Source organism: Mesorhizobium sp. SEMIA396 (assembly GCF_024518615.1).
Classification (GTDB): domain Bacteria; phylum Pseudomonadota; class Alphaproteobacteria; order Rhizobiales; family Rhizobiaceae; genus Mesorhizobium.
In genome coordinates this window covers 54,880-111,758 of the sequence record NZ_JANIFC010000001.1, presented here as the reverse complement: position 1 = coordinate 111,758, position 56,879 = coordinate 54,880, and the positions used below count along the sequence as shown (strand labels likewise).

Annotated in this window: 57 protein-coding genes and 2 pseudogenes (2 of these 59 only partly in view); 34 read left to right on the top strand and 25 right to left on the bottom strand. The window is 58.2% G+C overall.

All coding sequences use genetic code 11. The annotated features are described in order from the left end of the window. The 3 genes from NP503_RS00575 to NP503_RS00565 all read right to left on the bottom strand — a co-directional run. Nucleotides 1-25, bottom strand: the beginning of a protein-coding gene (locus tag NP503_RS00575) for an ROK family transcriptional regulator (protein ID WP_127272223.1). 1,166 nt of this gene lie to the left of the window's left edge; 25 of the gene's 1,191 nt are visible here — the first part of the coding sequence; its start codon is at nt 23-25; its stop codon lies beyond the left edge, outside the window. Between the two features lie 179 nt (nt 26-204). After that, nucleotides 205-1,227, bottom strand: coding sequence for an SIS domain-containing protein (locus NP503_RS00570; protein WP_127269593.1), 1,023 nt, complete (start codon nt 1,225-1,227; stop codon nt 205-207). Beyond that, on the bottom strand, nt 1,228-2,151 hold the full coding sequence (locus NP503_RS00565) for a BadF/BadG/BcrA/BcrD ATPase family protein (RefSeq protein ID WP_236382668.1): 924 nt from the start codon (nt 2,149-2,151) through the stop codon (nt 1,228-1,230). A gap of 216 nt (nt 2,152-2,367) precedes the next feature. Here NP503_RS00565 and NP503_RS00560 point away from each other — a divergent pair, with 216 nt between their 5' ends. From NP503_RS00560 to NP503_RS00520, 9 genes and pseudogenes are all read left to right on the top strand, one after another. Then, nucleotides 2,368-3,552 carry an extracellular solute-binding protein gene (locus NP503_RS00560; RefSeq protein WP_245465224.1) on the top strand — a complete coding sequence of 395 codons (1,185 nt, stop codon included), beginning with the start codon at nt 2,368-2,370 and terminating at the stop codon, nt 3,550-3,552. A 1-nt stretch (nt 3,553) separates the two neighbouring features. After that, nucleotides 3,554-4,489 carry a carbohydrate ABC transporter permease gene (locus NP503_RS00555; RefSeq protein ID WP_127272222.1) on the top strand — a complete coding sequence of 312 codons (936 nt, stop codon included), beginning with the start codon at nt 3,554-3,556 and terminating at the stop codon, nt 4,487-4,489. Beyond that, a complete protein-coding gene (locus NP503_RS00550) occupies nt 4,486-5,334 on the top strand; it encodes a carbohydrate ABC transporter permease (RefSeq protein WP_127272221.1) in 849 nt (282 codons plus the stop codon). The genes NP503_RS00555 and NP503_RS00550 overlap by 4 nt, the downstream gene beginning before the upstream one ends. Before the next feature lie 29 nt (nt 5,335-5,363). Then, nucleotides 5,364-6,296, top strand: a complete 933-nt coding sequence (locus NP503_RS00545; RefSeq protein ID WP_127270835.1) for a 3-keto-5-aminohexanoate cleavage protein — start codon at nt 5,364-5,366, stop codon at nt 6,294-6,296. An 11-nt stretch (nt 6,297-6,307) separates the two neighbouring features. Further along, nucleotides 6,308-6,439 (top strand): annotated as a pseudogene (locus NP503_RS00540) (ATP-binding cassette domain-containing protein); the annotation flags it as partial. A gap of 50 nt (nt 6,440-6,489) precedes the next feature. Beyond that, a complete protein-coding gene (locus NP503_RS00535) occupies nt 6,490-7,182 on the top strand; it encodes a hypothetical protein (protein ID WP_236382666.1) in 693 nt (230 codons plus the stop codon). A 130-nt stretch (nt 7,183-7,312) separates the two neighbouring features. Further along, nucleotides 7,313-8,284 carry a hypothetical protein gene (locus NP503_RS00530; RefSeq protein ID WP_236382664.1) on the top strand — a complete coding sequence of 324 codons (972 nt, stop codon included), beginning with the start codon at nt 7,313-7,315 and terminating at the stop codon, nt 8,282-8,284. Then, nucleotides 8,248-8,472 (top strand): hypothetical protein, encoded by a 225-nt coding sequence (locus tag NP503_RS00525; RefSeq protein ID WP_236382662.1) that lies wholly within the window; start codon nt 8,248-8,250, stop codon nt 8,470-8,472. Before NP503_RS00530 ends, NP503_RS00525 begins: the two co-directional genes overlap by 37 nt. Next, a complete protein-coding gene (locus tag NP503_RS00520; RefSeq protein WP_236382661.1) occupies nt 8,465-9,178 on the top strand; it encodes an ATP-binding cassette domain-containing protein in 714 nt (237 codons plus the stop codon). Before NP503_RS00525 ends, NP503_RS00520 begins: the two co-directional genes overlap by 8 nt. Before the next feature lie 410 nt (nt 9,179-9,588). On the opposite strand, the gene NP503_RS00515 is transcribed toward NP503_RS00520, so the two are convergent. From NP503_RS00515 to NP503_RS00505, 3 genes are read right to left on the bottom strand one after another with little or no spacing between them, the layout of a single operon-like run. Next, nucleotides 9,589-10,575: an ABC transporter permease gene (locus tag NP503_RS00515; protein ID WP_164748686.1), complete on the bottom strand. Its 987-nt coding sequence runs from the start codon at nt 10,573-10,575 to the stop codon at nt 9,589-9,591. A 14-nt stretch (nt 10,576-10,589) separates the two neighbouring features. Beyond that, nucleotides 10,590-12,236 carry a sugar ABC transporter ATP-binding protein gene (locus tag NP503_RS00510; protein WP_127268460.1) on the bottom strand — a complete coding sequence of 549 codons (1,647 nt, stop codon included), beginning with the start codon at nt 12,234-12,236 and terminating at the stop codon, nt 10,590-10,592. Further along, a complete protein-coding gene (locus tag NP503_RS00505; RefSeq protein ID WP_127372127.1) occupies nt 12,160-13,227 on the bottom strand; it encodes an ABC transporter substrate-binding protein in 1,068 nt (355 codons plus the stop codon). Before NP503_RS00505 ends, NP503_RS00510 begins: the two co-directional genes overlap by 77 nt. Before the next feature lie 330 nt (nt 13,228-13,557). Here NP503_RS00505 and NP503_RS00500 point away from each other — a divergent pair, with 330 nt between their 5' ends. From NP503_RS00500 to NP503_RS33365, 8 genes are all read left to right on the top strand, one after another. After that, nucleotides 13,558-14,421: a DeoR/GlpR family DNA-binding transcription regulator gene (locus NP503_RS00500; RefSeq protein ID WP_164748685.1), complete on the top strand. Its 864-nt coding sequence runs from the start codon at nt 13,558-13,560 to the stop codon at nt 14,419-14,421. Continuing rightward, on the top strand, nt 14,408-15,502 hold the full coding sequence (locus NP503_RS00495) for a four-carbon acid sugar kinase family protein (RefSeq protein ID WP_127268458.1): 1,095 nt from the start codon (nt 14,408-14,410) through the stop codon (nt 15,500-15,502). The genes NP503_RS00500 and NP503_RS00495 overlap by 14 nt, the downstream gene beginning before the upstream one ends. Nucleotides 15,503-15,730: 228 nt before the next feature. After that, on the top strand, nt 15,731-16,762 hold the full coding sequence (gene pdxA / locus NP503_RS00490) for a 4-hydroxythreonine-4-phosphate dehydrogenase PdxA (protein ID WP_206517092.1): 1,032 nt from the start codon (nt 15,731-15,733) through the stop codon (nt 16,760-16,762). 41 nt (nt 16,763-16,803) lie between these two features. Continuing rightward, the gene (aldA, locus tag NP503_RS00485) at nt 16,804-18,294 is read left to right on the top strand and encodes an aldehyde dehydrogenase (RefSeq protein WP_127271243.1); all 1,491 of its coding nucleotides are present in this window, start codon (nt 16,804-16,806) and stop codon (nt 18,292-18,294) included. Between the two features lie 76 nt (nt 18,295-18,370). Further along, nucleotides 18,371-19,513, top strand: a complete 1,143-nt coding sequence (locus NP503_RS00480; protein WP_164748684.1) for a substrate-binding domain-containing protein — start codon at nt 18,371-18,373, stop codon at nt 19,511-19,513. 65 nt (nt 19,514-19,578) lie between these two features. Next, nucleotides 19,579-21,162, top strand: coding sequence for a sugar ABC transporter ATP-binding protein (locus tag NP503_RS00475; protein WP_127270101.1), 1,584 nt, complete (start codon nt 19,579-19,581; stop codon nt 21,160-21,162). Continuing rightward, nucleotides 21,159-22,106, top strand: coding sequence for an ABC transporter permease (locus NP503_RS00470; protein WP_127270099.1), 948 nt, complete (start codon nt 21,159-21,161; stop codon nt 22,104-22,106). Before NP503_RS00475 ends, NP503_RS00470 begins: the two co-directional genes overlap by 4 nt. A gap of 153 nt (nt 22,107-22,259) precedes the next feature. Continuing rightward, nucleotides 22,260-22,442: an ATP-binding cassette domain-containing protein gene (locus tag NP503_RS33365; RefSeq protein WP_372958873.1), complete on the top strand. Its 183-nt coding sequence runs from the start codon at nt 22,260-22,262 to the stop codon at nt 22,440-22,442. 450 nt (nt 22,443-22,892) lie between these two features. Here the strand turns inward: NP503_RS33365 and NP503_RS00460 are convergent, their stop codons facing one another. The 5 genes from NP503_RS00460 to NP503_RS00445 form a co-directional block, all read right to left on the bottom strand. Further along, nucleotides 22,893-23,165, bottom strand: a complete 273-nt coding sequence (locus tag NP503_RS00460; RefSeq protein WP_127270097.1) for a hypothetical protein — start codon at nt 23,163-23,165, stop codon at nt 22,893-22,895. A 275-nt stretch (nt 23,166-23,440) separates the two neighbouring features. After that, entirely contained in the window at nt 23,441-23,542 is a 102-nt protein-coding gene (locus tag NP503_RS33360; protein WP_127271265.1) for an excalibur calcium-binding domain-containing protein, read from the bottom strand. Then, nucleotides 23,505-24,266, bottom strand: a complete 762-nt coding sequence (locus NP503_RS00455; protein WP_127271248.1) for a thermonuclease family protein — start codon at nt 24,264-24,266, stop codon at nt 23,505-23,507. Before NP503_RS00455 ends, NP503_RS33360 begins: the two co-directional genes overlap by 38 nt. Beyond that, on the bottom strand, nt 24,267-24,626 hold the full coding sequence (locus tag NP503_RS00450) for a calcium-binding protein (protein ID WP_127271250.1): 360 nt from the start codon (nt 24,624-24,626) through the stop codon (nt 24,267-24,269). It lies immediately after the preceding gene. Nucleotides 24,627-25,122: 496 nt separating this feature from the next. Beyond that, complete coding sequence (locus NP503_RS00445; RefSeq protein ID WP_164748683.1) at nt 25,123-26,139, bottom strand: acyltransferase; 1,017 nt, start codon at nt 26,137-26,139, stop codon at nt 25,123-25,125. Between the two features lie 141 nt (nt 26,140-26,280). On the opposite strand from NP503_RS00445, the gene NP503_RS00440 reads away from it, so the two are divergent. The 5 genes from NP503_RS00440 (at nt 26,281) to NP503_RS00425 (ending at nt 28,414) form a co-directional block, all read left to right on the top strand. Further along, a complete protein-coding gene (locus NP503_RS00440) occupies nt 26,281-26,685 on the top strand; it encodes a hypothetical protein (protein ID WP_127271253.1) in 405 nt (134 codons plus the stop codon). An 83-nt stretch (nt 26,686-26,768) separates the two neighbouring features. Next, nucleotides 26,769-27,131 carry a glycosyl hydrolase 108 family protein gene (locus tag NP503_RS33250; RefSeq protein ID WP_306663780.1) on the top strand — a complete coding sequence of 121 codons (363 nt, stop codon included), beginning with the start codon at nt 26,769-26,771 and terminating at the stop codon, nt 27,129-27,131. Beyond that, nucleotides 27,080-27,565 (top strand): hypothetical protein, encoded by a 486-nt coding sequence (locus NP503_RS33245; RefSeq protein WP_329608522.1) that lies wholly within the window; start codon nt 27,080-27,082, stop codon nt 27,563-27,565. The genes NP503_RS33250 and NP503_RS33245 overlap by 52 nt, the downstream gene beginning before the upstream one ends. A 255-nt stretch (nt 27,566-27,820) precedes the next feature. Further along, complete coding sequence (locus NP503_RS00430) at nt 27,821-28,009, top strand: hypothetical protein (protein ID WP_127271255.1); 189 nt, start codon at nt 27,821-27,823, stop codon at nt 28,007-28,009. A gap of 33 nt (nt 28,010-28,042) precedes the next feature. After that, nucleotides 28,043-28,414 carry a DUF1515 family protein gene (locus tag NP503_RS00425; protein WP_127271257.1) on the top strand — a complete coding sequence of 124 codons (372 nt, stop codon included), beginning with the start codon at nt 28,043-28,045 and terminating at the stop codon, nt 28,412-28,414. A 72-nt stretch (nt 28,415-28,486) separates the two neighbouring features. On the opposite strand, the gene NP503_RS00420 is transcribed toward NP503_RS00425, so the two are convergent. Then, nucleotides 28,487-29,053, bottom strand: coding sequence for a hypothetical protein (locus NP503_RS00420; RefSeq protein WP_127271259.1), 567 nt, complete (start codon nt 29,051-29,053; stop codon nt 28,487-28,489). 407 nt (nt 29,054-29,460) lie between these two features. Here NP503_RS00420 and NP503_RS00415 point away from each other — a divergent pair, with 407 nt between their 5' ends. Next, nucleotides 29,461-29,652, top strand: coding sequence for a hypothetical protein (locus NP503_RS00415; protein ID WP_127267016.1), 192 nt, complete (start codon nt 29,461-29,463; stop codon nt 29,650-29,652). A gap of 93 nt (nt 29,653-29,745) precedes the next feature. Here NP503_RS00415 and NP503_RS00410 read toward each other — a convergent pair whose 3' ends face one another. After that, on the bottom strand, nt 29,746-29,955 hold the full coding sequence (locus NP503_RS00410) for a hypothetical protein (protein WP_164748682.1): 210 nt from the start codon (nt 29,953-29,955) through the stop codon (nt 29,746-29,748). Between the two features lie 649 nt (nt 29,956-30,604). Between NP503_RS00410 and NP503_RS00405 the strand changes: the two genes are divergently transcribed. Continuing rightward, on the top strand, nt 30,605-30,826 hold the full coding sequence (locus NP503_RS00405; protein WP_127267017.1) for a DUF768 domain-containing protein: 222 nt from the start codon (nt 30,605-30,607) through the stop codon (nt 30,824-30,826). A 14-nt stretch (nt 30,827-30,840) separates the two neighbouring features. Beyond that, nucleotides 30,841-31,050 carry a hypothetical protein gene (locus tag NP503_RS00400; protein ID WP_236382658.1) on the top strand — a complete coding sequence of 70 codons (210 nt, stop codon included), beginning with the start codon at nt 30,841-30,843 and terminating at the stop codon, nt 31,048-31,050. A gap of 12 nt (nt 31,051-31,062) precedes the next feature. On the opposite strand, the gene NP503_RS00395 is transcribed toward NP503_RS00400, so the two are convergent. Beyond that, nucleotides 31,063-31,770, bottom strand: a complete 708-nt coding sequence (locus NP503_RS00395; protein ID WP_127267019.1) for a Crp/Fnr family transcriptional regulator — start codon at nt 31,768-31,770, stop codon at nt 31,063-31,065. Nucleotides 31,771-32,445: 675 nt separating this feature from the next. On the opposite strand from NP503_RS00395, the gene NP503_RS00390 reads away from it, so the two are divergent. Together NP503_RS00390 and NP503_RS00385 are read left to right on the top strand one after the other, a co-directional pair. Next, nucleotides 32,446-33,003, top strand: a complete 558-nt coding sequence (locus NP503_RS00390; protein WP_127267020.1) for a hypothetical protein — start codon at nt 32,446-32,448, stop codon at nt 33,001-33,003. 691 nt (nt 33,004-33,694) lie between these two features. After that, nucleotides 33,695-34,192, top strand: coding sequence for a MucR family transcriptional regulator (locus tag NP503_RS00385; protein ID WP_127267021.1), 498 nt, complete (start codon nt 33,695-33,697; stop codon nt 34,190-34,192). A gap of 315 nt (nt 34,193-34,507) precedes the next feature. On the opposite strand, the gene NP503_RS00380 is transcribed toward NP503_RS00385, so the two are convergent. Both NP503_RS00380 and NP503_RS00375 read right to left on the bottom strand, forming a co-directional pair. Further along, the gene (locus tag NP503_RS00380) at nt 34,508-35,833 is read right to left on the bottom strand and encodes a lipopolysaccharide biosynthesis protein (RefSeq protein ID WP_127267022.1); all 1,326 of its coding nucleotides are present in this window, start codon (nt 35,831-35,833) and stop codon (nt 34,508-34,510) included. Nucleotides 35,834-35,935: 102 nt separating this feature from the next. Then, a complete protein-coding gene (locus tag NP503_RS00375; RefSeq protein ID WP_127267023.1) occupies nt 35,936-36,646 on the bottom strand; it encodes a hypothetical protein in 711 nt (236 codons plus the stop codon). A 268-nt stretch (nt 36,647-36,914) separates the two neighbouring features. Here NP503_RS00375 and NP503_RS00370 point away from each other — a divergent pair, with 268 nt between their 5' ends. Beyond that, nucleotides 36,915-37,463: a heme-degrading domain-containing protein gene (locus NP503_RS00370; RefSeq protein ID WP_236382656.1), complete on the top strand. Its 549-nt coding sequence runs from the start codon at nt 36,915-36,917 to the stop codon at nt 37,461-37,463. On the opposite strand, the gene NP503_RS33355 is transcribed toward NP503_RS00370, so the two are convergent. The 3 genes from NP503_RS33355 to NP503_RS00360 are packed head-to-tail and all read right to left on the bottom strand — an operon-like array spanning nt 37,460 to nt 40,556. Continuing rightward, entirely contained in the window at nt 37,460-38,380 is a 921-nt protein-coding gene (locus NP503_RS33355; RefSeq protein WP_164748681.1) for a glycosyltransferase family 2 protein, read from the bottom strand. The genes NP503_RS00370 and NP503_RS33355 overlap by 4 nt on opposite strands. A 14-nt stretch (nt 38,381-38,394) precedes the next feature. Beyond that, a complete protein-coding gene (locus tag NP503_RS00365; protein WP_127267025.1) occupies nt 38,395-39,606 on the bottom strand; it encodes a glycosyltransferase family 4 protein in 1,212 nt (403 codons plus the stop codon). Further along, nucleotides 39,603-40,556 carry an NAD(P)-dependent oxidoreductase gene (locus tag NP503_RS00360; RefSeq protein WP_127267026.1) on the bottom strand — a complete coding sequence of 318 codons (954 nt, stop codon included), beginning with the start codon at nt 40,554-40,556 and terminating at the stop codon, nt 39,603-39,605. The genes NP503_RS00365 and NP503_RS00360 overlap by 4 nt, the downstream gene beginning before the upstream one ends. Before the next feature lie 230 nt (nt 40,557-40,786). Here NP503_RS00360 and NP503_RS00355 point away from each other — a divergent pair, with 230 nt between their 5' ends. Beyond that, a complete protein-coding gene (locus tag NP503_RS00355; RefSeq protein ID WP_127267027.1) occupies nt 40,787-42,343 on the top strand; it encodes a hypothetical protein in 1,557 nt (518 codons plus the stop codon). Between the two features lie 120 nt (nt 42,344-42,463). Here the strand turns inward: NP503_RS00355 and wecB are convergent, their stop codons facing one another. The 6 genes from wecB to NP503_RS00325 form a co-directional block, all read right to left on the bottom strand. Next, complete coding sequence (gene wecB / locus NP503_RS00350) at nt 42,464-43,603, bottom strand: non-hydrolyzing UDP-N-acetylglucosamine 2-epimerase (RefSeq protein WP_272483079.1); 1,140 nt, start codon at nt 43,601-43,603, stop codon at nt 42,464-42,466. Then, nucleotides 43,596-44,606: a polysaccharide biosynthesis protein gene (locus NP503_RS00345; protein WP_127271261.1), complete on the bottom strand. Its 1,011-nt coding sequence runs from the start codon at nt 44,604-44,606 to the stop codon at nt 43,596-43,598. Before NP503_RS00345 ends, wecB begins: the two co-directional genes overlap by 8 nt. Nucleotides 44,607-44,628: 22 nt before the next feature. Next, entirely contained in the window at nt 44,629-45,498 is an 870-nt protein-coding gene (locus NP503_RS00340) for an SDR family oxidoreductase (RefSeq protein WP_127273148.1), read from the bottom strand. 11 nt (nt 45,499-45,509) lie between these two features. Continuing rightward, a complete protein-coding gene (locus tag NP503_RS00335) occupies nt 45,510-46,805 on the bottom strand; it encodes a glycosyltransferase family 4 protein (RefSeq protein ID WP_127268928.1) in 1,296 nt (431 codons plus the stop codon). Further along, nucleotides 46,802-48,685 carry a nucleoside-diphosphate sugar epimerase/dehydratase gene (locus NP503_RS00330; protein WP_164748680.1) on the bottom strand — a complete coding sequence of 628 codons (1,884 nt, stop codon included), beginning with the start codon at nt 48,683-48,685 and terminating at the stop codon, nt 46,802-46,804. Before NP503_RS00330 ends, NP503_RS00335 begins: the two co-directional genes overlap by 4 nt. Before the next feature lie 1,024 nt (nt 48,686-49,709). Then, on the bottom strand, nt 49,710-50,231 hold the full coding sequence (locus tag NP503_RS00325) for a helix-turn-helix domain-containing protein (protein WP_127268924.1): 522 nt from the start codon (nt 50,229-50,231) through the stop codon (nt 49,710-49,712). 412 nt (nt 50,232-50,643) lie between these two features. Between NP503_RS00325 and NP503_RS00320 the strand changes: the two genes are divergently transcribed. The 5 genes and pseudogenes from NP503_RS00320 to NP503_RS00300 all read left to right on the top strand — a co-directional run. Beyond that, entirely contained in the window at nt 50,644-50,892 is a 249-nt protein-coding gene (locus tag NP503_RS00320) for a helix-turn-helix domain-containing protein (protein WP_127268922.1), read from the top strand. 83 nt (nt 50,893-50,975) lie between these two features. Beyond that, nucleotides 50,976-51,075: pseudogene (locus NP503_RS33350) on the top strand (transcriptional regulator); the annotation flags it as partial. Nucleotides 51,076-52,556: 1,481 nt separating this feature from the next. Continuing rightward, on the top strand, nt 52,557-53,612 hold the full coding sequence (locus NP503_RS00310; RefSeq protein WP_127271157.1) for a hypothetical protein: 1,056 nt from the start codon (nt 52,557-52,559) through the stop codon (nt 53,610-53,612). 339 nt (nt 53,613-53,951) lie between these two features. Next, nucleotides 53,952-56,153, top strand: coding sequence for a P-loop NTPase fold protein (locus NP503_RS00305; protein WP_127268970.1), 2,202 nt, complete (start codon nt 53,952-53,954; stop codon nt 56,151-56,153). A 411-nt stretch (nt 56,154-56,564) separates the two neighbouring features. Continuing rightward, on the top strand, nt 56,565-56,879 hold the beginning of the coding sequence (locus NP503_RS00300; RefSeq protein ID WP_127268971.1) for a hypothetical protein. The gene runs 1,005 nt beyond the window's last position; only the first 315 of its 1,320 coding nucleotides appear in the window; its start codon is at nt 56,565-56,567; its stop codon lies off the right edge, out of view.

The following is a 56,879-nucleotide window of genomic DNA, read 5'->3' as shown; positions in this document are numbered from 1 at the left end:
GATTGGGGATTTCCGCAGCCGCCATCTCAGCCGTTCGACCTTTTGCCCTGAAAATCCTATTGGCCGCGCGCAAAATCACCAGCACGACTCAAAGGCGCATGCATGTTCCCCTGAATGCCTCATTGCCGGGCAGTTTGGCAATTTCCGCAAGCAGGATCTCAAACCGAAGGTCGAACGCAGCGGAAAATGCGCGAACAGGACAGGCTACACCTCGGTCGGCGACCACGGCTTCAGCTTGGTGTCGGTCTGGCGGTAGCGGAACGTAATGTCGGCGAGGCCGGCGGCGTCCTGCATGTCGCCGACAATGAGCTGGATGGCGATGATCTCCAGTATGGCATCGGCCATGTCGTTGCCGAGTGCCGGGATGGAAATCACCACTAGCCTGTCGGCGGCAGCGACATCGACGCGCCGTGTCACCAGCACCGAGTGACAACCGAAGGCCGCAACATCCTGCGCGATCTTCACCTCGCGGCCATCACCGATGCAAATGAGTCCGGTCGCCGCATCTTGCGATTCCATCGGTCCGTGCAGGTAGTTCAGCGTATCCCATCCGGATGCCGGCACCCTCACCGCCTCGCGGATCAGCATCGCCGCCTCGCCGGCATTGGCGAAGCCGACGCCGGCGCCAACGATGTCGATGGATGTTCTGCCCTGCAGCAGCCGTGCCGCCTGCCCAGCAGCTTGCGTCGCGCCGGAAAGAACGGCGGCTGCGGCGGCAGGCAAACGCGCCCAATCGAAGCTGTTGCCGGCAAGCCTGCCGATCAGCATGCCAAGCGCCAGCAAGGTCCCGGTATAGCCGGTGGAGCTTGCGCCATTGTCGGCGCCAGAATCCGTGGCAAGCACAGCACCAGTCAGATCAGCCAGCGGATTGCCGCTGCCACGGCAGACCGCCAGGCGCGGCGCGCCCGACGCCTCGCGCATGACGTCGTAGATTTCGCGGCTCTGCCCGGAGGCCGACAGCGCGATGAACGCATCGGCGGCTGCATCCGTCCGGCCATAGAGATCGGTCGGCGTATAGGCAAAAGCCTTGATACCGGAGGCGCGCAGATAAAGCGCACCGGCCAGCGCTGCCTGATAGCTGGCGCCGATGCCGGCAAGCCCGATCGTCTTGCCGGCAAAAGCGCGGAGATCGAGGTCGTCAAGCGACGAGGCCACCGAACGCCGGCCGATTTCGAGACTTTCCGTCTGGCGCGCCACCGCCGGGCGATAGCCGATACGCTTCATCATTCAAACCGCTCCAATTCCCAAAGATTGGCCCTGACCGACCAGCAGTCGTCTCGCCAAGGCGACCGCACCCAGCACCGGCGGCTCGCGCAGCAGCAGCACCTGGCTCGACGGCGAGACCTTTGCCATGGCCTCGACGAATGCCGTCATCAACATCGGCTGCTCCGAGATGACCCCGCCGCCAGCCACGACAAGGGCGGGATTGGCGCCGCGTTCGATCAAGAGTGCGACCAATGCGGCCAACCCTGCCCCGCCTTCGCTGATAACACGGATAGCCAGAGCCGAGCGGGCGATCGCCGCGTCGAATACGGCATTGGCATAGCGGCCCCAGACCGCAGCACCACGCGTTTCGTTGAGCAGGATGCCAAGCTTGGTCTGGTCGTCTGTACCCAGTTCGCGCATCAGCCCGGCAATCAGCGGGTCACCATCCTGGCCCCGGTCGAGGCTGTGCCGGACTGCTTTCGCCGCCTCGCGCACCAATGCCGGCGCGCTGCCCTCGTCGCCAAGGATCCAGCCCCAGCCACCGGCTGCCAGCATCTTGCCATCGGCCGTGCGTGCCACCGCGATCGAGCCTGTGCCGGAGACGACGCCGATGCCGTCGATATAGCCAGCGGCAGGAACCATCAGCTCGGCATCGTTGACCACCTGCACCGCACCACCGGTCCTGCTTGCCAGCAGCGCCTGGAAGCGAAGGCATTGTTCACCCGTGTCGCAACCATGCGCGCCAACGGCCAGCACAGCGGGCGCGACCCCGCCGCACAATCCCGCGACGATCCCAGCCAGCGTCGTGGCATCGGTTTCCATCTGGCGGATGCGCCAGGTCTCCGTCACCAGCACCTCGTCGGCGATCGTACGCTCGCCCTGGCACGCCATGATCCGCGTCTTGGTGCCGCCGATATCCACGCCTGCAATGATTTTCTGGGTCACCGTTATCCACCGCACACGCCGGACGAAGCGGGTTGCCGCGTCCAGATCCTTATTAGTTAGGAAACTTTACAAACTATCTTTCCAGACGGCAAGAACTATGATTTGATAATGGTCGTAAAAAGCGCATCAAGCGCATTGGGAGATTGCAACATGAGCAGGAGAAAGATTGGTCTGGCCCTCGCGGCCGCGTCTTTCGCATGGGGACTCGCAGCCAGCGTGGCACATGCAACCGACATCTCGTTCTGGACCTGGCGCCAGGAAGACAAGGCTGCCTACAATGAACTTTTCGCGGATTTCGCCAAGGCCAACCCGGACATTCATGTGAAGTTCGAGTCGTTCCCGGATGAGAACTATCCGACGATTGTCTCGACGGCGCTGGCCGCCGGCAAGGGCGGCGACGTCATCCACACCCACGCCTATGGCTGGCTGGAGCAGTTCGTCAAGGCTGGCTATTTCGAGCCGCAGGATCTGACCACGGTGCCTTCACTCGCCAACCAGCCCGCCGATGCGCTGGTGGCCGGCACCTACCGCGCCGACAAGAAGGTCTATTCCCTGCCCTTCGCCTCGCAGACGCTCGGCCTGTTCATCAACAAGGACGTCTTCACCAAGGCCGGGCTGACGCCGCCGACCACATGGGATGAGTTCATAACCGTCAGCAAGGCGCTGAAGGACAAGGGTATTTACCCCCTGGCCAACGGCATGGGCACCAGCTGGTTCAACGAGATGTTCGTGGCCATCTTCACCAACCCGTTCCTCGGCCAGGACTTTGTCAGGGACCTGACGTCGGGCAAGACCACCTTCAAGGACCCGCGCTATGTTGCGGCGCTCGGCATGCTGCTCGAACTGCGCGACTACATGCCGCCCGGCTTCGAAGGCATCGACTACGACACCGCCGGCCAGCTGTTCATCAGCGGCAAGGCGGCGATGCTGGCCGGCGGCAGCTTCGATATCGCCAGCTACCGCACCCAGAACCCGGCCATCAACATGGACTTTGTCGCCCCGCCAATGGCCAAGGCCGGCGACACACCGCAGGTGACCAAGTTCTTCGATGGCGGCTATGCCGTCAACGCCAAGTCGGCCAACAAGGAGGCCGCGCTGAAGCTGGTCAACTGGATGGGCACCAAGGAGTTCGGCGACAAGTTCTCCGCTCTGCTCGGCAACATCTCGCCGATCAAGGGCGTCGTCATCAAGGACGAGCTTCTCGCCCATGTCGCCAAGTTGAACGAAACTGCCATGCCGCATATCAATGTCGTCTACTTCCGTTTCGAGAAGCCGACGGGATCGGAGCTGCTGCAGGGCGACATCACCAAGATGATGTCGGGTTCGATCACCCCGGACCAGCTCGCCGCCGACCTGACCAGCGGCCTCGCCAAATGGTACAAGCCTTTCCAGGGCAAGTGACATGAACATCGGCCGGCGCCACACCACAAAAGCCTTTCCGTGGCGCCGGTCACTCTGGATCGCGTCCCTGCTGACACCGGCCCTGGTGGTCATGGTGTTGTTCGTGCTCTGGCCGCTGCTGTCGGCCTTCCGCCTTGCCTTCTATGAGTTCAACGGCTTGCAGCCGACCGGATTCATCGGCTTTGAAAACTTCCGCAAGGTGCTGTTTGAACAGCCTTACAGCGACTGGACCTACAATGCGCTGAAGCACAACATCATCGCCTTCGTGGCGCTGATGGTGTTCGAGAACGGCACCGCCTTCCTGCTCGCCTACGCCTTGCTGAAGGCACTGCCCGGCCACCGCATCCACCAGGTCATCGTCTTTCTTCCCGTCGTGCTGTCGGCGGTCATCGTCGGCTTCCTGTGGAAACTGTTTCTGCACCCGCTGTTCGGTCTGGTGAACCAGACGCTGGCGCTGGTCGGCATCAGCGCCATCCCGTGGCTCGGCAACGAACACACCGCACTCGGCAGCGTCCTGTTCGCCAATGTCTGGCACTGGCTGGGCTTCCCGACCCTGGTGCTTTTGGCCGGCATGCAGCGCGTCAGCAAGGACGTGATCGAGGCCGCCCGTCTCGACGGCGCCGGCGACTATGTGCTGATGACCAAGATCGTGTGGCCGCTGATAGCGCCCAGCGTCACCATCGTCACCATCCTGACCTTCATCGGCAGCTTCAACTGGTTCGAAATTCCGTATGTGATGGCCGGCCTTACCGGTTCGCCCGGCGGCGCCACCGACGTGCTCGGCCTCTATTTCTACCGCACCGCCTTCGGCTCGACGACGACCGGCATCCAGGATTTCGGCCAGGGTAGCGCACTGGCCGTGATGATGTTCATCATCGTTGCCGGCGTCACCGCTATCGCGCTTCGCTATCTGCGCCGTCGTGAGATCGAACTGTGAGCGAAACAAACGGCACCAGGGAACCCGGCGAGCTGTTGAAGAACGGCGCCATCCAGCTGATGCTGGCGGTCAATGCCGTCATCATGATCTATCCGCTGTTCGTCATGGTGATGTCGTCCTTCAAGACCAATGCCGAGATCTTCAGCTCGCCCTTCGCCCTGCCGGCGCACTTCTCGCTGGCCAATGCCGAGCGGGTGTGGAGCGAAACCAATTTCGTGCGCTACCTCGCCAATTCCGTCGGCATCACCATGGCCGCGGTGGCGCTGATCCTTCTGTTCAGCACCATGGCCGCCTATGCGATTGCCCGCTACCAGTTCAGGCTGAGCGCGCTGGTGCTGATGTTTTTCCTCAGCGGCATGACCGTGCCGCTGAAACTGGCGATCATTCCGCTGTTCATCCAGCTGGATTCGCTGAGGCTGGTCGACAGCTATGCCGGCCTGGTGCTGGTCTATGTCGCCATGGGCATTCCCTCGGCGGTGTTCATCATGACCGGCTTCCTCCGGACTTTGCCGCGCGAACTGGAAGAGTCGGCGCGCATGGACGGCGCCAGCGAATTTCGCATCATGCGATCGATCATGCTGCCGCTGGCGCGCCCGGCGCTCGTCATCGTCGCAATCCAGAACGCCGTGCCCATCTGGAACGACTTCTTCTTCCCGCTGGTGCTGATCACCTCCGACAATCTCAAGACGCTGCCGCAGGGCCTCACCGTCTTCGTCGGCGAATTCACCACCGACTGGGGCGTGCTATTCACCGGGCTGACGCTGGCGGCGTTGCCGATCACGCTGCTCTACATCGTTCTGTCGAAGCAGTTCATCTCCGGCATCACTCAGGGTGCGGTGAAATAAGGCACTGTCAGTAACGAGGATTGTTTCAAGTGGCGAACCAGAACAAGATCATCATCACCTGCGCGGTCACCGGCTCGATCCACACGCCGTCAATGTCGCCGCATCTGCCGGTGAGCGCACAAGACATCGCCGAGGCCGCGATCGGCGCGGCGGAGGCCGGCGCTGCCATCGTCCATCTGCATGCGCGCAACCCCGTCGATGGCCGTCCCGACCAGTCGACCGAGGCCTTCGCGCCCTTCCTCAGGGTGATCAAGCAGCGCTCGGACTGCGTGATCAACATCACCACCGGCGGCGCCGCGACGATGAGCGTCGAGGAGCGGGTCAAGCCGGCGGCGACCTTTGCGCCGGAAGTCGCCTCGCTCAACATGGGCTCGATGAATTTCGGCCTCTATCCGATGCTGGAGCGCTTCAAGACCTTCGAACATGATTGGGAGCTTCCATATCTCGAAGGCTCGCGCGACCGCATCTTCCGCAACACCTTTGGCGATATCGAGCACATATTGCGCACCTGTGCGGAGAACGGCACCCGTTTCGAAATCGAGTGTTACGACATCGGCCATCTCTATACGCTCGCCCATTTCGTCGAGCGCGGCCTGGTCAAGGCGCCGTTCTTTGTCCAGAGCGTGTTCGGTATCCTTGGCGGCATCGGCACCCATCCGGAGGATGTCGCGCATATGAAGCGCACCGCCGACCGCCTGTTTGGGCGGGACTACCACTGGTCGGTGCTGGGCGCGGGCCGAAGCCAACTGCCGATCGCCACCCAGGCGATTGCGCTTGGAGGCAATGTGCGCGTCGGGCTTGAGGACTCGCTGTGGATCGGCAAGGGCCAGCTGGCGAAATCCAACGCCGAGCAGGTGAAGAAGGTCCGCCAGATCATTGAGGGGCTCGGTGCCTCGGTGGCCACCCCTGACGAGGCGCGGCAAATTTTGCAGCTCAAGGGTGGCGACAAGGTCTCTTTCTGAGGAAAACACTAATGAGTGCGGTCACCATATCGGGCGTCGAGAGAGCCCTTGGCAAGGCGAAGGTTATCCACGACGTATCTGTCGACATCGCGTCCGGTGAGTTCGTCATCCTCGTCGGACCGTCCGGCTGCGGCAAGTCGACCTCGATACCGTCGAAACATGGCCGGCGCCTTTCCGCCAGCAGGCGCTGGCCTTGATGGCGGCGGAGCGGAATGACGATCCGGATGCCGCGCTCGACCGTCTCGTGCTCGAGGCGGCGCTGGCCGAGGGAGACGATCAGGCGCTGGCGCGCAAGGTGCTAGCCCGCATCGAAGCCGGTTCGAGCCGGCCGTCCTTCCTGCCGCGCCTGCTCTTGAGTCGGGCCGGGTTTGCCGCCTGCGCTGCTGCCGCGCTCATAGCGGCGACGCTGGCAGGCTACCAGGCGGCGCGGCTGCAGGACGATCCGTCCGATATGGAGCTTCTGGCGCTGGCGTCGGGATCGTCGCTGGCTTATGGCGTGTCCCGGATGATCCGGCAGAGGAGGGCTCGCTTTGAAGCGTTCCCGGATATGGACGGCGACGCTGGTGGTGCTCGCCCTTTCGCTCGGGGTCAACTTCTTCCTGCTCGGCTATGCCTTGCACGGCCTGCGCAAGGGCGCGGCGCGCGCGTGCTGTTGTCGGAGATTGCCAGCACTTATCCGCCCGAGGTAAGGAAGGAGTTCCGTGGCGTGCTGCGCGACAACGGCGCTCGCACCTTCCAGGCACTGCGCGAACTGCGTGCCGCGGGCACCATTGTGGCGGCGGCACAAACAGCCAAACCCTTTGACGAAGCGGCGGTGAAGGACGCGACGGCGGGGTGCGCACCGCCACGACCAGCCTTCAGGCGACGATGCAGGGCTATCTCCTGATGGCGCTGAAGAATGTAACCGCCAAACCTCTGTGGGAGGCTGAGCCGCTACGGCCCTACTGGCGGCACAATCGTCACCGACCTATGTCGATATCCAACCGGCTTTGAGGCCCGATCACGAAGATGGAACAATGCGGCACGACGGGCTTGTCCTGACCTTGCTCCGACGCGAACTCTCGGCTGGCTTGCGCTCGATGCGCCGCCGCGACCTTGCCTGGATCGGGCTTGGTGGCTGGGCCCTTTTTGCCTACGCCATGGCCGACGTCGTTGTCGCGTTGCAGGCCGGGGCGGCCACGCTGCGGCAGGAGCAGGCGCTGTGGCTGCTTGGTTTGCCGAGCGCGCTTCTCATTCTTGGCGGCTTCGCTGGCAACGCGCTCGCCAGGCTTTGCCTGTCGCGCGCCTTCGCGCCTTTCCTGAAGGCTTTGCCGCTGTCGCTTCGGGAGCGCCGGCGCATGGCGGCGGTGGCGGCGTGTGCGCTGGGCGTCCCCATTGTTTTCATCGTCGCAGCAGCAGTAGGCCTTGGCTGTCTCGTCATTGCAAAACCACTGGCACCGACCTGGGGTCTCGGCGCCGCGATCCTGTTTGGCGCCAGCTTCTGTGCGACAGCCGTCCTGTGCCTGCGGAGCGCGCGCGACCTGGTCAACGCCGACACTGCCGATCTGGCAAGGGATCCGGACGGGCGCCGGCCCTTGCTAGGTGCCGTCGATCGTTCGACACCGGCGTGGCTCTCCAGCTGGGCCTGGGATCTACCCGCCGGCCGCATAGTACTTTCGTGGCGGCTGGTGGGAGCAGCCATCCTGTTTGGTTTCGCGACGGTTGTTGCTGCCTCCATCAGCTTCGTTCGTCACGATGCCGTGCCGGCGGCCATGGCCGGCCTGACCGGCGGCCTTCTCGTCTTCATGCTGAGCGCGCGCTTCCATCCGCTGGACTCGCCAGTGCTGCGCACGGCTCCGCTCGGCTTCACCAGGGCCTGGCTGCGCCTGGCGCGGCTGCCCCTGCAATTGTCGGTCGCCTACTTTCTCCTGCCGGCCGTTGCTGCCTTGGCGGCTGAGCCTCGGCCTGGGCGATGCCGCTCGCTAGCGGCTTCTGGCTGCTGGCGCTGAACGGCGCCTATGCGGTGTTTGCCGCCTATTTCATGACCGCGCCATTCGTCGCCGCGCTGAGCTTCCTCGGCGCCATCGCCTACACCAGCTACGAGTCGCTCGAATATGGGCGCACGGTGCTGATCGGCTTTGCCGCCCTTGTCCTGTTCCTGTGGCACCGGGCGCAACGGAGATATCGCCATGGATAGCAGTGTCGATCCTGTCGAGATACTCGCGGTTCGCGGGCTCGGCGCCGGCTATGGGGGCCGACCAGTTGTCGCCGGCATCGGGATGACGCTCGATCGGGGTGACATCCTTGGCCTGCTCGGCGCAAACAGCTCAGGAAAATCCACCTTGCTGAAGGCGATCACCGGTCAGATCCGGCTGCTCCAGGGAAGTGTGGCGATCGACGGCCGCGATCTCGCCAGCGCGCCGGAGCCCGCCAAGGCCGGCTTCGGTCTGGCCATCGATCCGCCTGAACTGCCGGCAGCGCTCACCGGGCGGCAATATCTCCAGCTCGTCGCGTCGATCCGTGGCTGTACGGAGAATGACTGGCCTGGCGTCGAAGTTGTCGAGAGATTGGGGCTGAGGCGCTGGCTCGAACGGCCGATTGCCGAATATTCGCTTGGCACGCAGGCCAAGATTGCCATTGCCGCCGCATTGCTCGGCGCGCCACCGCTGCTCATCTTCGACGAATCCCTGAATGGCCTCGATCCGCTCGCCGCCTTTGAGGTCAAGCGCATCATCCGTGCCATCGCACTGAGGGGGCAGCCACGCGGTCATCATCTCCACCCATATCGTGGAAGCCGTTCCCGGCCTTTGCAACCGCGCGGTGCTTCTGGCCGAGGGCAGCATTGTCCGAGAGTGGGATGCCCGGCAGTTGGCCGAGGCAAGCCACGCGCCCGGCGCTTTTGAGCTCCACGTTATGCAGGCGCTGTCGGAACCCATGAGCTGGCCAAAGAGGTAACGCGGCTTTTTTACCCAGAGGGAACGGCTTTCGGGTGACGTCTGCCTTTGGGTAGTGGCAAAGGCATCCCGAATTAGCGAACGGAGGCGCAAAGCTGCCATTCGTTTCAAAATGAATATGGTCAGCAAATGCTGAATCAGCTTCTTGAGTCAAATTGGGCGAACCGCTTACGCCACGTAGGTCGCCTGCGTGAAAGCCGGCAGGAAGCGACCGCCACCCTTCAACCGCACCATGGCGTACGTGGCTGGGAGAGCGACGGACGGCGACCAGCAGCGAGTTCGCCAGCAGACTGGAGATACAACGTCGAGTGCACGAAGATCAGAAAGGCGCGAGATCTCGCCCAACCGCAGGTCGACGCTCACTTGATGATGCCGATCTTCTTGCGATCAATGGTCACGAATACGGCGCAGACCAAAACCGTACCCTTGACGATATTCTGAAGGTACGGATCGACACCGGCCATGTTCATGCCGTTGGAAAGCAGAGTGATGATCAAAACACCCAGCATGGTACCGACAACACTGCCTACGCCTCCAGTCAATGGTGTTCCGCCGACGACCACCGCGGCTATGACGTCCAGTTCAAGCCCCTCCCCGAGTTGGGCGGTGGCGGCCATGGCGCGCGCGGCTTGTAGCAAGCCGGCAATGCCGCACAAGGCACCGAGAAGCACATACATATAGATTTTCACGCGCGCGACCTGAATGCCCGTTAGAATGGCGACACGTTCCCCACCGCCTATGGCGCGAACCTCGCGCCCGAACACCGTCCTGTTGATGATGCCATACGCGACAACCATCAGCACCAGGCCAACGATCACGGAGTGCGGAATGCCCAAAGTCCGATTGGTATAGACATCAAGGAATTGCTCATCCTCGATCGAGACAGGAGCGCCACGTGTAAAAAGCAGCACGATGCCGCGATAGACCACCATCGCTCCCATGGTTGCGATGAAGGACGGCACCTTGCCTTTGGCCAGGAGAACGCCGTTGATCAATCCGGCAACAGCACCGACGGCAATGGCGGGAATGATCGCCGCGGCGCCAAGGCTGTCAGCTGTCAATGCGGCTGCCAATGCCGCCAGTGCAACAATTGAACCGACCGAAAGATCGATTGAACCGGCCATGATGACGAAGGTCATGCCGAGCGCAGCAACCAGCAGCACCGTGCCCTGTTGAAGCACGATGAGAAGGTTGCTGAAGGTCAGGAAGCGTGGCGAGGCTATCGAGAAGATCACAATGAGCAGGACGAGCATGGCAAGCGGAAAGCCGCGTTTGACGACTTCGAACCTGGCATTGACGCCGGGTTCCCTGGTTGCGTTCGGTCTCTTGGTGGCGATCGAGGTCACGTTCGTTTCCATGGTCAGGCCATATGTCCAATGATGTCATGCTCGGTGGCATCGGCTGCCGTCTCGATGCGATGCGTAATTTGTCCTTGCCGGAGCACCAGCAAACGGTCCGACATACCGATCAGCTCAGGCATGTCTTCTGAAGACAGGATCACGGCGAGGCCCTGCGCCGCCTTCTGCTGAATGATGCGATAGATTTCCGCGCGGGCGCCGATATCGACGCCGCGTGTAGGATTGTTGAGCAGGAGCAGACGTGGCTGGACAGCCAAGCATTTGCCGATCACCACCTTTTGCAAATTGCCGCCCGAGAGCGAACGGCAGGACGCGTCGACGCTTTGCGTCTTGATGCCGAACTGGGCGATGAGGTCACCCGCGATGGCAATGGCAGCGGCGCGATCGAAGAACGGCCCACGATGCGGTGGGCGGGCCATCACCAGATTGTCGAGGAGACTGAAGTCGGCGATCAGGCCTTCATTGTGACGGTCACCAGGCAAATGAGCGACGCCCTGTCGCCAGGCGAAAGTCGGACTCGACGGCGCGTATGAACCATTTGCAAGCTTCATCGAGCCACTGCGCAAAGGCAAGTCGCCGCAAATGGCTGCGAACAGCGCTTCGGCGCCAGCGCCTTTCAATCCGGCAAGGCCGAGGATTTCGCCGGCATGTACATCCAGGCTGACGCCGTCGAGTTCGCGCCCAACGGCGACCTCGCAGGCTTCGAAGACAACAGGACCCCGTCGCGGCTTGCCTGGATCTTTCGGCGGCCGCGGCGGATAGATGCTTTTCGCGAGTTCGCGCCCCACCATGCGGCGATGAATTTCATTGGGCTCGATCTCGGCCCTGCGATAGGTTCCGACATATTGCCCGTCTTTCAGGATCGTCAATTCATCCGCGACGGCAAGCACCTCGTCGAGATGATGAGAGACGAAGGCTACGGTCATCCCCTGCCCTTTGAGTTCGCTGATGACGCCAAGGACAGCCTGAACCTCTCGATGATCGAGATAGGCGGTGGATTCGTCGAGAAGGAGGATTTTCGGATTTGTAGACAGCGCTCGGGCGATCTCGATGCATTTCAGCTCGCCGAGATTGAGGCTGCCTATGTCGGCAGAGACCGATATTTGCGCGCCAATCCGTTCGAGGATCGCTTGCGCCGCCAATTCCATACGCCTGCGATCGACAAAACCGAGAGAGCCGGCGAACTGTCGCAGACGATCGATGAAGATGTTTTCGGCAACGGTCAGCGAACGGTTGATCGTGATTTCCTGGTATACAAGCGACACGCCAAGGGCCGCCGCACCGATAACACTTGGTGGGGCATATCTTGCGTCATCCAACGTCATAACGCCGCTGTCAGGCCGTTCCGCGCCAGCGAGCATACGCAAGGTCGTCGATTTGCCGGCTCCATTTTCGCCGACGATGGCGTGAACCATACCGGGCCGAAGCACCACCGATACGCCATCCACGGCGCGTGTCTGGCCGTAGCTCTTGCGCAGGTCGCTCGCAGTCAGTGTCATGAATTGAATACGCCCAAATGCCAGGCAGGTCCTGCCCGCAACCGTGGGATTGCAGGCAGGTCCAACCGTACGTTCAGTTGCTATATTGCATCTCGAAAACGGCTGGCTTGGCATCCTTGTTGTAGAAGCGGGAGTGCTGCCTGAAATCATATGTCGGCACGCCGCCAGGAAAGTCCTTCTCGAACTGCGCGACGCGATCCTTGGTCAGCGGCAGCAGCTTCAGCTTGACATTGTCGGCGCCCGCGGGAACCGGAATACCCTTGATCTGATCGAAAAGCGCGACAAGGGCGAAGCCGCCCTGAAGCCAATGACCGCCAATATCGAAAAGCAGGTCGCCGGACTTTACCGCATCGACATTCTCAGGGTTGAGATCCATTCCGACGACCATAACGTCCTTGCCGGGCGCTTTCCCGTGATTCTTGAGAGCAGCCATCACGCCGGTCGCAGTGCCGCCGTTCGCAGCCCAGACGCCGGTGATGTCCGGATTGCCCTGGAAGAGCGATTCAAACGCGGTCTGTGACGTATCACGGACGAAATTGCCATCGACTTCGCCGGCGACGCGCACATCGGGCGCTTCCTTGAGAGCGTCTTCCAGCCCCTTGCGACGATCGATGGCGACCGAGGTGCCGGCGGTGCCGTTCACCACGCCGATCACTTTCTTGCCATCCGACCCCGGCTTGATCGCTGCGAACAGCGCCTTGGCCATTTGGTATCCGGCGCCTTCATCGCTCGGCCCGATAAAGGCGATGTAATTGGGGAAACGCTCGGTTTGAGGCGAAAAATCCGGGTAGCTGTCGGTGAGAACGACCGGTATCTCGGCTTCCTTCGCCAAGGTAAGCCCACGAGCGGCAGTGGCCCAATAGGGTGTGAAAACAATGCCGTCAACTTTCTGGGCCACCAGGTCCTCAAGCGACTTGACCATCTGGTCGGGCTTGTTGTCGGCATTGAGCACGACGAGCTTTACCCCAAGCTCATCCGCTCCCTTCTTCATGAAGGCGACATAGCTGTTCCAGAATTGCGCATCCAGGGTCGGCACGACAACGCCGACCGTGGGTTCATCGGCAGCGACAGCCGCCGTTGACAAGACGGCCGCAGCAGCGGCGCCGACAAGGGCCGATTTCAGCTTCGACAAGAAAGACATGGTTCCTCCAACCCGGTTCGCAACAGAGCCAAGCGCTCTGAATCGCTGACTTAATTTCCCATTTTTTGACAAGAACTGCGCACTTGTCAGCGCCAATTGACGACGATTGACGATCATCGCTTATCACATATGGTCAAAATCAGTCAAAATAATTCTAATGAGGCCAAAAGCGATTGGAATTCGCTCATCGCCATAACAAACCAGTGGGCTCGCCGAATGGATTCGTGATATTCGCGATGCTGGGCTCGCCATGATTCCGGCGAGCGTGTTGCTGCACTGTGCGGAGATAGGAACGTGGCAAGGAATGTTCGAAAATCAACGGTGGAAGATATGGCGCCGTCAGCGTCCGCCGGGTCATGGGAAGACGATGGCGGGCGTGGACGGGTCGATCTGATCCCAGCCAAGCGCCATGCTTTCATTCTCGAATGCCTTAAACGGGAAGGAACCGTTGGCGTTCAGGAACTCATCGATCTCATCGGCGCGTCACCTTCGACCATCCGGCGCGACCTCGAGACACTGGAACGGCAGGGAGCATTGGAGCGAACGCATGGCGGAGCAATGCTTCAACGCACGGAACTCGCCACCTTCGAGCCGGATCTCGCCACTGCCGCACACTTCGCCAGGGCTGAGAAGGAGGCCATAGGTGCGGCCATGATGTCGGAACTTCGCCCCGGCCAGAGTGTCATTTTCGACGCAAGCACGACTGTTCTGGAAGTCGCCCGCGCCATCGCGGCTGCACCCATTGCGCTTACTGCCGTCACCAACAGTCTGGCGATCGCGCAGATACTCGCAACCGTGCCGGGAGTACGCCTCGTCATGCTTGGAGGCACCTGCAAGCCGGGTTCCCTAACTCTGGTTGGCCAGCCTGGCGAGAATTTCCTGCGCACCATCCACGCCGATGTGGCAATTCTGGGCACGCATGCCATCACCGGGGACATGCTCACGGAGACCTCGCTCGAGGTCGCGGCGATGAAGCAGGCGATGATCGCCGCGGCACGCCGGGTGGTCGTGCTTGCCGACAATTCCAAATTCACCACTCCCAATTTCTGCACCATCTGCCGCCTGTCCGACATCCACCAGGTCATTACCGATGACGGCATCGATCAGGCCAACCTCACCAATCTTCGGACGCTCGATGTGAACGTCCGCGTCGTGCGCGTCAGCCGTCCGGGTTCTTCAGTTGAGCGCTCTTGAGACTGTCGATATCCGGATCATCGCGGACGACCTGACTGGCGCTCTGGACAGCGCGGTTTGCTTCGCCTCGCCAGGCCACGGTGTCGGCGTGAGCTGGCAACTGGATCGTGCGCTCTCGGGGCGTTTGGCTGTCGATATCGCCACACGTGAGGGTGCCGAGACAACCGCCGTCGCGAGACATTCGAGGTACGCGCCGTGGCTTGCCGCCGGACAACTGAGTTTCAAGAAGATCGACAGCCTTCTGCGCGGTCACGTCATCGCCGAAATACAAGCCTGCATCGTCGAGGGTGGGTACCAGCGCGTTGTTCTGGCACCCGCGTTCCCCTTTCAGGGCCGCGTTACACGTCTTGGGCGTCAATGGCGGCTCGACCGGTCCGAAATGGTAGGTCCCGACATCGTCGCCGGCCTGGGTCAGCGCTTTTCGTCTGGCCGGTCGGTACCGGGCGCGCGGCCGGTTCATTTCATCACACTCTACGACGCCGAAACGGACAAGGACCTGGACGAAATCGTTGCAACGGCGAGCGCGCCGCGGACACTCTGGGTTGGTACGGGCGGCCTGGCTGCAGCGCTGGCACGGCACGTGGGCACGCCACGCATGCCTATTCCGGCATTGCCCGCCCCGTTCCTTGGCCTTGTCGGCACAAATCACGAAGTCACGACGGCGCAGGTGGCCTGCTTTTCCGCCAGCCATGCGGACGCGCATATCGTCGTGGAACGCGACATCGACAAAGCGAAAAGGGATTTGGCGAAACGGATCATGAGAGGCGCGCCATCGGTTGTCACCGTCGCTGCATCGGGTGATCGCCACGCGGTGGCGGATCATATCGGCAAGGTGTTTGCCTCGCTTCTCGACGGCTTGCCACTGCCCGGAACGCTGCTCGTCACCGGCGGTGAAACATTGCGATCGGTGTGCTCCAGCCTGGGCGTCGTCGAACTCACGGTCGAGAGCGAGATCGAGCCGGGGCTTCCGATTTCCAGGATCGAAGGCGGTGTTTTCAAGGGGCTGGCCACAATCTCGAAATCTGGCGCATTCGGCGACAGCGCCCTCTTCTGCAGGCTCGCGACTCCAGCCCATCGCTGATCAGGACCGTCGCCGGCCAAAGGCATGGGGCGGGTCATTCGCGCCGGTCAAATCACGTCCAACGACGGTTCAGCAGCCCGGGGATATGGGCTCGCCCCCCTCGGAGGGGTTGAAAACATGCCGATTTTCACCGCACCGTTGATTACGAATGACCGCGAAAGAAAACTATTGCGCATTGATGGTTATAAGGCTTAGAAGATGCTCACAATTGACCAATTAGAGGCGTTCATGTCTGGTCCAAGACTCGGCATCACAATGGGTGATCCTGCGGGCATCGGCCCCGAGATCATCGCAAAGGCATGCGCACGGCTGAAACCGCGCCTTGCCGACGGATCGTTGTCCCTTCTCATAATCGGCAGCGTCACCGCGATGCGTGCGATGGAGTCGATTTCCGGGCGCATCGAGGAGGAACAGCCGTCGGCTTCGGCCACCGGGGTTTTTCCGCCGCTAGCCATTCTCGAAGCCGGCCCCGAACGCACACCTATCGAGACAGGCGTCTTGTCGGCGGAAGGCGGGCGCCTCGCCTATCTGGCGATCGAAAAGGCCGTTCGCCTGGCGCAGGCCGGTTCAATTGCGGGCATCGTTACGGCTCCCCTCAACAAGGAGGCGCTCAATCTGGCCGGCTATCATTATGCCGGTCACACCGACATGCTGGCAGAACTGACAGGCGCCCGCGATTCCGTGATGATGCTCGCCCATGGCGATTTTCGCGTCAGCCACGTCTCGACCCACGTCGCGCTGGCCCAGGTTCCATCGAAACTGACCGAACCTCGGTTGCGGCGGGTTATCCAGTTGACGGTCGAGGCGTTGCACGGCCTTGGCATTTCCCATCCCCGAATTGCGATTGCCGCGCTTAACCCGCACGCCGGCGAAGGCGGCATTTTCGGCCGGGAGGATATCGACATCACGACCCCGGTCGTCGCCTCCTACAACTCCGCCGATTTTGCCGTGTTTGGGCCTGTTCCCGGCGATACGGTTTTCGTCAAGTTGCGCGCCCGCCAGTATGACGCGGTGGTCGCGATGTATCACGATCAGGGCCATGTCCCGGTGAAACTGCTCGGCTTCAATGTCGATCCCGAGACCGGTGAGTGGAAAGCGCTCTCCGGTGTCAATGTCACGCTCGGCCTTCCGATCATCCGCACCTCCGTCGACCACGGCACGGCCTTCGACATCGCCGGCAAGGGCATCGCCAATGAGGACAGCTTGGTCGAAGCGATCGAGTTCGCGGTCCAGATGGCCGCGGCGAAATCCAACCCTTAGGCGTCGGCACGCCTGCAACGCACGCAGAACCGGATTGAACCATGTCAGCAGAAGAAAAGACATCGTATCTCATGTTGATCAACGGGAAGTTCGTCATCGGCGAAGCTGGCACGCGCTCGGTTATCAACCCGGCTAACGGCAAGGCCTTTGTCGACGTGCCCGAGGCAAGCCCAGACCAGGCTCGCCAGGCGATAGACGCCGCCCGCAAGGCGCAGAAGGCTTGGGGGCTCAAATCGCCTCTTGCCCGTGCGGCGATCATGAAGCGGATCGCGGTCTTGATCCGGCAGAACGCCCGGCATCTGGCCGAGGTGGTGGTCAGGGAACAAGGCAAACCGATCAATGAAGCAATAGGTGAAGTCGGCGGCGCAGCCGAGTTCTTCGACTACTACGCCGAATTTGCCCGTCGCATTCAAGGTGAGATCTTGCCGTCCGACTACGCGGGAGAGCAGGTCTGGATACAGCGTGTACCGGTAGGCGTTGTCGCCGCCATCATTCCGTGGAATTACCCGAGCGCCTTGGTCAGCCGAAAGGTGGCGCCCGCCATGATCGCCGGCGACACCATCGTCCTCAAACCACATGAAGACACGCCGCTTTCGGCGCTCGAAATGGCTCGCATCTTTGTCGAAGCGGGCGTGCCGGACGGCGTGGTGAACATCATAACGGGACGGGGTGAAACCATAGGCGAAGTGCTCTGCACGGAACCCGGCGTCGACCTCATCACCATGACTGGAAGCGTACCGACCGGTAAGCGCATCATGGCGAACGCTTCGCGCAATCTGACGCCTGTTTCGCTGGAGCTTGGCGGCAAGGCGCCATTCATCGTCCTGGCTGATGCCGATCTCGACCTGGCGGTTCGTTCCGCAGCCACGTCGCGATACATGAATTGCGGACAGGTCTGCATTTGCAACGAACGCACGCTCGTTCACCGTTCGATTTACGATCAGTTCGTCACACGCTTTGTGGAATTCTCCAAGTCGCTCGTCGTCGGTGATCCGATGCACACAAATACCGATATCGGCCCGAAAGTCAGCCGTGAAGAGTTGGAAAAGGTCGAGGCGGTGCTTGCGGAAGCCGTGGCGGGCGGCGCGAGGCTTGCTCTCGCCGGTGGGCGCCCGACCAAGGCGCCCGTCGATGGCGGCTACTGGCTCAATCCGACCGTACTGACAGATGTGACGCCTGACATGCCGATCATGACGCGCGAAATCTTCGGCCCGGTCGTGCCGATCATGCCCTTCGACACTTTCGAGGAGGCTGTCAGCATCACCAATGCCAGCAACTATGGCCTGTCGGCCTATCTTTTCACCAATGATCTGGGCCGCGTCATGAACGCCGTCAACGAGGTTTCGTTCGGCGAGATCTACGTGAACCGGATCGGACCGGAAATGCTGCAGGGTTTCCATGTCGGCTTCCGCGAAAGCGGGCTGGGCGGCGACGACGGCGTGCATGGGCTCGAGAGCTACATGCGCAAGAAGACGGTCTACGTGAACTATTCGGGTGCCGCCACGGCGGCATTGATGCCTTACGGGCGCTGAACAGCGCCCAACCAGTACGACCAGCCAGGTCGCCACCCGGCCGCTACGGCCGTTTCATATGATCGGGAGGAATGAAATGCACTATCGTGGATTTATGGCGGCCGCCTTGGCGTTGGCGCTATCGGGACTGGCCGGATCGTCGGCTCTCGCCGATGACACCATCCCACCGGAAGCACAAGCTCTGCTCGAGCCGCTGCCCCTGTCGCCGAGAGGCCAACCCGTCCCAGGCTTCCCGGATGGTCCGCCGGCGGTGTCGCCGGACGTGCTGAAATTCTCCGATGAGGACCTTGCCAAGCTCAAGGCGGGAAAGTTTACCGCTGGACTGGTGATGCACACCATGGATGCCGGCTGGCCTCAGTTGCAGGTCGCCGGAATCAGCAACACGCTCAAGGACCTCGGTATCGAGGTCGTAGGAACCACCGACGCCAAGTTCCAGCCCGGCCAGCAAATCAGCGATCTGGAGCAGATGACCGCCCGCAAGCCGGACGTAATCTTCTCGATTCCGATCGATCCGAAATCTGAGTCCGAAGCCTACAAGAAGGCGGCGGCAGCCGGCATCAAGCTGGTTTTCATGGACAACGTCCCGGTCGATATGGCCCCGGGCAAGGACTATGTGACCGTTGTCGCCTCCGACAATGAAAAGAATGCCTATTTCGCCGCGCAGGAACTTGTCGGGGCGATTGGCGGCAAGGGTGAGGTCGGCATCATCACGCTGGTTTATGACTATTACTACTCCGTCGCGGCCCGCAAGGTCGGTGCCTTGAAGGCATTCGGCGAACATCCCGATATCAAGGTCGCGGATGTCGGCACCTTCACGGCGCCAGAGAAGGCCTACGAGGTTGCCACCGCAATGTTGACGGCGCATCCCGACATGAAGGGTATTTTCGTTGCCTGGGACACGCCCGCCCAGCAAGTCGTGGCCGCGGCAAAGACACTCGGCCGCGACATCGTCGTCACCACGAATGACATTGCCGCGGACAGCGCGCTGAACGTTGCACGCGGCGAATTTCTGGCCGTAGGCGCGCAGCGTCCCTACGACCAGGGCGTCGCCGAGGCCAAGGCGGCCGCGCTTGCGTTGCTTGGACATGACGTCCCGCCATACATTTCGGTGCCGACGTTGCGCGTCAAGAAGCTCGACCTTCTCAGCGCCCTCAAGCTGGTCACCAAGGAAGATGCTCCAGCCTCAGTGGTAAAAATCTGCAACGGCAAGTGCTTCTAGCCCCCTTGTTCCGTCGGCGGGCTCCAACAGTCCGCCGACGCTCCCGAGCGACCGAGAAAATCGTCATGGCCGAAGCGAAAACGTCACCGTCCCAGAACGCGATTGTAGCGATGCAACGCATCAGCAAGTCGTTTGGCGCGAACCGCGTGCTGTCTGATATTTCATTCGAGGTCATGGCCGGTGAAACACACGCGCTGCTCGGCGAGAACGGTGCGGGCAAATCGACGCTCATGAAGATTCTCATGGGAGCCTATCGAACGGATGAGGGCCGCATTCTGTTCGCCGGAGAGGACGTCACCAGCTTGTCGCTTCGCGAGAGGATCGATCGCGGTATTGCAATGATCTTCCAGGAACTGAGCGTCTTGCCGAACCGCTCGGTTGCCGAAAACCTCTTTGTCCTTCGCGAGCCCCTCTCCTTTGGCCGGCGTATCAACAGCAGAAAAATGGTTCGTGATGCCCAGGCTCTGATCGAGCGGTACGCCTTCTCGCTTGATGCTTCTGCGCGCGTGGGCGATCTGGCCTTCGCCCAACGGCAGATGGTCGAGATCCTCAAGGCGATCTCGCGGGGCGCCAAGCTGCTCGTCATGGATGAGCCGACTTCATCTCTGACCATCCACGAGGAAGAAACGCTTTTTCGCACCATCGGTCAGCTAAAGCAGGGCGGAATCGGTATCGTCTACATCAGCCATCGCATGGCCGATGTGCTGCGGCTTTCGGATCGCATTTCGATCATCAAGGATGGGCGACTGGTTGGCCCACTTGATCCGAGCAAGACATCCATCGAGGATATCGCCGCGATGATGTCACGGCCAAGGGGCGACGCACCTTTGCCGACCGCAGCAGCGCCCACAAAACGCCGCCCGGCAACGTCGGTCGGGGCGCCGGCCCTTGAGGTCCGCGATCTAGCCACGTCGCGCAAGCTGTCCGACGTATCGTTCTCGATCGATCCAGGCGAGATCGTCGGTCTTGCCGGGCTTGTCGGCAGCGGCCGCTCGACCTTGGGCAAGGCCTTGTTCGGTATCCTTCCGGATGTATCCGGCCACATCACCGTCGCAGGAGAATCCGTTCGGCTGGGCAGCGTCCGCGGGGCCATCACTGCTGGTGTGGCCCTTGTTCCAGAAGACCGCCGGCTCGAAGGGCTTGTTGGCGGGCGCTCCATCGAGGAGAATCTTGCGCTTCCCCGCCTTTCCGATTTCTCGCTCGCGGGTCCCTTTGGACCGATGGCAAAGGCCCGGATAGCGGCTTTGTTCAGACAATACCGCGACGACCTTAATATCCTGTGCCGCGGTCCCTTACAAAAAGCCCAGGAGCTTTCGGGCGGCAATCAGCAGAAGATTGTCTTCGCAAAATGGCTGGCAATGAAGCCGAAGCTGTTGATCCTAGATGAGCCAACTTCCGGCGTGGACGTCAATGCCAAGCGCGATATGCGCGAGCTTGTGCGCCGCACGGCAGGCGATGGCGTCGCCGTGCTGCTCATTTCTTCGGAACTCGAAGAACTTCTGGATTTGTCCGATCGCATTCTGGTGATGGCGCAGGGGCGGATAACGCGCAGCATGGGCAGCGCGCACGACGAGACTGGGCTTCGCGCGTTGCTGCAGGCCGAGGTCGCCAGACAGACCACAGTACGCGCCCAAGGAGTTGCAGCATGAAACCATCCTCGATGCCGATGAGCGCAAGTGCGATGAATTTTTTCCGCGATCACATCACCTATGTGATCTTCCTGGCGATCACCCTCTATTTCGTCTTGTTCGCCCCCCACTTCGCGTCGGTCTCAACCGCAAGCGCCGTTCTGCGTATCACAGCCATCGTCTCCGTGATGGCGATCGGCATGACGTACGTTATCATCTGCGGTGAAATCGACCTGTCGGTCGGTTCGGTTGCCAGCTTTTCAGGTATGATCGGAGCGTTGCTGCTCGATCAAAGTGTGCCGACCTATGTCGCCGCCCTTCTGGTGTTGGGCGCCGGAGCCGCGATCGGCGCGGTGTCGGGCGTGCTGGTTACAAAACTGCGCATTCCATCGTTTCTTGTGACGCTTGGCATGTTGTCTATCTTCTCCGGACTGGCGCTGACCATCACCGGCACCCGGCCAGTGTCGATCGTCGACGATGATTTTTCGAATCTGTTCTGGAACGGCAGTTTTCTGGGCATACAGGCACCGATCTGGTGGACGATCGTCCTTACGGCTGTCGGCTACTACCTGCTGCATCAGATGCCCTACGGCAGACGTGTCTATGCGACCGGTGGAAATGCTGTTGCCGCGCGCTTTTCCGGTGTGCGCACGGACGGCGTCAAGATTTTCGCCTTTGTACTATCCGGCATGACCGCATCCCTTGCTGGCCTGATGCTCGCAGCCCGCTCCACGGCCGGCAATCCCAGCCTGGGAGCGGGTCTCGAACTGGATGTGATCGCGGCCGTGATCATAGGCGGGACAAGTCTCTTTGGCGGTTATGGATCAATCGTCGGTTCCGTCGTCGGCGCAATCTTCATAGGCATTCTCGGGTTTGGTCTTCTCGTGCTCGGTCTATCGACCAGCATCCAAGAGGTCATCAAAGGAGCCATCATCATCATTGCGGTCTCATTGAACCGCCGTTGAAAACAGCAGCCCGGTATGAAAATCCGAAGATATGTGGCTCCGCAATTCAAGCGTCGATGATCTGTTGATCACAGCGCATTTCGAGAAAAAAGAGAACGTTCTCACTGCATATTTTGGGATGGAAGAGAGCGTTTTTGAGGAAGTCTGTTGAGTGTGTCGCCGCCAGTCCATGCGGTGCTCGGCGAAAACGGCGCCGGCAAATCCACGCTGGTCAAGATTCTCAGCGGTGTGATTGCGCCAAACAGCGGTCAGATGCGTCTCGACGGTGCGGTCTATGCGCCGCATTCGATCCTGCATGCGCGAGCTGGACCATTTGCTGCAGATGGCTGGAGCTAATCGCAGGCCTTATGCGGCATTGGCAATAATGAGGGTGCTACTCAAACGTATTAACCCGCGGACCAACTGGGCGGATCGCCTGAGAGAACATATGGCGGCATTCCCTGTGGCGCCAAATATCAAGATCGGTCACGCGGGCTTCCCCGCGAACTGGACCGATTTGCCGCTATGGAATTAGTGTTGGTCCCCGTCCAAGTGACCGTCTAGGGATCACATATTGAGGACGCGCGCATATCGGCGCGATCGAGTTGGGCAGCTTTTGCGAACGCCGCCTCCCGATCAAGTGGTCCGTGCCAGCGGCCGTTCCTATCTCCGGTTCCAGCCTTGCGTGCCTTAACCCTCGTTGCAAAACCCGCAATCAGCTCGATGGATCCGGCCATGATCGTGGGTCCAGTTCTCGTAGATGTAGTAGTCTATTCCGCCATCCAATCTCGTGACTGCTGGTGTGTTTCAGTAGGCGTACTTGGCGGGCCAGCGCCAATCTGTCTGCGCTTTGCCGAAGCAATTGCTGTAGTCGACGAACTGGCCGGTAGCGATATCGCGGCAAGCCCAAACGAGCTGGCGATATTGGTTGTAGAACTCGTCCCAATCGGCGCCTTGGTAATAATTCGGCCTGCCGTATCCGCCCCCGCCACAGTCGTTATTCGAGCATACCGCAACGGCTGCGCCCACAGCTGCAATGGCGATACCGGCAGCTATCGCCTGATTTTGCTTTCTGATCATGTCGGCGCATTGGACGAGAGTCACGGATCGCCGAACGAGCTCAGCGTAGAGATCGTCCTGAAACTTCGCATCCTTCGTAGAGGATAAGGTTCTACAAAGGGCTGAAGTGCTGACGGCACTCGGGTTCTTGGCTAGTGTCTGTTGCGAGGTCGTGCATGAGGCGGTTGCCAGCGCCAAGGCTACCGCAGCCGAAACTGCGGCTCGTCGACCCATTCTCATTGTAGTCCCCCACACCCCCAAATCGGTCCGCGACCCTCACAGCCGATAATCACTCACTAGCAGAGCGTTTCACACGCCTGCCCGTCGCCATCACGGTCCAGTTTGCCACCCCACGGACAGTTACTGAGATACCATTGAGCCTCGTCGCACGAGCTGATCTGCGAGCATTTCCGCCGCGGCTGGCAGGAATAGCTGCGCGACCTGGCGCCCGACGATGCCTAGGGATTGGCTCACTGCCGGCCTGGCGTTGTCTCCATACCCGGCCCGCCACTCCCACGGCAGTTGGAACTGTCCGACCCACAGGCCGACCTTCGCCGCCTCGGCCTTCGCCTGCTGCGCTGCATAGGCGCCACCGCTGTACTTGGGCCAGTCGAGCGCATAGCCGTTTTCGACCATCCATGCGGCCACACTGGCGCCATCCGCACGCCGGCAGTCGCTCACAAAGCGGTTGTAGCGGTCCCAGGCGATAAAGGTGCATGTGACCGGCCTCGAGGCGGCCAAGAACCCGTCCAGTGCTGCAGCGGCCTTCGCCCCGCACCGGTAGCGAACGCCCTTGGCGTCGTCGCATTGCTGGGCGGACTCGGGGGCGTCGATGCCATTGAAGCGGATGCGTTGCCCATGAATCTCGATCGTATCGCCATCGATGACAGAGGCGACGCCGGCGATCGGCTCCGGGGTACGTCCGATCCAGTTGGAAACGTGAAGGTCAGGGGAACTTTCGCTGTGCTGCACGGCGAACTGCGCGACGAAGGCGGCTGCCGCAGCAACCGTCACGAAGACCAGCCGCTTTGGGATGGCCGCTATTAGGCGGGCACGCCGACGCTGTGCACCTTGCCGTTTGCGCCATTGGTCTGAGCGATTGTCGTATCGGGATTTGTCCATTTACTCGCAGCCTACGCCGTCGTGATCGCCATCCAGCCGGTTGGTGTCAGCACCAGTGATTTTCACAGGACCGGCTACAACCGGATTGTTTCCCTTGCCGCCTGCACAGTCCAAGTCGGCACCACCAGCGGGCGCCACGCGCCGATACGCGTTGAAGGCGGCCACCGCGCGGGCGCCGTCGCCCTCGATGTGGGTGTTGTTGCTGTTTGGATTGAGAGGATCGACGGTCTGCAGAAGCATGTTGGCGTGGTTCGCATCGCCGGCCGCGAGCGTCACCGAGTCATAGTTGTTCAAGTAGTCGGATGTGCAAGCAGAAAAGAGGAGCAAAGCCCCTAAAGACAACACCCTTTGCCAATACATGTGCCCACTCCCCCAGTTTGAAAGAGTTGCACAAGATCCAGCTGCTCGCAACTGCCGGGCGAAATGGCCTGATCAGCTAAGCCATGATTGTCGATAAGATGGCAGGGCGTGCTGATCTGCGCGGCTAGAAATCGAGTAGTAGCCGAATGTAGCCGTATTCGATTGGCCAAGCCCCGGTGACTGCAGAAATCAAACCATAATTTGCCGCGACTAGGATTGCGGCGATGACGTAGTCGCTCCAATTGAATTCCGTGATGAGCCTCCATAGCAGTTTTGATCTTGACGATCTCGGTCCGGACGGTCTCATAGGCTCGCTCTTTGCGGGTGCGCACTGAACATCGATTTCCAATTTCAGGCCTACCAGGACGAGAGTCTTTGCAAGGGAGCCCGCTTTGTTCGGTGTGCGGTCTTAGGCTGGGGCGATGTCAACGCACATACTCTTTAAATCGCCCATTCAGCCAGATCGAAGCCGCTGGGGCAATCCAAAATTCAGGGCTTAATGGAGTTCCCCGCTCTCTACGCGGCGTTTCGAAAGCACGATAAGCGGTCGCTCGATCAAGCGATAGCTCACTGCGCTGACGACGGCCGTCAGGAAAAGCAACGCAAAAAGATAGACAACGCTCGCCAGGGGGCTACGCGACCAGAACGAGCTCAATACGCCTATCAGGCCCAGGTGCCAGAGATACGTGCTGTAGCTAGCGTTTCCGGCAGCCAGCGCCAGTGATGGCGTCCTCAGCTTGCCATCGCGCTCCAGCATCATCGCCGCGCAAAGTAACAACGCGGCAGGCGGACCGAAGCCGTACCAGCGGAACGCATTGATCTCCATGGTGGGGTATAACCAAATAGAGGCATAGAGAAACCAGCCCACGGCGCCCAAGAGCAGCAAGCTCGCCGGCAAGCGGATCCCTGATTGGCATACCGCCGCGACAGCGATCCCCATCACAAATTCCAACATGATCGGGCTTGTCATCGTTTCGGCTGTCGGCCAAACCTGCGATACCAGCAGAAGAAAGACAGCCAGAGCGGCAAAACCCAGCTTGCGGTTTCGAAATATCATCACGATGACAGCAACCAGCACATAGAACCTGATCTCGAATACAAGCGTCCAGCCGACTGGCTGGGGCAAAGGGAAATCGATGAGGAAGAGCTGGCGCGTCCAGGCCCACACGTCAGGTGGCGGCGTGCCCCTCCCGGTCCAGAGCGTGAGAATCATGGACAGCCAGAACAAAGGAAGTATGCGCAGTACGCGCCGGAGCGTGAAACGACCAGCGTCCGCTATCCGTCCGGCATCCTGTCTTCGCTGCGTGATCAAATACATTATCGCCCCACTTATGGCGAAAAAGATATCGACACCAAAATGGCATATGACGTCAGTGTATGGGCGAAGGGGCATGAGGGTATTCTGGCCGGACAGTGCGTTTGCCTCTATGACTGCGTGCCCGAGGACGACCATCCAAGCGGCGATCGCCCGTAAACCCTGGATGGATCGATACGATCTTTTCGGAACGATCATTATGCCTCCGGGACCAAGCCGTCCTGCAACTGTCGAAGCTAAACAGCGGCTTGGCCATTGGTAGGCTCTCGGCCTAGCGGCGCGCATTCAACCGGCCCTGGCGGCCCAGGGGCCGAGTCCCCGCTAGTTGTACCCGAGCAGATGGCGAAGCCCAACTATCGGCAAATAAACGGTCCAAATCATGCCGATGGCTGCGGCAACGCCAAGGCCGATTGCGGGAGCCCAAGCCTTCCAGAGCATCTGGAGCCGCGCCGCTATTTCAGTCAAACTGTCTTCCATGGACGAATTCTCCCCAAGTTGATTCGAGAGGCGAAAATATCAATGAACGCCAAGACTGCCGCGCTTGCAATCGCCGCAAGTGTTTGCATCGCTGGTTTCGCTTATTCGAGCGGTCATAAGGCCGGTCGTGTTTCTCAACTGAAAGACACCGTGACATCCTACAACCGCCGCATGGGGATTAATGACAACGCCAACAGCCTCGGCCGCGTCGATCTCTGCCTGGAGCTTGGTGGCCTACTTGATGAATGCGAGCGCTTAGACCGCTGATCTCCTCAACCGGCTGATTTTCAGCCCTCCCACCTTCATTGCCAAACTCAATGACTGCCCATCACGGCAGAAAGGTACTAGCCATGGACCGCAACTTTGCGCGGGCGCTTGCGCTCGTTCTGAAATCTGAAGGCCTCTGGTCAGACAATCCGGCTGACCCCGGCGGCGCCACCATGAAAGGCGTCACGCTCGCCAACTTCCGCCGCTATGTGAAAGCCGATGCTACCAAGGCCGATCTGCGCAAGATCACTGATGCCCAAGTATCGACAGTATACCGGCGGTTCTACTGGGATGCGACGGCTGGTGCCCAGCTTCCCGGCGGTGTCGACTACGCCGTCTTTGATTTTGCCGTCAACTCTGGGCCGGCTCGGGCTGCCAGTACCTTCAGGCGGTTGTGGGCGTCAGGCAGGACGGTCGCATCGGTCCAGCTACAATTGCTGCTGTAAAGGCCAAGCCGGCCGGCGTTGTTATCGACGCACTGTGCGACAAGCGCCTAGGCTTCCTGAAGCGTCTCCCGACATGGAAAACTTTCGGCCGTGGCTGGTCCGACCGCGTCAAGTCGGTGCGCGCCGAAGCGCTGAAGCTGTCAGCTTTGCCCGACACACCGCCCCCAGTGACTGTCGAGGTGAAGGTGCCGGTCGACAAACCTGTTGTTCCTGAAAAGGTCGAACAGAAAGTCATGGAGAAATCTGGGTTCCTTTCCTGGCTGACCGGCCTCTTCGGCTCCGGCGCCATCGGTCTCGGCTGGCTCGCCGGAATGGACTGGCAGGCGGTTCTCGCGGGCGGCGTTGTCCTGCTGGTGTTCCTGCTGGTCCTGCTCCTGCTTCGCTCCCAGATCGTCTCTGCGGTGCGTCAGATCAAAGCGGAGGTGGGCGGCTGATTGGGTCCATCATAGCGATTATCGCCAGTGTCCTCGGCATCAACAGAACACTCGCCGACGTCATCGCGATAGCCGCGACCATCGCCGTCGCTTCGGGCGCGGTGTGGGGCGGCTACGAACTAATAAAGCACTGGGGCGCCGACGAGGTCCGCGCCAAGATCGAGAAGGACAATCAGGATGCGATCCGCAAAGGCATTGATGCCAGCCGGAATTTTGACAACTGCAATTCTGCTGGCGGGTTGTGGGACTTCCGGCGTGAGCGGTGTTCCAGCCCTCCGGGCGGCGATAGGTAGCAGCCTCGCCGAGGCCAAGGGCAAGACCTTCGAGGATCAGAACAAGATCGACCGCACGATGGCGCCGGGGTGCGCCGTCAAGCTCTACACGGCCGCCGAGTGCGACCGCCACACCAAGGCCAGCGCCGTGCGCCGGGCCGAACTGAACTAGCAGGCGAACACTTCGGCGAACAAGAGCCTGGAAATGATGATCGGCGGGCTCTTGGAGGCCACGCAGAACATGCAGCGGGATATCACGGAGATCCGACGCGATATCAAGGACAGCGATTCCCGTGTCGCCCTGAGCTACGAGCAATCCGAACAGCGCGCTGCCGCCAGCCGGTCGAAGATGTATGCCAAAACCGACGAACTGGTCGACCGCGTTGCGGCCACGGAAACCGCTGTAAGCACGCTCAACGACGACATGACGGGCGTTAAAGCGGTCACTGCCGAGGTGACCCGGTGGAAGCTGATGGGGCTCGGCGCTTTGGGCGTTACCGGCATGGCGGCGGCGGCCCTGGCCTCCCTTGTTACCGCCTATTGGCACGACATCTGGCGCGTGCTGCGGGGCGGGTGACGAAAGCCGTACGTTCGCTCATCGCTTTGAAGGTCGCGCCAGGGCAATCGCTTGAGGCATAGCACTACTCAGTTACAGCTCCCCCGTGTGAGCCTCATTGAAGACGTGGAAATGCCCCTTCGGCGCTGACTGGTAGTTCAAAGCCAGCCGTTCATGCCATTTCGCAAAAACGTCCTTGCCCCGGCGCGGATCGTAGCCAACTTGGCTGTAGATCATATCGCGAAGGCGGGAGCCCGCGAGAATGCGGTAGTTGTCGCGGGCTTTTTCCGAGACGTTCACCCCGGCATCGATGGCGTAATATTCCATGATCGCAAGGCTGACATCAGCCGGGTAGCAGTAATGGATCACGCCCCGGTGCGTCACCTCGATATGGGCAGTTGCCGGGACTTTGCCAACTTTTTCAAGGATCGCCTTTATCCGCTGAATGCGGGGCTTTTGATCGACGTCGTTCCACTGACTGCTGATTGTGCCGATGTGCGCGTTCTGCACATCACAAAGAGCCGCTAGCCCGCGTTGATTGAGGTATGGCGTCCCATCTGAAAGAACGCCCATAATAACGCCGTCGATTTCTCGCTCTTTCTCAACAACGAGAGGGAGGTTGGGCTGATTTCCTTTCGGCCCAATTTGGCCGGATTTCATACCTAAACTATTGATGCAACCAGAGATTCTGGTTACCCTAAGTAACACAACCCGAGTGATTCCTAATGCAGTCTCAAACTGAGAACTGCGTGATACCCGGTTTCCACAGGGCTAGTTCCCAACGGCTGAGTAGCGCCTCGCAACCAACCCCGCCGCCACACGTTGACCTATGCAGTTACTCCAGACCTTGCCCGCTGCCGAGAGGTGGCGGGCTTTTTTGTCGAGCGATTGACACGCTGCCCGGTCGAAGGCAAAGAGTGGCACATTGCGGATTGACAAAGGGGAATGTCGATGAAGAAGACCTATCAGAAGCCCGTTTTCACGAAACGTGAGCGGCTGTCGTCGGTAACGGCTTCGCCCAGCTCATCTGTGGTTTCTTCCGGGACCTAATCAAGCGAATTACAGTTTTGGAAAGCCCGCTGGCTCCGGCCGGCGGGCTTTATCATTTTTGGCGTGGTATATTCCGCCGCATGCGAGTTTTGTTCATCGCCTTCGCGGTCCTGTTTTTTATGGCTATCGGCTTTTGGCTGACGGCCAATTTTCTTATCAACAACTCCACTTCGGCGGTGATCATCCAGCCGACACGGGCGCAGCAATAGGAGCGGATATTATTGAAGCCGCGGTGACGACCGCGCCTGATCGTCCCTCGCCACCGCCCCCGTCGTCAGAAGCTTGGCGCCACCCGATAGCAGCTACCCATTCAGGGCCTCAGGTTCGGCGAGGAAGGATGCAGCGATCAGGTCGTCGCCCGCAATCTGGCCGCGACCGTCTTCCATGATGGCTGCAACCTTTTGGAAGGTTTTCATTTCTGCCTCAGTTATGCGTGCCGCCCGCATTTTTGCCTGGAGATCAGCCAGACGCGCCACGAGCGCTTGGGACGTCTCGTCTTCAAGGTTCATCATCTTCATTTGTCCGGTTGAGTAAGCAATTGACCGTTCTGTGCGCGGGCCACTCAAACACAGCTCTGCGCCAAACGTTCCCTATATGGGCTTCGGTCTCAACAACGATGGGACCAAAGTCTCCCCCAGTGACGCAATGGTCCGACATCCGGATCTAGCCGGAACACCTGGATAAAATGATTGTTGTTTCAGTCGTGAAATCGGCACAGCTAGGTCTCTTCCTGTGCTGAAAGGACCCGCGAGCCGCTACAGTGGTTGGCGGGTTCTCTATTTCATGTGCCAGCGCCAGGAGCTTAATTTTGCCGCCCATGAATGATAATCAGCCGCCCAACAGGGTGGTACACCAGCCGCCGCCGGGTTGGCAGAGCGCCGGGGTGCTTCTTGCAGCCGCTGCTCTGGCGTCATCCTTGGCCGCCCTGCTATTGGCATCTTGGATGTCAGGTTGAGGGCTCCCGGAGAGGCCGCAGTCTCCGTTCTGCCCACAACGTTCGGCATCAAAAGTCTGCTCCACCAAAACGAGCAGAGGCTTGTGCTTTGGCCGTTCGTCAAATGACTTGGGGCAAGTCCCGCATGTCTCACAGCGGGCAGAGCCAACCATCAAGAATTATCTAGAATTAGCGGAACCTAATATCGCGCCGACTCTTGTGCCGAGATGAGCGCGCGCGGAATCAACTTTCTCCATCGATGGATGACGAACAACGTTCCGGAGACGACCAAGGCCGACGTGATCGCCGTTGATGAACTCACGCATAAGCTAATAGCCGACGCCAGGTCCTTGGGGATCAAACGGGAAGAAATAGACGAGGAGGTGGACAGCCTCTATCGCACTATCCTCGATGCCATCGTCCACTATGATCCTGGTGTGGCCGAATGAGCGCTCGCGGCTGCATGTTCATCGACGATTGGATCGCGGGCCATCTGCCGGTTACCACAACCGGCGACCCAATCGCGGCCAGCGACCTTGCGGACCAGATGATGGACGCCGCACGAGATGGTGGAATCAAGCCCGACGAGATATATGAAGAGGTCTGGAGCGTATCCGAAGTGATATTCGAGGCGATACGGAAAAGTAGCGTCGCCCGAGCGACCATTAGATAACGACCTATAGCATCATTCTCCAAGCAGCCGAACATAGTGTGCCTCCGGCTGCCCATAGGTGCCATTTGCAGATGCTTTAAGACCATTGCGGTCTCGGATATCCACTTCGCCCCGTCGGGAATAAATGAGACCCCGCCCTTCCAGCACCTGCAACCCAACCGTGACTCCTGGGCGCCTTGCTCCGAGCATAATTGACAGGAACTCATGAGTGATCGCAAGGCGTTCGCCGTGGACCCGATCATCACACATCAAAAGCCATCGCGCCAAACGTTCTTCAAGGTTCGATCGTGCGTTGCTCAGGGCCGTATAGCTGGTCTGGATGTGGAAATAGTGGACATAGCGCAAGAGGAAGAGGCGCAGCGTCGGGCTGTTCGCAAGAGCCTCCTTGAAGGGCTCAGCTCCGATGCGGTAAGCGCTACCGGGCGATTGTACGTAACATTGATGCGCCGCATAGTCAGCGCCCATCACGAGCGCGCCACCGGTCATTCCCTCAAAGCCGACGAGCCCAACCTCTGTTTCTTTTCCTGACGCTGTGGCCACCACGGAAGCAATGCCGTCCTCCGGGAAATAGACCGTCTCGATATTAGAATCGGCCGTCTCCAGATTCATTCTCAGATTTAGAGCACATCGCTCAAGATGCGGTTGCAAAAGCGCTAGGTCATCGGAGTTGAGCCGACGCAGCAATTCGTTTTTATAGGAATCATTCACTAGATTGGTCATAGCTCAATCCCACTTGGGGCAAGAGCTTTCCAATCTCCCTGCCGTCCGCGCCCGTAAAAACGTGCAGACGATTCAATGAAGATACGCCTTGTGGCGCGCGATTGACACTGAAATGCGATTCGATGCACGGCGTCCCCTCAGCCGGCAAATTACAAAACATGGACGTTCAAAGTTAAAGGGTTGGAATCGTACAGAACTCTGCTTAGTACGAAACCGACAATTCGTGATAGGCGGCCAACGCGAGATCGATCAGGCCGAACCTGCAGAACTGACAATTCCCGCAATGCGGATAGCGACGGCATCAAGTCCGCCGTCGTAAATTCTCGTCAGGACGTGTTCCGCAGCTTGAGCCCTTTGGGCAGTGCACCCGAGAAGGTCGCCACCGCCCAACCTTGCCGGCCTATTGGCGACGCAATCCCAAACTCCCCACGATCCGTCGCGTTCAATATGACAGTAGAATCGGTGCTGGTGATTTTCCATGCAACTTAAACCCCCAACGTGCCGTTTGGGGTCCGCTCTATCCTGGAAGGTGGTTAATGGGCGTGCCGCGTTTGCCGTCACTTGCGGCATCCGAATGCCGCTTCCCTGCAGGATTTCCCGAGGAATCATAGCCGGCCCGTGTTGCATTCTCCGGCCGGCGCGGTGCTATATGCTGAGAATTCAGGGGCACAGACCATGATCCACACCCGCGCCGTAGTCTGCGCCCTAGCGCTCACGACCTTTGCCGCGGGTGCGTATGCCGATCAGCCCATGACAGGCAAGATGGCGAAATACATAATCGCTGGGCGTATCCTCAGCAACCGAGTTTGCGACAATGACCGTTTCTATCTGGATGAAGCTCGGCGGCTTCAATCCCTCGCGTTCGATCAGGTCGGCAAGAAACTAGGTTCATTTGAGCAAGGGCAGGAAACCGGGTTAGGCATGCCTGAGAGCGCCTGTGAGCAGCTTTACATCGATGCCGGAAACTGGAGCATGCTTCGCCCGGGACGGCCCTCAGAAGCCGTTGCGGAACAAATCAAATTGCTCGCCGCGATCGATAACAATAACTGCAATTGGGACAATGCGACTAAGGCTGACTTCGATCCACCGAAATACCCTGCGATGGTTCAGGCATCCAAAACATGGTTGGCTGAAAAGGAAATTCATAGCGTCGGTTACGACCGGCTGATCGAACTGCAATCCCTCTATGGATTTGAAACGACTATGGCCTACGTGGACGCCGGCAATTCTTAGGGCGTGTCCGACAAGATGACAGAGATTTGCCCAATCATCGAGGAGTTCGCCAAGTCACTTCTTGGGCGATAATTGGCGCAGGTTTGAGTCATCAGTAGATCAACGTCAGCCGCAGTCCGTTGTCGTCCAGCACGTTCGTTGTCGCGGGTGGCCACTGTCACGCGACACGCTGAAACGACTGAGGGCAGTTGTACGCGACGGACGAGGGCGTTATTGGCGCTTTTGTGCGACTACCTGGATTTGTGCGGTTAGGCAGAGCCCTCGGTCTCGCTTTCCTCATCGAACAGACGCGGCACCGGGAGATAAGCGTTGGCAATGGGCCAATCGCCAATGATGGTCTTGATCAGATCCGATTTCGCCTAGCTGAAATCGATGACGGGCTTTTCGGGAGAGGCCATTTTGCATCACTCGCAACACGGCTAACCAATCGATGCCATCCGCTTGGGACGACAATCTCTCAATGATGATCGAGGGGGAAGCTGGTTGATGTCAGCCCTGGTTGACCAAGGCGGTGATGCGAATGCCCGATTTTCGCGGTTGTTCCGGCCATGCAATGATAGCACAGCGTGACGACCTCTGAACACCCTTTACCGCAGGATTAGCCCGCCGGTTCTATTGATCTGCCTCATACCAACATTGCGCAAAGCGACAATTCAAAATAGGTTCGCACTGCCAATTCAGGAGTGAACAATTGACCGATGAAATTGAACGAAACACAGATCTGATTGAGCTGACGGTCGATATTGTCGCCGCGTTTGTACAAAATAACGCCGTGCCAGTGGCTGGGCTGCCGGATCTTATTTCTTCGGTCAACGCCGCGCTTTCGAAATTGGGCCCGACAGCGGTCGCGGAGCTACCGCCGCTGACGCCGGCCGTGAACCCGAAGAAGTCGATCTTTCCGGATTACATCGTAAGTTTGGAAGACGGTCGCAAATTCAAGTCAATGAAGCGCCATCTGGGTTTGCTTGGGATGACGCCCGAACAGTACCGCACGAAATGGGGTTTGCCTCGCGACTACCCCATGGTGGCGCCAAGCTATGCCGCACAGCGATCGGAGTTGGCAAAGTCGATAGGGCTAGGGCTAAAGCCTGCCACGAAGGATCCCGCCAAGAAAGCGCCGGCCAAGAAGCCAGCCCCAAAGGGTATCAAGGCTAAAGGCGCAAAGCGCAATCTCACAAGGAACGCGTAAAGCGAAGCTGGGGCTTCGTATCTCCGTCATGCAACGCCTAGGGGTGTCACCTTACCCACAGGCTGGGCACGGCGAGCAACGCAGTCGCCGGAGAACCGTCTAACCACTACTTACATTAGGGATATCTTGCAGATCAGCCTTATCTGGGGTATCTAATGGCGGGGGTGGTGTTATATGTACTGGATAATGTTGTTTGCCGGGGTGGGTTGCATTATGGCCTTGTTTGGCCTCTTGGTTCTCAGTGGCCTGGTGGGGGACCCGGGTGCTCACAGGTTCAAGTCCCACAAGGACAAGCCGAACTAGTCAGCTTCCGCGCTACTTGCCTTTAACGACCGACAAGATTGTTGGATCGACATCGAATATCTTACGGGCTCGCGCTGAGAAGAAACCTACCTGAAGCGCATTGCAAAACGCCGCGGCCGACGCGAGTAAAAGCGGGCCCTCCATCAGAACGCCAGCCGTACACAATACGACGGTTGCGAGGCCGGTACCCAAGGTAATGCGAAAAGCAAACTTTTCGTCGCCTAACACCATCAACAAAACTCCTGACGATCCGCCGAGAACATGGCAAACTTGGCCGCAGCCTAAGATCAGCGCTATCCACAAAGAACTTTCGTAGTGTGGGTTCCAAATCTGCACAGCGGCATAGCCGAGAGTCACCAACCCGAAATACATTAAGCAAGTCAGGAGCGTCGAAACACCAACCAATGTTCTGAGAGATCGCTGAAGTCCCACTCGGTCGCCCAGCGTCCAATGCTGTACCGCAGAAGGGGCAAAGGCGGAATTTGCGATGCTGAGCGGCATGATCAGTACCGTCGAAATCCTCAAAGCGACACCATATTGCGCAACTTCTGAGAAGCTAGTGAAGAGCGTCAGCAGAACCATGTCGACCTGAGATAGACCGAACAACATCAAGGTTGTCGCGAGATTCGGCAGAGTACGAAGGATAATCGCTCGTAGGTTTGTCTCTACGTTTGCTGGCTCAGTCCAGCGGCGCGACATCATAAAAATGCTAAAAGCGCCAAAACCCGCTGCCATCGCGAAGCCGACCAAACTACACAATAGGACCTGATGAAGGGTGACGCTGCTGTGTGTCACGAGGGCAAACGCGAGGAAGAGGGCCACAATGGCACTAGGGAAGGCCATGAGGAAAGCCGAACTCCGAATCGAGTGAACCGCTCGAAGCAGTTCGACTTGGACAGACCCCAAAGCTGCGCAGGGAATGGCTACGGCGACTATCGGCAAAATTTCTCCCCATTCGTTGCCTCCGCTGCTTCCGATCCAATGTTCTGCAAGCCAGAATGCCAATGCTGTGATGAGGCCGAAAGAGACAACTAGTCCCTGGATCCTAGCTATAAGATCCCGCGCTCGTCCAAAGTCTCCTTTCGCGGTCGCGGCCGAGACAAGCGCCGGCACAGTAAATGTGAGGCCCAATTGAACCAGGATTGCAAATCCTGAGGTGAGTATCTGAGCAATGAAATAGATGCCGACTTTGTCTGGAGGCAAGGCAAGAGGAAGTAGCAAGGAGCTCGCAAGACCTGCAGCCAATATGCCAACGCGGCCGGCGGCAGCGGCGCCACTAGCTCGCCATATCGAGGGCGCGGAAGCGACCGGAAGATCAATGGAGATGGGGTCGCTCATTGGGAGGCGCTCGGCTAGCCCGGGGACAAAGGGACGAACAGTTGGGAGTAATTGTGGCGTCTGCATGATTGGGCGCCCAATTGCAGTGAATTGGAACCGGGGTTAGTCCAGAAAATGGCGCGCCCACCCTGTCTGGATAAAGTGACCCTTCAGTTCGTCGTAGTTCGAGATGATCTCAGATTGAGCGCCGGTTCTCTGCCTTTTGAAACGGCTTTCGAGAGGTGCATCGCGCAAATTCAGAAATTCGAGGCAGCGCAATACGCCAGAGCCGTCGACCAACTGTTCATATGTTACATGCAAATTGGGAAATTCACTCGCTATCCGGTGCAAAGCGGAGTTGTCGCTTGTCCATTTCTCAAAAGCGGTCAATACATCATTTGGATCTGCATAAAAGTCATTTATTTTTGTCGGCCCGTAGTCCGATCTCCATGAATTATTTAAAGCCGCAAGTCTGTACGAAATATATTGATCCAACAGGTTGTCGCGTGACAAGCGGACAATCTTGTATCCGAATCTCTTGAATGCTTCTACCGCGTCAGTATGCTCCAGCAGAGACAGGTAGGGCATTTTGAAACCGGTGACCCTGCTACCCTTTTTGTGGAGCATCTTCTCAAGATAGCTAGCCACGTCCTTCTGACGGGAGTTTCTGAAAGATATTGTGCGCCGCCTGACCAAGTCGGCGATTAAGCGCGCCGTCGGTGAGAATAGCTCGCCTTCGCACGTTGCATCTGGGTGAGAGTCAAGCAAAGCCTGGAGATAGCTGGACCCCTGTCTCCCCACAAACAAAATCGCGAAAAATGTATGATCAGTCATTGGCAGATAATTGCTACACCGTTCAAAGGCCCATTCATCCTAGACGTCTAGCACCATCCCGAGTATTTGACAGGGCGTAGGATGATTGGATGGATATTTTGCACATCAAATCAGAAACCCAGTGCCTCTATGGGCAACGGCCGAAGCTATTAGCGAGGAACTCGCCGATAAGGCCGCGTGGCTGCACGTCTTACGCGCTGCTTAGACCCATTAACCGCCTGTATTCCGACTCCTTGGCGCGATTGCAAAAGCACGCGGACAGTTCGACATGACGGATAAGACGGGAGAGATGACGCGCAGTTTGGCTTCAGAGGGGGATGCGAGTGATGTCCCGAAAATCGTTCAACAGGAATCCGTGCTCGTCTTCGAATCTTTTGAAGAAACAGCGGCCTTTAAGCTAGGCTGCGCGCTTCGTTCCATCGCAGTGCGCGAACAGGTCGGGATCGTTATCGACATTCGGCTCTGGGATCGTCAATTATTCTACGCCGCGCTTCCGACATCAACGGCGTCGAATGGTGAATGGGCACGGCGCAAGCTTAACGTAGTCAAGCTCTTTCACAAGAGCAGCTATCTCTTAGCCCTACAGCAGCAACGTGAGGATCGCACTTTCCCTCCCGGATACGGTCTGAATCCACAGGATTTCGTTCTAGCCGGCGGGGCTTTTCCAATCCGGGTCAAAGGGGTGGGCGTGATTGGAGCGATTGCGGTGTCCGGCCTCAGTCAACGCAGTGACCATAACCTCGCAGTAGCAGGTCTATGCGAGCACCTTGGAAAGGATGCCAACCTTTTGTCCCTCGGTCCCGAGACATGGAACTAGTCTCTGTTGGCTGCATTCCGTCGTTCCCGCATACGCACCGATACGGGGGCAAACGCGCACCGGGCTATCAGAAGAGCGTGGCTTACGGCTTTGCGAGATAGCAGTGTCCGCGGGTGCCTGGCTGCTGCCAATAATCGTTGAACGGCAACAGCTACTCGTCCCGAACGCCCATGGATCGCAGCCGACAGTAAATTAGCGTTTGCCCTAGTCTCACGCTCCCATTTGCGGAGTTCATCGGGAAGATCCTTCCGTCGGAAGAACGTCTCAATCATGCGCTGCGGTTCTTCTCCACGTTCAAATGGCACAGCTCGGTAGGTGGTCGACGCGCTATGCATACGGAATTCCGCGAGAACCTCTGGCACATGGTAAAAATTACCTTCCAATGCCAAGCGCAGGAAAAAGTCGAGGTCAGGAATCTGCCGAAGGTCCTCTCGCCAGTAACCAGCTCGTTCATAAGCCTCACGTCGAAAAAAGGCCCCAGGGCCCGGCAGGCAGTGCAGGTGTGCGTAGAGAGCACGACGCGAAAATTCCGGCGGCTGTAAGGTCGACCTGAGAGTTGAATGCTCGTCGATAATGTCGAAGTCGGGGTAAACCAAAACTACATCAGTGCGAGCCGACAATTCCTCCACGCAGCGCCGAACAGCTGTTGGGCGCAGACGATCGTCTGCGCTTAGATAGCCGAGGATGTCCCCCGTGCTCATTGCCCATCCTGTGGTCATGGCCGCACTCTGGCCAGCGTTCACTTGACGGTGCAATTTAATTTCAGGACCATAATTCGAGACGAGATCGCTTGTGCCGTCAGTTGAACCGTCATCTACAACTATGATCTCCAAATTTGGATAGTCTTGGGCCAAGAGGCTTTCGATTGTTTCCGCGATGTAGTCTGTCGCATTATATGCTGGGACCACGAGCGACACTTGGGGACCTCTTATCAACGGTCCTCTCCGGTGCGCTTGATCGTCGTCGACAGGGCCTCGATCGCCGGTTGATTTTGTGGCGTATCTACGACGACGTTTGCGGGAGCCCCCCTTTTTGCGATTATTTCTTCAAAGCGAGAAATCAGCTTGTCTACAATCGAAGGCCAGGCAAAAGTCTCCACTATGTAAGATCTAAGCGCTCGTCCCTTCGACGGTAGATCACCACGTTCGGCCAGCATCGAGTGAAGCCCTCCATACAAGCCCTCAACAGTTGCCGGTACGACGTATCCACCACCCACCGTCTCGACTTCATCAAACCCACATTGGTCAGTGAGAAGAACAGGCGTGCCAACGATACCAGCTTCCAGCGCCACGAGTGACATCGCCTCAGCTCGGGAAGGCACGACCAGGAAAAGCGCGCGTCTATATGCCTCGCTCCGTGCGCTCTCGCCTAGATGCCCCGTGAAGACAACCCGGTCGGCGAGGTGGTGCGCATTAACAAAGGATTCCAACGATAGGCGCATGCCAAAGTCTGGACCTGCTACTACCAACCCGATATCCGGATATTCCTGACTCATCTTCTCAAACGCGCTTATAAGAAGATCGGGGCCTTTCACTTCGGCTAGTCGGCCGACGAAAAGGACATACGGCCCATTTGGTCCAGTCTCCATCGCTTCAGCTGCTAAAGGTTGTTCCTCAACCCCGTTTGGAACCACGATGACATTGTCTTCTGGCGATTTGAACCGCTCCAGTATCTGACGGCGCTCCAGGGGGGTGACCGCAATCAGCGTCGCTGCATTCCGAACCATCCGCTTTCCAAAGGCGATGTGGAAGAGATACGGGATCGGCCTAGGGTGATTGAGACCGACAAACTCCCCCGCAGCGCTGAAAGTATAAGGCTTCCCGAGCCATCGCGCGAGAAACGCTGTCGCGACCGACAGGAAGTTCCAGTACCCGAGAATATGAATGACATCGGCGTTTCGAACGCTGCGCATTAGCCTAAACGGATTGATTGTCGGGACCGAGAAGCGGAGACGCATCGCACCCGTAATATAAACTTGCATGTTCCTACCATGCAGTTGCCCGACGAGATCCCCGCCTTGCATAGTGACGATCTCGCAACGATGTCCTCTTTGCGTCAGATGGCTAGCAAGCCGCCTTGTTCGCTCTGCTGTGCCTCCTCCTTTTTGGGAATCGAGTGAAACTGTAGTCAGGAGGATATTCATGCGCCCGACATCCGAGTCACCCTCGCAAGATCACTGGCGTAATTGTCCAGCCTGCTGGTGAACGCCTCGGAGACTAGCCCTAATTCCGTGGCCCTGATTGCAGAGAAGCGCCGGTCAATAGCGTGCGCCGGAAGCCCCCTCAGACGTAACAAGAATCTAAGGAAGAATCTTGGTGAGGTTGGTCCAAATTTCGGGAATTCTCGGCCGAATGCCAGGGCGAAGCGATCCTGGACAAACGCGAAATTGTTATTCGGATCGGAATCATCGGTAACTACGACGATCTGTGAGCCATGGATTTTCCGGTCGAACGCCAATTTGACAAATGCCTGTGCAACAGTCTCCACACTCACCAGGTGCATTCGTCTTTCACCGTAAAGAGCACGGCGGAGCGCAATCTTCCATGATGGGGCTTGTTTCATCTCCTCCGCCAAAGTGACGAGATTGCGTCCGCCGCATCCGAAAATAGCTCCCAGCCGCAACACAATCGTCTCGGCGAACGAGCCTGTCAGAATTGCCTCACCTATAAGATGCTCTTGCTCATAAGGCGACAACGCGCATGGCAATGTGGCTTCGTCGATTTGCCGGTCGCGTACCCCTGCGTAAACGTCAATGCTGCTAGCATGAATACAACGGGAAATACCGGCGTCGCGAAATGTCGACTGCAAGCTCCGCAATACGGTAGGGTACCAACCGGTGCCGTCGGGGCGTAATAAGTTGATCATCACGTCGTAACCGCTCAAGGCGGCCAACATCTCGGCAGAATCTTCCAAATCGGCCTTTTTGACATTCACGCCGGCTTGATTGAGCCATTCTGGTTCCGAACGATGCACAATGAACCGGCTGGGTGGGAAGGCCGGATTGGCCAACAGCCGCGCTAGGGCCTCACCAACGAACCCGGTTCCCCCGAGCACTACCACGCGCGGACCGGTGTCACATTGCTTGTAGGTCATTCGGGCTGACTTCGAAAAAGGGCAGCGAATCGAGCCAATTTATGAGACGAGGCACAAGCCAATTCGCAATTCGCAGGGCTATATCATGGGGATTGCTTCTCATACAACGAATTGCGTCGCCGGCTGCGTGTATTATGGGGAAGAATCGCGATTCGTGGCGCAGAGGGTTTTGGTCATGCTTGCCGCATGTCGGTTTGTGGTCTCCGCGAGCATTGAAGTAAAGGGTTGATATGAGCCAATCTCAAAAGCTTCAGCCATCTCGAGCAAATGTGCCCGGAAACGCGATTCTCTTGGGAGTTGCGCTGCTTGTTGCCTCAATGGGCTTCGTCCTTCTAGCCACCTATCCCGGCCAGTCGAAACTGATTCTCCTCTGGTTCTATGCATCGGGCTGCGCTGCCGTCTTCATCCCGCTCTGGCGTCCGTCCTCCTTTTTCGTGTTTCTGCTGTCGTCATTCCTTTTTGTAGGATTCATTGCAAAAGCGGTCGCTAATTTCGTATTTGGCATCGCGCTCATCGAGCCTACCAGCACATTCACGACTGAGTGGGATCAGGCACTTGCTTTCGCAGCTAGTGGCTTTTCAGGGGTGTGCGCGGCTGGATTGGCCGCATCGTTTTATCCCGCGTTCAAGGAAATTCGGAAGGCGGTAGCGCCTCCTTTCGTGTCGAAATTTGTCGTCCTCGCGTTTGCAAGTTTGATTGCCGTTTCTATCGGGCTGTATTGGGCCAATTACTCATTTCACATTATACGGATTGGTTTCCCCTTGGGCATTAACATCAACCCCCGCCTGTATGCGGTCGCGGCCTTCGTGATCGCATGGGGGGCTCTTTTGGGAGGCCTAACCTTGGCCCTGTGGCTGGTCGAACTACGCGACTGGTCGTATTCAGTGTTGATCTACGTAGCAGTGTTTCTTGGGCTGCTCGCATCGCTCTCGATGGGAAGCCGCATCCAGTTGCTTCTCTATGTTCTCGCCGCATTCGCGGTCGTTGTCTTACGACGTCGCGATGTGAGGAGTTGGGTTGCGATCGCAGTTGCCATGGGTCTCAGCGGATTTGTTTTTGCAGGCTCGCTTGCAGTAGTTAGCCTTGAACGCACTTTCGATTTCTCGATCAGCACCGCACAGACACAAGGCGTTCCACAGCAGCCGTCAGGCGTTGTTCCACAGCAGCCGACAGGCATCGGAAAAACTCTGGCACCGTCGCCCGACTCCTCGGCGCCTCCGGCTGCGACGATAATAGACAAGGTTGAGGCAGTCAGAGGTGATCGTTTCGCCCTAGCCGGTCTCTACCGTCAACTGCGCAATCTCGCGGTCATGCGCTGGGTTGGACTTGAAGGGACGATGACGGCCGCGGCAAATCTTGACCATCTTGGAGGCGATTTGTTCTTGCATGTGATCAAAGAAGACCCAGCCGCTGGCGCCCAAGCGATCTACCAAAAAATGTCCGGTGACCGGTACGGAAAGGTCCAATATTATACGTTCCTCACGTTGCCAGGCCCCATTGGGGTGGCCAGCCTTTCAGGGTCGATAATCGTCGTCTCGGTATTCATGTTCTTTCTGACAATAGCTGGCCATTCGATCGAATGGTTGGCTGCCTGGGTCACACAAAATGTCGCCTCTGCGGCGGTGACAGGTGTCTCGTTAGCCTACTTACTCGTCCAAATGGGGTTCCCGTGGACTTTGTTCATTTACGCGATCGAATTGGTCCTGTCGGTGCTTTTCGTCGGCGCCGTTTGGTACATGGTTGATTGGCTGGCTACGGGTAGGCGGGCGGTTACCGCGAAAGTGTGAGGATCTGCCGTATCAGATTTAGTTGGGCTGAGTTCCTGCCTTGCACTAGACGATGGCGAGTCGGAATGCGGCGGACGGCTTTTCGCTCAGAGCTGCGGGGAGACGAAGGCACGATTGCGGTCAGACGGCGCCAGGTTCGTGTTTCCTCCAGACCCGCCTGTTGATGAAGTCCGTGTAACTTAGAACGATCCGCAGCACCTTTTCGGATACATTGTCGGAGCTATAGTCAGTCGGCAAACGCAAGGTCCGCATCGCGCCTCGTGACTGAGTCTCCAATATCTTAAGCCCGTCAAAAACGCGCTCTATGTCCAGGCCGACCATCATCACTGAGGTCTCTTCGAAGCCTTCGGGGCGCTCATGTACCTCGCGCAGATTGAGGGCGGGAAAGTTCAGGATCGCGCTTTCCTCAGTTATCGTGCCGCTATCCGAAAGCACGGCTCGAGCCGAACACTGGAGCCTAATATAGTCGAAGAACCCAAACGGTTTTTCAAACCTGACATTTTCATGGCAGCTGGCACCAAGCGCGTCCAAACGTTTTCTCGTGCGAGGATGAGTCGAAACGATGACTGGCTCCTGATATCGCTCGGCAATCCCATTGAGGACATTAAGCAGCTTCCTTAGCCGCTCGGGCGAATCCACATTTTCCTCGCGATGAGCACTGACTACGAAGAAACGTTCTGCCGTCAAGCCGAGATTGCTGACCGCCGCCGAGGCTTCGATTCCGCTTCTGTAGTGCTCGAGCACCTCCCGCATCGGACTGCCGGTAACAATTACCTGGTCGGGTGGGAGGCCTTCTCGCAGTAGGTAGTCACGAGCAATCTGGCTATAGGTCAGATTGACATCCGCTGTATGGTCCACAATTCGGCGGTTAATCTCCTCTGGAACACGAAAATCGAAGCAACGATTTCCGGCCTCCATGTGGAAGATGGGCACCTTCCGCCGTTTGGCCGCAATCGCCGCCAAACAGCTATTCGTGTCACCCAAAATCAGCAGTGCGTCGGGGCGATGACTCTCGATCGCCTGATCAGCCGCGATGATGACTTTCCCAATTGTCTCCGCAGCAGAAGCACCTGCAGCTTCGAGGAAGACGTTGGGCGGCCGAATGCCCAACTGCGAAAAGAAGACCTCATTCAGCTCATAATCGTAGTTCTGGCCACTATGAACGAGCACGTGATCGAAATTGGCATCGAACTTTGCAATGACCCTGGACAGCCGAATAATCTCTGGCCGAGTCCCAACAATGGTCATGACCTTAAGCACGGAGCGCCCCTTTAAGGATGTCCAACTGCGATAGCAGTGCCTTGACCTGACCGACATCGAGGCGAACGGTGTTGTGAGATGTGTAATCCTCCAGCTCTGAAACCATTCGCTCGCCTTCAACGAAATATTTGTCGTAGTTCAGATCCCGAGAATCGGCCGGAATCCGATAATAATTGCCTAGGTCTTCCGCACGCACCATTTCCTCGCGCGACACCAAAGTTTCGAAAAGCTTCTCACCATGACGAGTCCCGATGATTTTCACCGGATTGTCCCGTTCGAATAGTTCCTGCATCGCCTCAGCCAGAACCCCCACGGTAGAAGCGGGTGCCTTCTGAACAAATATATCGCCCGACCGTGCGTGCTCGAATGCATAAAGTACTAAGTCGACTGATTCATCGAGCGACATCAAGAAACGTGTCATGTTGGGATCGGTTAATGTCAGGGGCTTGCCGCCTAGCAGTTGGTCAAGGAAGAGGGGGATCACTGAGCCGCGGGACGCCATGACGTTGCCGTAACGGGTGGCGCAGACGACGGTGCGAACAGAATCGCTGACTCGCGATTTCGCGATCATAACTTTTTCCATCAACGCCTTTGACATACCCATAGCGTTTACAGGGTATACAGCCTTGTCAGTGCTAAGCACCACGCAACGCTGGACGCGATGGCTGATCGCAGCGCGAAGCACGTTTTCAGCGCCGAGAACATTCGTTTTGATCGCCTCCATTGGGTAAAATTCGCAAGACGGCACTTGCTTGAGCGCCGCAGCGTGGAAGATGTAGTCGGCTCCGCGAACTGCATCATCGACAGCGTGATAATCGCGGACATCACCAATATAAAATTTTAAGCGATCGTCCGGCAACGACAGGCGCATATCCTCCTGCTTTTTTTCGTCCCGGCTAAAGATACGGATCTCTGCGAAGTCCGTTTTGAGGAATCGAGCCAGCACAGCGTTGCCAAAAGAGCCGGTGCCCCCAGTAATCAAAAGGGTCTTGTTGGAAAACATTAACGTCTCGCTCGAGGATGTTTTAGCCAAAGTCATACATGGATCGGATTAGAACCGGCCAGTCGGGAGGGCGGTAGCCGGTAGCGTTCTGGAAACGAGATGAATTTAATGAGCGGTCAATCACCAACTGGTCGTCCGGAACGATTTGGGTCTTTTTGCCGTAAACCTCGGCAATGATTCTGAGGAGATCATACTTGCTGATTGGATCTGACGACACATGGTACACGCCGGTGAGTTTGATATTTGGCAGGACGAAATCGCGAATGATCCTGGCGAGTTCCACGGTAGGCAGTCCGGAAAATACGGCTCGGGTGAACCCTTTCACGTCAGCCTGTTGGCTCAAAAACCAGTCGACCAAGCCGTGTGAAGTGTTCAACTCGCGGCCGATTATCGAAGTCCGAAGGGTTATCGAGTTCTCACAAACTACTTCGCCCAGCAGCTTGCTCCGCCCGTATAAATCATCAGCATTGGGCCGGGCACTTTCGCTGTAGTTCCCGGCCGCACCGTCAAAGACACAATCGGTACTGATATGAACGAGACGAGCCCTCGCGACTGCGCAGAGGCGTGCCAGCCGATGCGGCAAAACTGCATTAATCGGAATTGCGGCGAGAGGGTCATTCACAGATGACATCTGCTTGACAAGCCCAATGCAATTTATGACCACATCCGGGTTTGCCACCGCGAAAATCTTGCTTAGTCCATCAAAATTCTCGACGTCGCCTGCGTCGATCAGCGTCGCCCGACTTTCTGGAAAAACAGGATGCAGATTATTTGAACGGGTGGAGCCAAAAACTACGTAGCCTTCGCTGTTCGCAAAGAATCTGAAAACTGCATTGCCCAGCATGCCCGAGGCACCGAGGACAAGGATTCTGGGGTGCGTCGATTGAGCCATGGTATCTCTCGCTATCTCCGTGATGCTCGTCGCTCCCTTAAAGCCCGACGGAAATGTTCGACTAAATCAAGAGCGAGTGGACCAGGTGCGAAATGCTGATTGAAATATTCACGCCCCGCAGTACCCATCGCCTCCCGCGTTTCTCTTGGGAGGCCCTTCAATCGTATGATTGTCTCTGCCAGGGCTATGCTGTCTTCGGCTGGCACAACTAGGCCCGCCTTGGCCTCGCTTACGATATCGGCCGCCTCGCCATCAAGGCACGCCAAGATGGGGCGCCCAGCTGCTAAGTATGTCGGGATTTTGCTCGGCACCGTCAAACCTAAACCCTTTGCCCGGTTAAGTGTGACTAGGAGAGCAGAGGCCTGTGCAAATACCGCCGGCATTGCCTCTGGCGGAAATCGTCCTACTAGCATGACATTGGTGAGATGAAGTCGCTCAATTTCGGTCCTGAGCCACTCAGACCGGCTTCCACTTCCAACAAGCACGATGTTGATCTCGGGATCTGATATTCGGCCTGCCGCGTCTAAAACTGTCTCCAGCGCCTGAGCTGACCCGAGATTACCCGCAAACACGACATTGAACCCGCGCGTAAGATCCAGAGGCGAACCCGTGAATTTGCTATCCACCGCCAGATTCAAATCGCCAGGATTGGGGTGGTATGCGATTGGCACCGCATCGCCGGCAACGGCGCGTATCTTTGCGATGAAACCGCGTGACTGGGCTAGAAGAAGGTCGGAACGTTGGTAAATGAAACGAGTGAGGGCCTCCACAGCGCTCAGCACTCGCTGGTTGCGAACAAACCCTGTTTCTTCCAAATTGTCCGGCCACAGATCCTGGACCCAAATCACATGAGCGGCAGATTTGAACTGTCTGAAAACGGCCCCTACCAATCCTTGCAGAATCGGGGAGTTCGCATACACGAAGACAATATCGTATCGCTTGGATCGCGTTAAAAATAGCCCGATGATGCTCCCCGACACGACGAATGAGAGGTAATTCCACACTCTCCGTAGCCCCCCGCCTTTGCCTCGCGGTACAACAGGCACCCGGTGTATCAGGTACCCGGACGGATGAATTTGAGTCCCTGAGCTAAGCGCTCGGTAGCCTTCAAATATTTGGCCATGCGGATAGTTCGGCTGACCGGACAAAACCTCAACGTCGCACCCACACGAGCGAAGCGACTCGACAACCTCGTTGATTCTGAACGTTTCGGGCCAAAAATGCTGACTGACGACCAGCACCCGCAACTTCTCGTTAATTCGGTCTGGTGACGGGCTGCCGCACAAAGCCGCGGTCGCGAGGTTCATGACTCAGCCGAACGCTTGATGCTCATCAGCAGGTGATCTTCGATGCCGGGAGTGAACTCCGGCACAGTCGATTTGAGGAGCTTCACGGCGCCTTGCAGATCCCGGGCGCTGACCACGCATTGCATTTCATCAAAAATGCGCACAATGACAGCACGTTTGATCGACCGCGACGATGCGGCCAAGATGCCTGGGGCTCCTGTCTCACTCAAGGTCTCTTTGCTGTCGAACAGCTCCTCGTAGAGCTTCTCTCCTGGCCGCAGCCCCGTGTAGATAATCTGAATATCCTTGCCCGGTCGCCGTCCCGAGAGCCGAATAAGATTTCGTGCCAAATCGACGATTTTCACCGGAGACCCCATATCGAGCACGAAAATCCGGCCTCGCTCATGCTGTGGCGCGGGGGTGTATGCCGCCGCCTGTAGAACGAGGAGACAGGCCTCAGGGATCGTCATGAAAAAGCGTTCCATATCGGCATGAGTGACGGTCACAGGACCACCCGCCTTGATCTGCTGTTCGAAAAGAGGGACGACCGAGCCAGCCGACCCCAAGACATTGCCGAACCGAACTGTGATGAACCGCGTGCCGATGACCTCCGGGTCGAGGTCCAACGCCTGGCAATACATCTCCGCCATTCGCTTGGTTGCCCCCATAACATTGGCGGGATTTACCGCCTTGTCGGTCGACACCATGATCATCCTGGATACATTTGCACTGAGCGCCGCATCGGCGACATTTCGTGTTCCGATTGCATTGGTGAAAATGCCTTCGAGCGGCTGAGCCTCAACCATCGGCACATGCTTCAGTGCCGCAGCATGGAACAGCACATCAGGTTTGAAGCGTTCAACGATCGTGCGCACCGCCTCTTTTTCCCGCACGTTGCAAAGAGCGGCTTGGATATCGATATTTTGCCATCTCTGAGACAGCTCGGACTTGATTGTGTAGAGCGCGAATTCGCTGGCATCGAGAAGAATTAGGCTTCCGGGCTTCAGGTCAGCAATCTGTCGTGCCAACTCAGATCCAATGGAGCCACCGGCCCCTGTAATCATGATGGTCTTACCCTGAATCATCGACTGGATCTTGGGCACGTCCAGTCGAACGGGGTCTCGTTGCAGAAGGTCCTCCAGCTTGATTGGCCGCAGTTCGATCTCCGCATCGATGCTTTGCATATCGAGCAAATTTGGCAGCCGAAGGATTTCTAGCTTCTGAGTTGCGGCAATTTCGACCAGCGCTTCAATGCTGGCATGACGTTCATAATCATCACGTGATCGCGTGAGGATTATCGCCTCTGGGCGGCGCCCCCGAGCCTCAAATCGGGAGAGAATCTGGGGTAGCCGTTCCAAAGGCCCCATAACTGGAACTCCGCGGATAGATCGGCCTGTTCTTCGTCCTCTCTCGTCAATGATTGCCAGCACCTCAAATGAGGCACGATCCCTTTCCTTTATAGCCCTCAGGAAAGCTTCCGCATTGTCGGTAGCTCCGATCAAGAGCACGTTTCTTCCCCCGGCGGGTTCGGCCTTTCTTCTTCGTTTGCTGTCATGGTGATTGCGGTAAACTCGATACGCAGCGCGAGGTCCGGCCAACAGCACGACGGTGAACGCCCAGGCTATGACAACAGAAGAGCGTGGGATCGCATTCAGCCGAATCAGAAGGAACTCAGCGACAATAAAGAGCGCGATGGCCACGCTAGTCGCGCCAGCGATTGCTACCAAATCAGGAAGCGACGCATAGCGCCATATTCCGCGGTTTAGTCCCAGCAAGAAACCTGCCGTACTGACCATGACCCCGAAGAGGGTAGCTGCTCCAAGCAATACCGGCCAATTTAGCAGGAAGCCATCAAAATCCAGTCGCAACACAAATGCTAGTAGCATCGCGACAGCACCCATTATGCCATCGTGCGCTAGGGCCATTCCTCGCAGCGTAATTGGCCTAGGGATAGTTAGACCCCTTCTAAACTTTATCCTGACATCAGAGCTGCCTGGAAGGCCGCATCTGGCTTCCGGCACCTGCTTAAGGCTTTCGTTCAACACGGATGGTCACGTTGATCAGGCGGTTCACGGATGTCTCAACCCCAAGTCAAGCTGTCTCCTCGAAGCTCGGTCAAGGATCGGGTCCAATTTGAGCCAATTTGTCCAACTGTATAGACCAGCGAAGACGCTTCGAGCACGGATAATAATCTCCCCAGCCGGAAGCCGCGGTCCAATGATAGCTTTCGTTGACGAAGCACGATCACGTAGCGAGCCGTGATCCGACCGGTGATTCTATTTGCATGATGTATTCAGTCCTCCACTACGCAACAACTACTTGGTGGCTTCCATAAGGGCAACGATAATGATCCAGTCGCCCCCACTTTTTGAACTTGGGCTTGATTCAGGCGGCGCCATCTCTGCGGAAGAGCTGGCGATCGCCGCCGAGATGCCATGCTCCGATCGGGCTGCTGACTTCGGATTTTGCCAGGACGGACCTTAGTCTATTTGGCGATTGGACAAGTCTTCGTTGCACAGCCAGGCCAGAGTGATGACGTCCTAGGCCTTATCGACTGAGTTTCTTGTGGGCAGAGCCCGCCGCGGCGCTTTTCCTGACGCACGCACAGGGGGCGATCCTTACGCGTCGAAGGCCTGTAAACGACCCTCCACTTTCAGGGACCGTAGCTTGTTGATGCGGTGCCATGCTGTGCAGTCTTTCAGGAGAAGAAGTCTCTGAGCCGCTCCCTTGACGTCACCAGGGCCCAACTTTCCGACATGCTGCCTCGCTTCGAGGCGAAACGATTCAGGGATTTTCACTTCGAGGTAGAGGAAAAGGAGGCACACGGCAGATGGCCGGTGCGAAGCTGCGGCATGGGAACCGCCCGGCTTTGATTTACCTGCTGGCGATACTCCCAGGTTGCTACGAAACCGCCGCAACCACCTTTCAAATGGACTTGCGGTTGGCAGGCATGGGTTCGGTCGCCTTGGTGTCCCTATAGGAATCGGGTTCCGCTAATTCCTCGCCCAATGCGGCGATTACAGCTGCCATGCGACCACGCACTCGTGAAGGAAGATGCATCAGCCCCTCGATCAGGCGCCGGCCTTCCGCGCTTGCAATGAAGTCGATGCGCTCGTCGACAGGCAGGGGCGAAGCTTCACGGCTGGTCTCATTCCCAGGCAGGCCTTCGAAGAAGCGACGGACGGGGACGTCCAGGGACCTGCCGATCTCGTAGAGCATGGAAGCACTCACGCGATTCCTCGCGTTCTCATATTTCTGAAGCTGCTGGAAGCTGACACCTATGGATCGGGCAAGCTGTGCCTGCGAGACGTCTGACTGGACGCGAATGATCGCGATCTGCCTGCCAACATGCTGATCGGTGGGATGAGGCGCGGTCTCCGCTCCAGCCCTTGTCAACACCTCAAATCTGGTGCGCTTCGATTCCGGAAAAGCCTTCTGATGCTGCATATATCACTCCAGACTGGAGAGTTCGTCGCGGTATGCTCCGGCCAAACTCACCAAACCTCCAATGAACAGGGAGTGCGAAACCTTCCTGGTCCGCTTTCTGGCCTTTGGTGGATTACGCGAATGGTCAGAGAGTTTGATGCCGGATTTGCGGCACCAATCGCCAGTAGGGTCTTGCGGCCCGGGGATACTCGTCTCAGCCGCAGAAAAAATACCTTAAGGGCGGCATTGAAGATCCGGTTCACCAGCCTTTCCAACCCCATCTTGCGGCGGCTGCACGCCGACCGCGAAGAGAAGCATGAACTCGAGCGGAAGCTCTCCCGTCCCAAACCAATCACGGATCCCGAATCTCCGAACGTCGATTGTCGAGAATACTCCGTGGTGAAATACTCTTCAAGGCACTGCTCTCGTATCTATGGAAATCCGAGAGGTGTTCGCGCGCAACCTGAGAACTTTGCGGCAGACCAAAGGCCTGTCACAGGAGGAGCTTGCGCATCAGGCAGGGATCGATCGCACCTACATTAGTGCGTTGGAACGCAACGTGTATAACGCCAGCATCGACGTCGTTGATAGGCTGGCCGAAGTGCTGGGCGTGGACGCCGCGGAATTGCTGAAGCGCCCCTCAGCTGATCTGCAGGGAACGAAGTCGGAGCTTGACGAATAAAGAAGTTGATAAACTCAACGTGTGTAAGCTGCCAAGTCTACGCACATGGAAATGCTCGAACTCGCGGCCGAAATTTCGGTCGCTTGCGTCGGGAGAAGGCAAGGTGGAAGCGCGCTCAGGTTCAGCCAGCAATATCTAAGCGGCCTGGAACGTGGTCGTCGCAATCCGACGGTCATCACGCTGCAGTAGCAAACCGATGCGCCTCTTGTGAGACGCGTTACGGGCACACAAACTAACCTTCTGCGTCCAATATGAGGCGCATACCCAAAAGTTCATTACCCGACCGTGCGTGCGCCGGTCGCATCATACCTCCCAAATCGTCGATTGAAGGACTGCCTGCTATGCGAGGTCGAGTTCGCCGCGCGACTCCATCTCTAAAAGATATCGGGCCTTGGCTAGGCGATCCCCTCCCCCGACGGCAGGATAGCCGCAGATGGCGAGAGCGCCCTCTGCTCTTGCCGGCTGGCTCTGGCGGGGTCGCCGCTGCCACCGCCTAACTCGTATAGGGCTTTGCCGAACTCAGCATAAGCTATCTTGTGCGCGTCAAGCAGCGCTCGAAGACTCATGGACAGTTCTTGGTCTCGGCTCGGCGGCTCTGCACCAAGCGCCGCCGTAACCGACGAGGAACGACTGCGCTGCCGGAGTGGAGGTGCAAGCTCGTCGGTTGGATCCTAGACATGGCAACCTCTTCCATTAGCATTGATGCCCATCACGCCAGTGACGTCGAACCATCAAAGCGTAGCACGACGGTTTGCGCATTCGTGTCAGGATCAACACATCCAAGCAGTCGAGAGCCAGGGCGGCTGGGGCGATGCGTAGCGCCTGCATCTTAGGATGCCGTGCCTAACCGCCCTGCGGAAGCTCCGATTGAGCGCGGGCTTGTCGCGACCGGCGCTTCCATTGGGGCGGTGAAGCCAATGTATCCGCCGTGCGGAGGATGGCGCCAGCCTACAAGCCTGCGCTCGGCCGGCATCCTACGGCCGGCGCTGGCGACGTCGGCTCTACGGGCCGAGCTGAAGCCCCTCTGCTGCAGCGAGCCGTTCGCCGATCCGGGGGGACTTCGGGCTAGGTCGGCGAGGTTCTAACGTGGTCTATCCAACAGCTCGTTATCTACCGACGAGCGGCCACCTCAAGAACAGTCTCTGACCACGCCCTCCTTCCCGGGCCCCACAAAAGCCAGTCGGGCTGCCGCACATCGCACTAAGCTACGGACGAAGAACGAAAATCGACGATCTTGGGAGGTGCAGCAAAGACCCGCACCTCGCGAAAATGCGGCATAACCACTTGAAACAACACAACCGATCGACGCCGCACCTCGCGGCCTTTTATCTCGCCATCGTTCTTCGGTCGTATTTCGTGGCTCTCGCTCGATAGCACCAAAACTCGCTCTGCCACGCGGGAATACCCGGGTGTCCCCTGTTGCGCTAAGAACTACGAAAGGAGGCGGATCGCTTCTAGAGCATACCGCTGATGTGCACTGAGAGCGCCGCTTCAGCCGCAGCCGATCTGAAGCCGCCTTGATGACGAGAGCGCATCTCTGGCACGATCGCGGGCACGTCGGAGTCGCCAGATTTGACCTTAGATGGCACTGGCCGGCGTGTCATATCGACACTGCGAAGGCGTGCCAAAAGCAGTCTGGCTGAACAAAATGGAGATAAGCCGCCGTGTGGCAGAATGACATTCTTGTGTTGCCTGACGATCTGATTGCGTTCGCCTGGTCTGCACCGATGCGGGACTTGGCGGCAAAGCTCGAACTGTCCGACGTCGGGCTAAAGAAGCTGCTGACGCGAAGCGGAGTAGCGTCGCCGCCGCAAGGTTATTGGAACAAAATCCGTGCCGGAAAGAGGGTGCCATCAGTACCCAAGGCGCCACCGCGGCGCCCCGGTGAACTGGGTCGAGTAGGTGTCGACGGCCGCTTCAAAAAGGTGCTGCCTATTGCCGCCCCTCTTGCATCCAATGGGCCATTTGCGTCCGCCCTGGTTCCAGAAGACCTCGACGAACTCCACGCACAAGAGTTGAAGGCGATTGGCAAAGTCTCTGTCCCGCAGACGTTGGACAGGCCCCACAAAGGGCTCGTTCAACTGCTCAAGCAGGAGCAGCGCCGCCGCGACAAAAATGCAGAGCGTGAGTGGAGCTTTGACGAACCCAAGTTCGACAATCCACTAGGCAAGCGGCGGCTGAAAATCTTCAATGCGCTGTTTTTGGCGCTCAGCAAGCGTGGCCATGACGGTGATGCCTACGAGCGCGATGGCGAAGTTCATGCGCGAGCAACCATCGGCGATTCCTATCTTGGTTTGGACATTGGAATAGTCGGTAGCCACCGCACCGTGCGTCAGCATGGGTACCTGCGGCCGGCGCCAGACCTGCCAGCATCAACCCTTATCGCGCTGCGGATCGATCCAGGTTTCGATCGCAAGAATACGGTTTCTTGGCAGGATGACGGTGACGCCAAGCTTGAGTCAAAGATCGCTGAGATTGCGGCTGCGATCATCGTGGCGGGCGAGAAAAAGTTCAGAGCTAGCCTGCGGGAAGCCGAGGAGCGCGCAGAGCGGGAGCGGATCGAAAAGGAAAATCAGCGCCAGGAATGGCTAGCCCAGCGCAACCAACAGCGCCTGCAAAACCTGCGGACCAGCGGAGAGCTACTGCGTCAGTCTGAAGAGATTCGCGCACTTGTTGAGCGCGTCCGTCGCGCGATCCCTACTTGTAGAACCGTGCGCTGACCGCTTTCGGGCCGAGAGTGGACCGACGGCTCCGAGGCTCGGATCGTCAGTAGCGGACCTTCGAACGTCGAATGATCTCAAAGACCAACTGCCAGCTTTCTGCGCGTTAAGCCATGATCGGAGGCGTCGAATGCGAACATGTGTTGAGGGCGGATGTTTCCGGCCTCGGCCCTTTTCGCTCCTAAGTGTGGCCGTGGGATACACCGCCGGTCCCTTGTGTCCCTCCCTGCCTTCGCCCCCAAAGCTGCTGAGGCGCATAGTAGGCTTCTCTTTTGCGCCTCAGATGTGTATGCCTTAATCAGCTCCATGGAACATCTAGCTGGAGCTGATCAAAAATATATGAAGCCACCAACGCAACCTGACTCCGACCGGCCCTTGAATGCCGAGGCGGCCGATCTTTTTGGCTTTGTGGGCATAGCCAGAAGACTCGCACCCGCAATTCTGAAGACGTTCGAAACAGACGGCATGGTCGTTGGCCTGGAGGGGCCTTGGGGATCAGGCAAGACCACGCTGCTGAACTTCCTGCGGCACGAGCTGGACAAGAGCAAGCCGGAGCACATCCACGTCATAAACATCGCGCCATGGCTCAGCGGAGATCGGTCCAATCTCGTATCCTCCCTGCTTATCCCAATAGCGGACATTCTGGATCAGATTGAAAACGCGCACGCCAAACAGAGCCGTTGGAAGCAGCTGAAGAAGAAAGGAACCGACCTCGGCAATCTCGTCCGGTCGTACGGCGCGAAAACAGGGCGGACGTTGGCGCCGGCCGCGCGGTTGGCTGAATATTTCATTCCCGGTGCGAAGATCGCGGGAGACTCGTTGGATTTGGCTTCTGAGTACCTTGAGCAGTCTGAACGCCAACAGACGACTGCCGAAATCAAAGCCAACATTTCCAAGAGGATTTCCGAGCTCAAAATCGGCTTCGTCGTCATTCTGGACGACCTCGACCGGCTTGAGCCCGAACAAGCCGTTGAGGTGGTCCGGCTGGTGAGGTCGGTCGCCGATTTCCCGAAGATTACCTACCTGATGTGCTATGATCGGGCGGCCCTATCCCACGCGCTTATGACTGGCCTGAAGATATCCGATGGAGATCAGTTCCTTCAAAAAATCATCCAGCTGACCTTCACTATACCACTCCCCGAGCCATTCGACTTGCGGGAGCAATTCCTCACAGAGGCTTTGGCCATCTTCGAGGAAGTCACCGGAAGCCCCGCGACTAGTGAGCTCCTCTCCGATCTTAAAGTTGGGGTGGACCGCGAAGGTGGCGCACTACGGACCCCGCGAGAGGTCAAGCTTGCTCTCAACAGCCTCCGGTTCCTGTATCCCTCGATCAAGGACGATGTCTATTTCCCCGACGTCTGCCGGTTGCACCTGATCAAGACAACGAACCCGGCTCTCTATCGTTGGATCGAGGAATATCTCTCGCTACGCTCGGTCCTCGTCACAGGCGATGGTACAATCAGCAGCCACGACAAGAAGGAGATCGGCAAGCGGCTTCAGGAGCTTCTGCCGTCAGACGACGCAATGTCCACGCAGTCAATCTGGAGCCTGCGCCGGTTCATTCCAGGCATCATCAAGAACGACAGTCCCGAGCAATGCGTCTTTTCGAGCTCAAGCGTAGGCGAAGTGAAAAACATGATCGCGCTGCGCCGTCTGGGCAGCCCGATCCATTACCGCTACTACTTCGCGCTGACGTATCCGAAAACGATAATGCCGGATGACGAGTTCAACGCGTTGCTCGCCCTCGCAACGAGCCACACGTCGGCGCTGACGGAGAAACTCGTCGCTCTCGCCCGGAAAAGGAGGTCGTCAGGAAGGAGTTGGTTCGAACATTTACTGGACCGGCTGGATGACGACATGATCAGAAGCCTCGGCGCATCGAGGCTCTCAGGTCTGATAGAAGCCATATCCAACGGCATGGATGTCATCCTTGCCGAAGACAACAGTCCGCGGCCGTTGTCGCTGTCAGTCTCGGATATCGCGGAACGTGTGGTGAGGGGTTGCCTCAAACAGTTGAAGACGTTGGACCACGATGCCTTTACCTCGGCAGCCACCAAGCTCGCCTCAGACTGTCCGTCGCTGAACTGGCTGATCGGGCACTTCATCAGAGACGAGCTTTTCATGCATGGCCTCGTCGGTGAACGGGCAAATCCTGATGGCTCGGCCTTCGACCGTGAGAAGCTGACTGACCTCCTGAATAGCTTGAAGACGCGTGCTACCGCTCAGGTGAACGATGGCGATCTTTCGAAGATGCCGGATCTAGCAGCCTACCTCTTTGGCTGGAGGGACCTGTCAGGCCTGGAAGAGCCAAAGGCCTGGGTCACGAAATTCACCGAACCCGATGAAGGCTTTCTTTTCCTCCTGGACAAGCTGCGCAGTTGGGCCGTGAGCGACCGGGTATATTACCCGCTCCAGCAATCGGCTGTCAGCGTGTTTCTGGATTGGGATGAAACCACAAAGCGACTGGAAACGCTGGCTGACACTGAGCATAGGGAGAAGGTGGAAGAACTCAAGGTCGCGATCGAGCAGGGCAAACACTGAGCACTTGCCGTGAGCGCAGAAATTGATCGGCGGGAATGGCGGTGCAGGAAGGAAGCAAACAAACACCTCAATGGCTCATTGGAGGGGCGCGAAGCGTTCCGTTAGAACGAGGGGCCGTTTGCCGACCGGCAGTTTCTGGCGTTCAAAAAGCGACAGCGGACATTCGATTCGGTAGCTCCGAGGTCCCTGACTGACCCGTTCAAGACCTTCCTCCGACCCCAAAATGCAGGCCCTGATCCAATCCGGACCTTCCTAACACGGTTTCCTTGCCGAAAGCCGACTGTGAGCCCGCTAGAGGACGCGGCGAGAACCAAAGCCTCTTGCTTGTGAGTGAAGAGTTCTTGCACGTTCCGAAGAAGCAGGGGTCTAGTAGAAACAATCCACGCGAATGGGCCAGCTAATGGAGGTGTCGTGAACGCGGTACAGATGCGTGAAATTATCGTGGGGCTGCTTGCCGCAACCTACAACACCGTTGGCGAAGACGGCCTTGCCAGCGCATTCATCCTTGGCCGACGCGATAGGCATCCCGCCTTAGGCGGCATTTCTGTCACGCTTTTCTTCCGTCGAAAGAAGCTGATGCCTGCGGTGATGAAGCTGAGGTCCCTCGGGCCGCCACATCTCCGTTATCTTCCGTTGGGCCATTCCTTTGAGAAGCTGCGGTCTTTCCTCACGGACCGGTACCACCTTGTTGCGGGCAACAACATTTTCAGCCGCGCTGAAACCTCA

What these genes read in the sequence shown, in the direction of transcription:
- NP503_RS00570 (WP_127269593.1), bottom strand. Translation starts at nt 1,227, where the DNA reads ATGATGAAGCGTATCGGCTATCGCCCGGCGGTGGCGCGCCAGACGGAA.
- NP503_RS00555 (WP_127272222.1), top strand. Translation starts at nt 3,554, where the DNA reads ATGAACATCGGCCGGCGCCACACCACAAAAGCCTTTCCGTGGCGCCGG.
- NP503_RS00530 (WP_236382664.1), top strand. Translation starts at nt 7,313, where the DNA reads ATGCGGCACGACGGGCTTGTCCTGACCTTGCTCCGACGCGAACTCTCG.
- NP503_RS00525 (WP_236382662.1), top strand. Translation starts at nt 8,248, where the DNA reads ATGCCGCTCGCTAGCGGCTTCTGGCTGCTGGCGCTGAACGGCGCCTAT.
- NP503_RS00520 (WP_236382661.1), top strand. Translation starts at nt 8,465, where the DNA reads ATGGATAGCAGTGTCGATCCTGTCGAGATACTCGCGGTTCGCGGGCTC.
- NP503_RS00510 (WP_127268460.1), bottom strand. Translation starts at nt 12,236, where the DNA reads ATGATTTCAGGCAGCACTCCCGCTTCTACAACAAGGATGCCAAGCCAG.
- NP503_RS00505 (WP_127372127.1), bottom strand. Translation starts at nt 13,227, where the DNA reads ATGTCTTTCTTGTCGAAGCTGAAATCGGCCCTTGTCGGCGCCGCTGCT.
- NP503_RS00500 (WP_164748685.1), top strand. Translation starts at nt 13,558, where the DNA reads ATGGCGCCGTCAGCGTCCGCCGGGTCATGGGAAGACGATGGCGGGCGT.
- pdxA (WP_206517092.1), top strand. Translation starts at nt 15,731, where the DNA reads ATGTCTGGTCCAAGACTCGGCATCACAATGGGTGATCCTGCGGGCATC.
- aldA (WP_127271243.1), top strand. Translation starts at nt 16,804, where the DNA reads ATGTCAGCAGAAGAAAAGACATCGTATCTCATGTTGATCAACGGGAAG.
- NP503_RS00480 (WP_164748684.1), top strand. Translation starts at nt 18,371, where the DNA reads ATGCACTATCGTGGATTTATGGCGGCCGCCTTGGCGTTGGCGCTATCG.
- NP503_RS00475 (WP_127270101.1), top strand. Translation starts at nt 19,579, where the DNA reads ATGGCCGAAGCGAAAACGTCACCGTCCCAGAACGCGATTGTAGCGATG.
- NP503_RS00470 (WP_127270099.1), top strand. Translation starts at nt 21,159, where the DNA reads ATGAAACCATCCTCGATGCCGATGAGCGCAAGTGCGATGAATTTTTTC.
- NP503_RS00460 (WP_127270097.1), bottom strand. Translation starts at nt 23,165, where the DNA reads ATGATCAGAAAGCAAAATCAGGCGATAGCTGCCGGTATCGCCATTGCA.
- NP503_RS00455 (WP_127271248.1), bottom strand. Translation starts at nt 24,266, where the DNA reads ATGGACAAATCCCGATACGACAATCGCTCAGACCAATGGCGCAAACGG.
- NP503_RS00450 (WP_127271250.1), bottom strand. Translation starts at nt 24,626, where the DNA reads ATGTATTGGCAAAGGGTGTTGTCTTTAGGGGCTTTGCTCCTCTTTTCT.
- NP503_RS00445 (WP_164748683.1), bottom strand. Translation starts at nt 26,139, where the DNA reads ATGATCGTTCCGAAAAGATCGTATCGATCCATCCAGGGTTTACGGGCG.
- NP503_RS00440 (WP_127271253.1), top strand. Translation starts at nt 26,281, where the DNA reads ATGGCGAAGCCCAACTATCGGCAAATAAACGGTCCAAATCATGCCGAT.
- NP503_RS33250 (WP_306663780.1), top strand. Translation starts at nt 26,769, where the DNA reads ATGGACCGCAACTTTGCGCGGGCGCTTGCGCTCGTTCTGAAATCTGAA.
- NP503_RS00425 (WP_127271257.1), top strand. Translation starts at nt 28,043, where the DNA reads ATGATGATCGGCGGGCTCTTGGAGGCCACGCAGAACATGCAGCGGGAT.
- NP503_RS00420 (WP_127271259.1), bottom strand. Translation starts at nt 29,053, where the DNA reads ATGAAATCCGGCCAAATTGGGCCGAAAGGAAATCAGCCCAACCTCCCT.
- NP503_RS00410 (WP_164748682.1), bottom strand. Translation starts at nt 29,955, where the DNA reads ATGATGAACCTTGAAGACGAGACGTCCCAAGCGCTCGTGGCGCGTCTG.
- NP503_RS00405 (WP_127267017.1), top strand. Translation starts at nt 30,605, where the DNA reads ATGAGCGCGCGCGGAATCAACTTTCTCCATCGATGGATGACGAACAAC.
- NP503_RS00400 (WP_236382658.1), top strand. Translation starts at nt 30,841, where the DNA reads ATGTTCATCGACGATTGGATCGCGGGCCATCTGCCGGTTACCACAACC.
- NP503_RS00395 (WP_127267019.1), bottom strand. Translation starts at nt 31,770, where the DNA reads ATGACCAATCTAGTGAATGATTCCTATAAAAACGAATTGCTGCGTCGG.
- NP503_RS00390 (WP_127267020.1), top strand. Translation starts at nt 32,446, where the DNA reads ATGATCCACACCCGCGCCGTAGTCTGCGCCCTAGCGCTCACGACCTTT.
- NP503_RS00380 (WP_127267022.1), bottom strand. Translation starts at nt 35,833, where the DNA reads ATGAGCGACCCCATCTCCATTGATCTTCCGGTCGCTTCCGCGCCCTCG.
- NP503_RS00375 (WP_127267023.1), bottom strand. Translation starts at nt 36,646, where the DNA reads ATGACTGATCATACATTTTTCGCGATTTTGTTTGTGGGGAGACAGGGG.
- NP503_RS00370 (WP_236382656.1), top strand. Translation starts at nt 36,915, where the DNA reads ATGACGGATAAGACGGGAGAGATGACGCGCAGTTTGGCTTCAGAGGGG.
- NP503_RS00365 (WP_127267025.1), bottom strand. Translation starts at nt 39,606, where the DNA reads ATGAATATCCTCCTGACTACAGTTTCACTCGATTCCCAAAAAGGAGGA.
- NP503_RS00360 (WP_127267026.1), bottom strand. Translation starts at nt 40,556, where the DNA reads ATGACCTACAAGCAATGTGACACCGGTCCGCGCGTGGTAGTGCTCGGG.
- NP503_RS00355 (WP_127267027.1), top strand. Translation starts at nt 40,787, where the DNA reads ATGAGCCAATCTCAAAAGCTTCAGCCATCTCGAGCAAATGTGCCCGGA.
- NP503_RS00345 (WP_127271261.1), bottom strand. Translation starts at nt 44,606, where the DNA reads ATGTTTTCCAACAAGACCCTTTTGATTACTGGGGGCACCGGCTCTTTT.
- NP503_RS00340 (WP_127273148.1), bottom strand. Translation starts at nt 45,498, where the DNA reads ATGGCTCAATCGACGCACCCCAGAATCCTTGTCCTCGGTGCCTCGGGC.
- NP503_RS00335 (WP_127268928.1), bottom strand. Translation starts at nt 46,805, where the DNA reads ATGAACCTCGCGACCGCGGCTTTGTGCGGCAGCCCGTCACCAGACCGA.
- NP503_RS00330 (WP_164748680.1), bottom strand. Translation starts at nt 48,685, where the DNA reads ATGGGTGCTGTCGCGATGCTACTAGCATTTGTGTTGCGACTGGATTTT.
- NP503_RS00325 (WP_127268924.1), bottom strand. Translation starts at nt 50,231, where the DNA reads ATGCAGCATCAGAAGGCTTTTCCGGAATCGAAGCGCACCAGATTTGAG.
- NP503_RS00320 (WP_127268922.1), top strand. Translation starts at nt 50,644, where the DNA reads ATGGAAATCCGAGAGGTGTTCGCGCGCAACCTGAGAACTTTGCGGCAG.
- NP503_RS00305 (WP_127268970.1), top strand. Translation starts at nt 53,952, where the DNA reads ATGAAGCCACCAACGCAACCTGACTCCGACCGGCCCTTGAATGCCGAG.